This is a genomic window from Paenibacillus sp. VT-400 (assembly GCF_001029205.1).
Lineage (GTDB): Bacteria > Bacillota > Bacilli > Paenibacillales > Paenibacillaceae > Paenibacillus > Paenibacillus amylolyticus.
Map to the genome: position 1 here is coordinate 1,903,153 of NZ_LELF01000067.1, position 57,671 is coordinate 1,960,823.

The following is a 57,671-nucleotide window of genomic DNA, read 5'->3' on the forward strand; positions in this document are numbered from 1 at the left end:
CAAATATATTGAAACCGCACGTAATCTGGGCAATCGTTATTACCCCCGCGCGGTGGAGATTTTGAAGACCATTGCTGCGGGTGGTCTGATTCAGATTCCTTCAGGTACGTTTGAGACTAATGAAATGATGGGTTCTTTGGTAGGCAAATATCTTGGTGGAGTAACGATGCAAGCCGCGGAGAAGATTCGTCTCTTTCAACTCGCATGGGAGCTGACCGGAAGTCCACTCGGAGCAAGGCATGACCTATATGAACGTTTCTACGCGGGTGATCCCGTGCGCAATCGGGCGAACCAATATGTGCAGTATGACAAGGAACGTTTATTGGGGAAAGTGGAGCCGTGGCTTCGTTCGCTTAAGGACTGATCTGATGATCTAATACAAATGGTCCAAATGAAGATTGAAAAGCCTGAATGAAGAACGAAAAGCTTGAATGTAGGCTGAAAACAGCCCTATTTTAGTTAATGCCTTGGCCTGAGCCAGGGCTCTATTTCTATTTATTTAGATTATCTTTAGAAATGATTTAGGTTGAATTAAGAGACGTAGTATATAGTAATAATGTAGAGATAGGCATAGAGTATAGGAAATGAGAGGAATATCATGAGATACACCGTATTAATTGCAGATGACGAACCAGAGATTGTTGAACTGCTTCAACTATATCTGGAGAAGGACTATACCATTAAAACTGCGGTGAATGGAGCCGAGGCATTACAATGCATACGTTCAACACAGATCGATCTGGTCATACTGGACATCATGATGCCTGTAATGGATGGATTGCAGTTGATCAAACAGATCAGAGCCACATATCACATGCCTGTACTGTTCCTATCTGCTAAAAGTCAGGATCACGATAAAATCCTTGGACTTGGACTTGGGGCAGACGATTATATAGCGAAGCCGTTCAACCCGCTTGAGATTGTCGCCAGAGTAGAGGCGTTGCTCAGAAGAGTTAATCAATTTGATGCAGCGGAGATCCCCGAAGCGAAAGAACAGAATCTGGTATTAGGTGATCTGACGCTGGATCGATCCCAATGTATCCTTTTTCGTTCAGGAAGTCCTGTAACATTGACCTCTACAGAGTATAAAATTATGGAATTGTTGCTTGATCAACCTGGCCGAGTGTTCACCCGTAAAAAAATATACGAAGCGGTCTGGGGCGACTATTATGCGCACGAGGACAGCACGATTATGGTACATATCAGCAACATTCGGGAGAAGATCGAGCGTGACTCCAGACAACCGGAATATCTCAAAACGATAAGGGGACTGGGATACAAAATTGAAGCGCCCATGGAAAGCTAGAGAAAAGCGACTGTTGCAGACATCCCTGACACTGGACTTCTTGCTGTTCAACTTCTTTTTGCTGTTACTGGTATTGATTGTGTACCTTATGGTTTCACTGGATGTCGTGGATTTTCGCATTTCGGATCAGGTGGTTGATCCGGATCTGAATGTTGAAGCCCCCGTGTATGTAGCAGAGCTGGAGAACGAATTTTATTCCGGTGGAGGTTCGGTGTCGAAAGGCAAAGACACAGAGATTCGACGTCTGAAGGATAGCGGCGGCTGGATTGAAATTCTGGATGCGAATCGCAATGTCATTCATCATGTGGGAGACAAGCAAGATGCGTTCACACAGTACAGTGAAGCTGATCTGTATGCTGGACTGGAGAACCGAAGCGACCAGCCGTACTATTACTCCATCACTCCATTTTCGACAGAAGGAGCGGCAGCGTATGTATTGCTCAAAATCCCACGTGATCTGGTCAGCGTGCGAATTAATGATAATCAGTTGATTACTAATCTGAAACATCCATTATCCTTTTACATTATGATTGGCATCGGTTTGGTTTTATTATTGATCTTTGTCTACAGCTACTGGGTCGCAAGGAGAATCAAAAAACCACTCAGTATCCTCTCCTCGGGTCTTACGCAGATGATACAGGGGAATTATAGTACACGGATGTCGATCTCGGCCGAGAGGGAATTTGTCCAGATTGGTGAGACCTTTAACTACATGGCGGACGTTATTGAGAACACCTCTGCGGAGAAACGTTACGCCGAAGAGAGCAAACAGCGACTGATTGTAGACTTATCACATGATCTGAAGACACCGATAACATCCATACAGGGATATGCGCAGGCATTGGTGGAAGGACGTGGGGAGGACAAGGACAGGCAGCAAAGATATCTGGGATACATCTATAACAAGTCTGTTCAAGTTGCACGCATGATACAGAATATGTTGGAGTTGCTCAAGGTGGATTCGCCCGATTTTCGCATGCATATTCAGAGAAGAGAGATTGGAGAATTCCTGCGCGAGATTATGGCAGATACCTATGGGGAGATTGAACAGAAACAGTTTGTCCTTCATGTACTTGTTCCTGATGAGGTGATCTACGCGAGGTACGATCCAGAGCTGTTATCCAGAGTCATCCAGAATCTGATTACCAATGCTCTGTCTTATAATCCAATCGGGACCGAACTGCGCGTCGAACTCATTCCGCTTCATACCCATGTGGTGATAGAGGTGGCAGATAACGGAGTGGGCATACCACAAGAACTGTGGTCAACCATCTTTGACCCGTTTGTACGAGGGGATGAGGCGCGGACAGCGACCGGAGGCACCGGACTTGGTTTGTCCATCGCACGACGTAATACGGAGAAAATGGGCGGACGGCTGATCCTTTCCCGGCGTGGGCGAGAGACCACCGTGTTTACCATTGAGATTCCAAATTAAATAAGAGAAGAAATGTCCATGTGGAGGGAAATATTTTGTTCAAAGTAAATACGTTTGTCCGGTTCAGTATTGCACTGGCGCTGATATTGGTTAATATCTATTTATTATCACGTGTAAGCTTCATCTTTCAGCCGCTCGTCACCATGATCACGGTCATTACCGTGCCGATGATGTTGTCGGTGTTCTTTTATTATCTGCTAAGGCCGCTTGTGAATTATATGGAGAAAAAGAAAATAAATCGCACGCTAAGTATTTTGCTAATCTATCTGGTTATTGCTATTCTGGGAGTGTTCTTCATCATTGGTTTATGGCCATCGTTACGTGAGCAACTGATCAATCTGGTTGATAACGCACCAAGTCTAATTAATTCATTAAGTGAACAGCTGAGAGAGCTGGAACAAAATGGTGCCATTCAGGCCTTGTTCCCTGAGGGCTCGACACCTTTCTCCCAGATCACAGAGTATATCAACAAAGGATTTAACTTTGTAACCAACTATGTAAGTGGATTTTTCTCACTTGTTTCCAGTTTTGCGATCATCTTGTTTACACTACCGATCCTTTTGTTCTATATGCTGTTACAAGGCGAGAAATTTGGTCGTAAACTGGCACATATCGCACCCAAACGTTTCCAAAATGACAGCCGTGATGTTGTAATTGAGATTGATCAGGCGTTGAGTGGTTTTATCGTGGGAAGAGTTTTGGTCAATCTGGCGTTGGGTGTACTGATGTATATCGGTTTCTTGATCATTGGACTGCCGTACGCATTACTGCTCACGGTAATTGCGGTCATCATGAACTTTGTTCCGTTTATCGGAGCGATTGTGTCGTCCGTGCCTATTGTGATCATGGGTCTCGTGGTATCACCATCGGTTGCCATCTGGTCTCTGATTATTATTCTTGTTGCTCAGCAGATTCAGGACAACCTGGTTGCACCGTACGTATTCGGCAAAAAGCTGGATATTCACCCGCTCACGACCATCATTCTGGTGTTGGGTGCAGGCGACCTAGGTGGAATTATTGCCATCCTGATTATTATCCCAGTTTATATGATCGTTAAAATTCTTTTGGTTCGAATCTATAACATGTTCTTTAAGGACAAATGGCAGAATGCATAGAATTTAATTATTCGAAGGAGTGGAGCACATGTCTGAAATTATCGAAAAACAATACAATGAACCTGAATATATCGCACCTCAATCTGTTCAAATGGGTACCATTCACATCTCGAACGATGTGTTATCCAAGATCGTGGGGATGGCCGCTCAATCAACGGCTGGTGTATCCTCCATGTCCGTTGGACTGACTGAAGGGATTGCCAAGAGTATTAGCGGCAAGAGTCTGCAAAAAGGGATTGACGTACATGTCAAAGACGATCAGGCAACCATCCAGCTGCGCATCAACATTCAATATGGCAACAAGATGCACGAGGTCTGCCGTGAACTTCAACATAATGTTCAACAGGCTGTAGAACAATTAGCCGGCGTCATGGTCGATGAAATCAAAGTGCAAGTTGTTGGCATATCCATGCCGGAGACGGTATAAAGCAATGAAAAAAATGTAAGGAATAACGATTGTAAGGATAAACGATTGGCAAAAACAGCACCTTCCCAATTAACAACTTAACTGGGAGGGTGCTGTTTTATGTTTGCGGTAGTAGGTGGGCGCTTCGCCCATCACTTTTTTGAACATTTTAGAGAAGAGCAATTGATCCGTATAGCCCACAGAACGGGCAATATCGCCAATGGTCAGACCGGGATCAAGTGTCAGTTCGGCTGCCCTGCGCATCCGATAATGGACCAGATACGACTGAATACTGCTACCCATCTGGTCCTTGAAGAGAGAGCACAGATAACTGCGCTGCAAACCGACATGGGCCGCAATGGATTGTACGGTAATGGCATTGGCATAGTTCATTTCAATGAAGTCCATTACCTGCGTTACGTACGTTTCCTTCGAATAATCCTGTATGGGGTGAAGATGCTCGGAGTTGGCCTGATCAATCAAAATAGAAAAGAATTGATACAGCAAACCAGTCATGCTCATCTCCCAACCTTTGTGGGTATTGCGGGAATTGACCATTCGATGCATGCAGGATCGCATCTCGTCATCCTCATTACCCATCTCAAAAATCGGGTGATGCTCTGACAGACATGCTTGCTGTAAAAAGGAAGAACTATTGCTGCCTTGAAAAGCAACCCAGCTGTATTCCCATGGATCATCCTGATCTGCTTCGTAATGCACGACGGAATGCGGAACGATCAGAAATCCTTGACCTTTGTACAGGGTATACGTTTTGCCACCGACTTCGAAGGTACCTTTGCCATTCAGAATATAATGAATTTTGTAATAGTCTCTCATGGCTGGGCCAAAGTGGTGGCCTGGTGTACAGGCTTCCGTACCATAATGTAGGAGCTGAAGCTCCTGAAAATGATTGTTTTTGAACATATACGTAATCAAGGGTATTCACTCCTGTACGATTTCGTCTCATCTTGCATTTTAACATACTAAATAGCTGAAAAGATTAATTATTTAACATTAGTATACATAGATAACAATCATTATTCCATATGTTCAAAGTGAAATGCCATATCGTTTATCCATGAAAATGTCTAAGATGAAAAGGAATTCAACAAACCTTACAGGAAAGTGAGAATAACGATGCCCTATACTGCGAGTGAACAACGATATGATGAGATGAAATATGTACGTTCCGGCAAATCCGGAATCAGACTGCCGCAAATTGCGCTGGGTTTATGGCAGAACTTTGGTGGCAACCGCACATTGGATATTCAGGAAGAAATGATTTTGCGTGCCTTTGACCTCGGAATTAACCATTTCGATCTGGCGAATAACTATGGTCCACCTCCAGGATCAGCGGAAGAGAACTTTGGTGTGATCTACAAAAAACATCTGCGTCCTTACCGGGATGAACTACTCATCTCCTCGAAGGCAGGCTACCATATGTGGAGTGGACCTTACGGCGAGTGGGGTTCCCGCAAAAACCTGATTGCCAGTCTGGATCAAAGTCTTAGTCGGATGGGGCTGGACTATGTGGACATTTTCTATCATCACCGTCCAGATCCGGATACACCGTTGGAAGAAACGATGACGGCACTGGATCACATCGTGCGGCAAGGTAAAGCTCTGTATGTGGGCTTGTCCAATTATAATGCAGAACAGACGCAAGAAGCGGTAACCATTCTCCGTCGTCTGGGTACGCCATGTCTGGTTCATCAGCCAAACTACTCGATGTTGAATCGCTGGATTGAAGACGGTCTGCAAGACGTACTGGATGAGCAAGGCGTAGGTTCCATTGCGTTCTGTCCACTCGGCCGCGGTCAGTTGACGAATAAATATATCGACAAGATCAAGGAAGAACGAGCCAATCCAACAGGCAATTTGAAAAAAGAAGCTTACACAGACGAACGGATTGCCAAGTTCGATGCGCTTCAGGCAGTTGCCGAGCGAAGAGGGCAGACGATCTCCCAACTGGCTCTGAACTGGATCTTGCGCGGTAACCGTGTAACCTCAGCACTGATTGGTGCAAGCCGTGTGTCCCAGATTGAAGAAAACGTGGCTGCCCTCCAGGCAGCGGATCTGACGACGGAAGAGTTGAATGAGATCGAAAGTATTTTGGACGGAATGGGTAATTATCCGTGGTAACATACACAGTATAGCTGTGTGAAAATTATAGTTAGGTAAAACTAATGTAATATAAATTAAGAATGAAATGGCGCCTACCTGATTATCAGGAGGGCGCCATTTTGTATATGTCATTTTCTTTATAGGATAAGATCTATTATAATAGTTCATTAATTGACCTATGTTTATTTTTTTGGAATGAGCCTAGTTCATAGCACCTGGTCCTAGGATTTAGGGTATAATATATAGAAGCTATACATTTGAACTACGAAGGAGAGGCTCCATTTGAACTTTGAACAGTGGATTTCGCCTGAAAGCTATAACCTGACATCCGAGATGGAGAATCATCCATCAGACCGGATTGCACTTAGATGGCTCAGCGATCAACGAGAATTGGAAGAGATTACGTATGGTGATTTATTCAAGCAGGCGAATCGTCTTGCTGGAGGTTTGCGTGAACTTGGACTGGAGAAGGGTGACCGGGTGTTGGTCATGGTACCACGCCGGATAATTGCCTATGTCATTTACATTGCTTGTCTTAAATTGGGGATTGCCGTTATTCCTTCCTCCGAGATGTTACGGGCCAAAGATCTGGAATATCGTCTGCGTCACTCTGAGGCGCGGGCTGTTATTGTATGGTCCGAGACGACCTCGGAAGTGGAAAAGATGGACGCGGATCTGCCATCACTGGCACATCGAATTGTGGCATCACCTAATGGCGAAGTTGGCGTACCTGCTGAAGGCTGGGTTAATGTGCATGAGTTAATGCAGAATCAACCCGATGAGATGGCTGCGGTGGAAACACACCGTGATGATACAGCTATTCTTGCTTATACTTCGGGCACAACTGGTAATCCCAAAGGAGTTGTACATAGCCACGGTTGGGGATATGCTCACCTGCGAATCGCTTCTTCATTATGGCTGGATATTCAACCTTCAGATACCGTGTGGGCAACGGCTGCACCTGGCTGGCAAAAATGGATCTGGAGCCCGTTCCTGTCGGTACTCGGAAGAGGCGCGACTGGCCTGGTCTACAATGGATCATTCCAGCCCAAGCGTTATCTGGAACTGATGCAGGAACATCAGATTAATGTCCTTTGCTGTACACCAACGGAATATCGGTTGATGGCCAAAGCCGATGATCTTGGACATTATGACCTGTCCCATCTGCGCAGTGCTGTTTCAGCGGGCGAACCGCTCAATCAGGAAGTCATTGAAATCTTCCAGCGTCACTTCGACCTGACTATTCGAGACGGATATGGACAGACCGAGAGCACGTTGTTAATCGGCAGTCTCAAGGATGCGCCTGTACGTATTGGCTCCATGGGTCAGTCGATTACACCTGGATTGATTGAAATTATTGATGAAGAGGGACAACCTGTTCCTGCGGGTGAAGTAGGAGATATCGCGGTACACAAAGAGATGCCAGCTTTGTTCAAGTCCTATTATCAGGATGAGGGACGGAAGGAAGCCAGTCAGCGTGGCGATTATTTTGTAACAGGGGACCGTGCACGTAAAGACGAAGAAGGTTACTTCTGGTTTGAAGGCCGCAGTGATGATATCATCATCAGTTCGGGTTACACGATTGGACCATTCGAGGTGGAAGAAGCACTCATGAAACACGCCAGCGTGAAGGAATGTGCGGTGGTTGCAAGTCCGGATGAGATCCGCGGTAATGTGGTGAAAGCATTTGTCGTACTGCGAGATGATTCGCTGGCTTCACCAGAACTGATGCGTGAATTGCAGCACCACGTCAAGGAAATCACAGCACCTTATAAATATCCACGTAAGATCGAATTTGTTACGGATCTGCCGAAGACCAACTCTGGTAAAATCCGCAGGATTGAGTTACGCGAAAAAGAAAAACGAAATGTATAGATCATTTTGTATAGATGAAATTTTGCAAATTGATCATGCGTAGTGAAAGAGAAGGAATCGATTCTGAAGAAGCGATAGCGTTCTTATTTGTCTCCTAATTTTAACCTTTGAAAAATACGATGAAGAAAATTTGGGGACAACGACGATCTAAAGAACGATCCTTCGCTGTAACGGCCACTCAACAGAGTCCAAGTCATTTGCAATCCATGTCATAATATATGAAACAGGAGTGAATACAACCATGAGTCAATTTGAACAAACCTTTGAAAAGTCATTGGAACAATACGCAGAACTGGTTGTCAAAGTCGGCGTGAATATTCAAAAAGGACAGGATCTGCTCGTCACTGCACCCATCGAAACGCTTGAATTCACACGTCTGATTGTGCAAAAAGCCTATGCGGCTGGTGCCAATTATGTACAAGTGGACTTTGATGACGACAACATTACCCGCAGTCGTTTTGAACATGGCTCCAATGACAGCTTTGACTACTATCCAGCCTGGAAAGCGGATATGATGGAAAAGTTTGCAGAAGCAGGCGGCGCTACCCTGACGATCAAAGTTCCAGATCCTGAACTGTATAACGGAATTGACTCCGATAGTGTTTCCCGTGCTACTAAGGCAGCTGCACATGCACGTCGGGGATATGCTAAGTATACACGTAATCATGAAATTAGCTGGTGTCTGATCAAAGCACCGACCAAGGCTTGGGCGAACAAAGTGTTTGCCGACATCCCGGAAGAAGACCGAATCAACGTGATGTGGGAAACCATCTTCAAAATGAACCGTGTAGATGGCGGAGACGCCGTACAAAATTGGAGAGAACATCTGGATACCCTGAATACCATGAGTGATCTCCTGAATAAAAAGAACTATAAGAGCCTGCATTACCGTGCGCCAGGTACAGACCTGAAAATTGAATTGGTCCACAACCACATCTGGGGTGGCGGTGGTAGCGAAAATAAACAAGGTGTATACACGGTCGCGAATATGCCAACTGAAGAAGTATTCACCATGCCTAAGCGCAGTGGAGTGAATGGATATGTCAGCAGTACCATGCCTTTGAACCTGAATGGACAGCTGGTAGACCAGATGAGAATCACATTCAAGGATGGACAGGTTGTAACGTTTACGGCAGCATCCGGTGAAGAGCATTTGAAGAACCTGTTTGCCACCGATGAAGGAGCACGTTATCTGGGTGAAGTGGCACTCGTACCACATGACTCTCCGATCTCCAACCTGAATCGCATTTTCTACAATACGGGTATTGATGAAAATGCATCCTGCCATTTGGCTGTGGGCAGTGCATATCCATTCAACATGAAAGATGGCACAACGATGTCGAACGAAGAGTTGCTGAAGCATGAGTGCAATGTGAGTTTGACACATGTTGATTTCATGATTGGTTCCGCAGAGCTGGATATCGATGGTGAGTTACAGGATGGTACGATCGAGCCGGTATTCCGTAAAGGCAACTGGGCATTTTAATATCTAATTTAGTTATATAAGTTGAACTAAAGATTATTTACACTAACACTACGATGACAGAATAACCTTCCAATCGCTGTTATCCCCAGAATTTTTTTGATTCCCTTTTCCGAAGGGGAAAATCGGGGGATAGCGTATGCTTCCGATGCAGCTTTCTTTCAGAAAGCTTTTAGGCGAACGCTTCGCTTTTTCAGGTTTTTTCTGTCCTCTCGGTTATCGTGTAAATGATTAGTTCAACATAAATAGTATCAGTAATATTACTGAACGAAAAAGTGACTTCAACTTGAAGTCACTTTTTTTTCCTCGTAACATGGATTACACGGGTCTTACAGGTACACATATCTCGCAATAATGCTGATTAAGCAGTTCCCAACGATATCTTTCTATAACCGGCTTGTTGTCCATCTGATAACCACTTGTTTGTAAATGAGGGATGATCACATTCCATGCCTGCTGAATAGCTTCTGCCGTATGTCTCACCTTACAGATGAGATAATCTCCGCCTAATAACTCGCCAATCTCAACAAACTCATCTTCCAGACGTTCAGATTCTGTGATAACAATACAGGCATCATATCTACAGTTCTGAGGGGGTGTGGTAGTTGGGTCATCTTGTGGAATACCGAATAAAATTGCTGATTCATGAAGCAGTTGGTTTTTGTCTGCCCATTGTTTCAGCGTATTCATCGCTTGAGCATTGGCTGGACCGTAAGGACCGACTTGTCGAACATAGGCGATACGATATGACGGGAGGTTTTCGATAACCATTTTCATGAAAATCTTCCTCTCTGTACGATTTCTCTTACATGTTGGATGCTAACATGGTATTAAAGAATTTGCTTAGGTAATTGTTGAATCCCGACGACGAAACTCATAGAATAGTAATAATATGTTGGAAGACTGTTCCAATAGAGCAAAACGAGAGGGGGAGGCGTTAGACATGGATATTACTTATGCCTTCACGGATGAACGTTTCAGGCAAGTTGTGTTGGAACGTTTTTGTGATCAGCGGGATTTCATTCAGGAGAGTGACGTTTGTGAGGTTGAGATATTGCAACTTTCCAATCACAATATTAGCGATCTTGATGGAATCGAGTATTTCAGGGGTCTTCAAGAGTTGGATTGTGCCTATAATCAATTGACCAGTCTGAATCTAGGTCAGAATCACAAGCTGAGGACGTTACGTTGCAGAGAGAATCAGCTTCTTACACTGGACCTCCGCTCCAATTCGGAATTGCAGGTGCTGGATTGCAGTTTTAATCGACTTCGCAAATTGGATCTTTCTCATAATTCCAAACTTATAACGGTGGAGTGTCATTGGAATATGTTGTCGGAGCTGGCTTCGGAGCCCCTTGAGCAGTTGGAGGAACTTAGTTGCAGTTATAACGCTCTTTTCTCACTTGAACTTGAACACAATAAGCAACTGCGGCGACTTGATTGCGCCAACAATTACATGTTGGAACTTGATGTAACAGGTTGTCCAAACTTGATTGAACTTCGTTGTAACCACAATCATATCAAACAGTTGGATTTTCGTTCAAATATGGTTTTAGAGAGTGTCCGTTGTTTTAACAACCATATTAGCAAGCTGGATATTCACCATAACGTACAACTAAAAGAGTTGTACTGTTCCGAGAACAAATTAACCGAGTTGGATTATAGCGCTAATCCCAAGCTGGAAAGACTGCAGTATGCAGATAATCTAATGTTTGAATCCAATCATGAAGTTCCGGGTATGGGGTTGTTTCAGTATGACGTCTCGATGTCCAACTATCAGATGAGCTTACTTATTCAGGATAAAGAACTGGTAGTCACTGCACAGGTTTCAACCAAGACAGAGATGGAAATATTGTCCCCATATATGGAAGAGACGTGGAAACGGTGGGACATGCTAGGTGAGCAGGCACTTAAAACCATTGCCGAGGCTCATCCGGACGAAGATATCAATGCATTGATTTTGGCTGATGCAGAATTTCAGGGAGATCAATATTTCCGATTGGGTTATGATGCGGGGGATACACCTGCTGGTCGACTGTACATATATGCGGAGTTTGACGATGAATTTCACATGTTGGATACGTTGATCTATGAAACGTATTAAAGCCACGAGATCGTGGCTTTTTTGCTGTGTTGAACTAAAGATTATTTACACTGACACTACGATGACAGAACAACCTTCCAATCGCTGTTATCCCCAGATTTTAATTCCATTCCTTTTCTAAAGGGGAAAATCCGGGGATAAAGGCGCACGCTTCGCTTTTTCAGGTTTTTTCTGTCCTCTCCGTTATCGTGTAAATGTTAGTTCAACTTATATAATTTGTTATATTATATGTTATTCAGCGTGCATTTTGTTGAAGCTAACATATTCGTTAATCGGTTTACGGTAACCGCGTGGGCGCTGTTTGGCTTCCGACTTTTTGCCGATGGTGATCAGCATAACCGGTACGTAATGGTTAGGGATTTCCAGACTCCGTTGCAGTTCTTCCGAGTCAAAGCCAATCATTGGACAAGTGTCCCAACCGCGATCCTGAGCGATCAGCATCAATTGCATGGCAGACAGGCTGGCATTGCGAATCGCATCCTCACGTTGGAAGAATCTGCCGCGAGATTCGTAAAATTCGGTGACACTTTGGGATTCCTGCTCGTATTGGAACGGAGTAAGAGCGCCTAGGTTCAGCAGGCCTTCGTTAATAGTGCGGATATGATGATGCGCGTTGACGTCGCCCAATACCACGATGACTGCAGAAGCTGTTTTTACCTTATATTGCTGGGAAGCCTCATAGACTTTCTCTTTCTGTTCCTCGTCTTTAATCACAAGATAGTGCGTGTGTTGCAGGTTAAAGGCAGATGGTGCAAATTTGTTCAGGGCAAACATTTCTTGCAGTTCCAAATCCGAAATTTCAATTCCTTCTTCAAAAATAACGGCCGATCTACGGTTTTTGACTAGATTCTCCAACTCACTCATGGTAGTTTCCCTCGCTTATGTATGATTTATAAACTGACTATAACACACTTAGTTACTTTATGTAAGTATTATTTTAGAATAAGACAAGGATCGTCTGCCATACGCTAAAATAAAACACTAGAGGTGATTCATGAAAGCATTGATCGCAAGGTATATGGGAGGACATGACCCTCATGAATTTCGGGTATATGTGATCCAATCTTCGACGTTAAAACGTTTTGTAGTCGTGGAGATTATTCTAGGCCCTATCGTGTACAATGTCGCACTTTATTTGTGCCATAATGTAATACTTGCTGGAGTAGGCTCTTGGGCTGGAACAGAAGGTCTGAAGAGACTGCCACTGGTCTTTAGAAAAATCGTTGGGACATGATGAAGTGTGTAAATGAAAAATTGAAGCAGAAGAGGGCCAGTTGCGGCCCCATCTTCTCCTTCAGTCATGTTATCTATAGTCACGCTTCTTTTATCTAATCAAATAACTGTCTAGGCTTTGGGCTCAAACCTGCCTTATTTAGCACGTTCCAAATACTGCTCCAGCGTAAGTTTCTGGTTGGTAACCTCACCAGCAATATACACCCCTACATAACGTACATGCCATGGCTCATAGGAGTAACCAGTCAATTTCTCCTGATCTTTGCCATAACGGATGATGAAGCCGTATTTGTGGGCATTGGCTTTCAGCCATTTGCCTTCTTTGGTGTTGCCAAAGCTTTGCTGAAGATCGTAACCGGCCGAAGCGCTTGATATATCCATGGCTAGACCAGTTTGATGTTCGCTTTGTCCTGGCCGAGCACTTGTTTTATTGGCAACAGCTTCACCTTTGATGCTGGCATTACGGTCAAAGATTGATTTCTGGGTCGCATAAGAACGATAGCCAGACACCGCTTTGATATCGATGCCGTCTTTTTTGGCAGCCGCAAATAATTTTTCTATCGCGGTTGCAGCCACTTTACGCATTTGTTTCTTCGGACTGGAACCTGAGAAGCTAAAAGGAATATTAGGTACAACCAAATCTTGAGGTGCATAAGTTGAAGGCAGATTTCTCTTTTTATTGACAAGCACAACTGTACTGGACACATTGGTCACAGTTGCCACATTTTTAATCGTTTTGATCGTACGACCAGGTGCATTATCATGCAGAAATTGAGTGAAGCTGGAGCTTGCAGCAGACGCGACGGGATTCAGGCTTGAAGTGATGGGAAACGTAGTAAAGGCAGAACCTGCTACAACAGAGCCTACGAGAATTGTAGATATGATGGATTTACGAGTAAAAGGTTTCATGATGTGTGTTCCTCCTCGGAATATATGAATCTATATACCGAGTATACTAGAGGATTATATCCATAGGTTCTCCAATTGTTTCCGAGTTGTAAACAAAGTTTGCTAGATTCTTCTTCTTCAACTCTCGTAGAGGCAGTATAGATGAAAAAAAGCCGTTGCATTAGATGCAACGGCTTTTGATGTGAAGAGAGATAATGCTAGATTACTTCAAGTAAGCTGGAGACTGTATTACAACATGCAGGCGTCAGATCCACCGGAGCTTCCCGCAGTTACAGTACGGGTGTCACGAACGCGAACGTTGGCGCTGAGCACACCAGAATCACTGCTTAATTTGAAAGAAGGATAATTCTCTTCTGTATCCAGCTTCATATGTTGTTCGAGGTTTAGTTGCTGCTTCGGATCAACATAAAACGGAACCAGATTGGTTTCAATCTGAGCGTCGAGAGCTGCAAGTTCATCAACAATGATAATAGCGATAACTCCGTTACATCCGCAACCTTCCAAGTCATAGATCACTTTGAAATATCCGGGTTGGTCATTCAAGCTTTCCGTCAATCGTTTTGCAGCCAAATCTGTAATTTGAATATACATATAGGTACACTCCTTTATATGTGGTCATGGTTGGTAAGTGGTAAAAGAATTCATTCAGCTTCTATTTCCCATTATACCACTTTGGCAAAAATCAAAGCATTTATTTTCTTGACTGATCAGTCTGGAAAAGGTATTCTTTAGTTAATGAATAGGGAGGTGAGATCTTAAATTGGGAAGAGCCAAGGAGTTTGACACGGAGACTGTTCTAAGAAAAGCAACGTCTGTATTTGGAGCGTACGGTTATGAAGGTACATCTTTGAGCTTACTGCTGAGTGAACTTGGCATTGCGCGGCAAAGCCTGTATGACACCTACGGAACTAAACATGATTTATTTGTCTCTGCTCTTAAATTCTATATTCAGCAGAAGACAGAAGCGGGAATCAGACTATTAGACGAATGTACAAGTGTGAGGCAAGGCGTGACGGAGTTGTTCAACGAAGCGGTTAACGTGTTGACAGACAACGAACGTCGTAATGAATGTTTCATCATTAATAGCGCGGTTGAACAGGCACCACAAAATCACGAAATCGCAGCTTTTATTCAAACCACTAACCAACAAATGGAAGATGTTATTCATACTGCGCTGTTACGAGGCCAGAGGAGTGGCGAACTGAGGCACGCAGAGGAAGAATTGCCCGGGCTTGCCCGTTTTCTGAATTATTCCCGACTCTCATTGACCTTTACGGCGAAGAGCGGTGCAAGCACAGAAGCGCTGCGGGATTTTGTACAGATGACCCTAAGGGCTATGGATTAACGTTTTACATGTGATTTGAGTAAGAATTCTTTACGTTTTTTTGAAAATGAACGCTTAGGGCGTTTATTTTTTGACTATTGTAGACCGATTGGTCTGGAAAAAGAACACCAAACAAACTGAAGGAGGTAATAAGGATGACACAATCTCAGCAGTTGGAAGCGGGCAATAGTACACAGCATCAGATCATGCATGGATTTACTCAATTGCTACTGGAAGGAAAACTGGAACAGTGGTTGGAGTTATATACATCTGACGCTATTTTCGAATTCCCATATGCACCAGCAGGATATCTTCAGAAACTGGAAGGCAAAGCCGCAATTACGAATCATCTTCATAATCTGCTGGGGATGATTGAAATCCAGCAGTTTTCTGAACCGGTGATCTTGGCTGATTCCACGAAACAACAGTTTGTGGCTGAATTTACTTGTAAAGGGCGTTCATTAGTTACAGGCAAGCCTTACAACCAAACGTACATCTCTGTAGTGAGCCACTCTAATGGAAAAATTACACATTATAAAGACTATTGGAATCCGATGGTCGTACTCGAATCGGACTTAGGAGGAAACAAGCATGATCAATGATAAACCGTTGACACTTATTACCGGAGCTAATGGAAAGACAGGAAGCCGTATTGCGGCCATACTTCAAAAGCATCATTATCCGGTGCGTTTGGCAGGAAGAACTAAACCATCTCTTTCTGGTTCTGCCGATAATTATGTCTATTTTGATTGGTATGATTCCGAGACATATGCGCTGGCGCTGAAAAATGTGAATCAGGTGTACCTTGTCATGCCGGTCATGGATATGAACCCAGAAGACGTCATCATTCCGTTCATCAAGGAAGCATTGTGGAACGGTGTTAAGCGATTCGTTTTACTTGGCAGTGCTTCAATTGATGAAGAGGGTCCTATATTTGGCAAAGTACATCAGTTTATAAAAGCCCATGCTCCTGAGTGGGCTGTATTGCAGCCTTCCTATTTTATGGAGAACTTTACGGAAGGGCCGCATCGGGAGACGACGAAGCAAATGGGGAAAATATACAGTGCTACGGGTGACGGGAAAATTGGATTTGTTAGTGCAGATGATATCGCGGCAGTTGCGTTCCATGCTCTGACGGATATTGTTCCTCATAATACGGAGCATATCATTACAGGGCCGGAGTCGTTGTCCTATGGACAGGTTGCAGACGTCTTGAGCCGTGTACTGGGTCAGTCCATCCAGCATGAATCTTTGTCCGATGATGAATTGAGGAACAGCATGATTCGCGCAGGAATGTCAGGAGAATACGCTGCTGCCCTCGCAAGACTGGATGTACCTATCCGGGAGAAGGGGAGAGAAGATCGAACGACGGATACGGTGAAAAAATTAACGGGGAATAACCCGATTTCATTCGAGCAATTTATTCGAAATCATATGGAAGTATGGAAATAATGGAAGAAACATTTTCATATTATGAGAAGACGGTGCCTAGTGCCCGTCTTTTTGCATGTCTACCAGCATGTTGACATCGTTGATTCGAATATGGATCTCTCCCTAACCAGGGACACTACGGAAAGCAGTGATTATACGAACACACTTTTGGGGAAATAGATGAAGATGAATGTTAGGGCGTGTCTGAGACACGCCCTAGATAAAGGGGCGAAGAGAGCGAATGATTCAGTTCGAAAATGTATCGAAACAATATCCTGATGGAACAACGGCTTTGCGTCAGGTTAACCTCAACATTAACAAGGGAGAACTGTTTGTCATGATTGGTCCGAGTGGATGTGGCAAAACCACCATGCTCAAAATGATCAATCGCCTGATTGAACGAACAGATGGAACAGTGCGCATTAATGAACGCCCAATTGATGAATACAACATTCACGAATTGCGCTGGAATATCGGATATGTGCTGCAACAGATTGCACTATTCCCGCATATGACCATTGCCGAAAATATTGCAGTTGTTCCTGAACTGCGAAAATGGAAGTCAGATCAAATCAAGGAGCGTGTACATACGTTACTGGATATGGTGGGTTTGCACGGAGATACGTACAGTGAGCGTAAACCGTCCGAGTTATCTGGAGGACAACAGCAGAGAATTGGTGTGTTGCGTGCACTCGCTGCTGATCCCGAGATAGTTTTGATGGATGAACCGTTCAGTGCACTCGATCCAATGAGTCGGGAGAAATTGCAGGACGATATTTTGGATATCCAGCGTCAGATGAAAAAAACAATTGTGTTTGTCACTCATGATATTCAGGAAGCGATGAAGCTGGGGGATCGCATCTGCATTATGAAGGATGGACAGGTTTTGCAGGTAGGCACCCCGGAAGAACTGATCCGACAGCCAGCTAATGACTTCGTACGTGAATTTGTTGGAAGTCCTAACACCGATACGGGTTCACAATCTGATTTTGATCTCGAATCCATCATGTCACCACTCTCACCGGGTCATGTGCCAAAATCAGCCAAAACTGCCGTTCCTGTATCCATTACGTTGACGGAGTTAGTTGATATCATGGCTTCCCATGACCATCTGCTGGTTGAAAGTAACCGCCAAATTATTGGCGAGATCAGTCGAGTTGATCTGATGAAATACTGGTCTGGTCAGTTACAGGAACGAGGTGAAGGACATGAGTAGATTCACGGAGGTATTCAGTGAGCGCAAAGGTCAGTTGTTGTCTGCTCTGCTGGAACATATTCAGATCTCATTTATCGCATTGTTCTTTGCTGTCCTCATCGCTATCCCGCTTGGTATTTACTTGACACGCAAGCCAAAAGTCGCTGAACCGATTATTGGGGTTACGGCTGTGTTGCAGACGATACCTTCCTTGGCGCTTCTCGGATTGCTCATCCCGTTATTCGGCATAGGCACACTTCCTGCAATCATTGCACTGGTGGTGTATGCGCTGCTTCCGGTACTCCGCAACACGTACACAGGCATATCCGAAGTTGATCCTTCCATGGTGGAAGCAGCGAATGCGATGGGCATGAATAGTTGGCAACGTCTAATCAAAGTGGAACTGCCACTGGCGATGCCTGTCATTATGGCCGGAATTCGGACCGCGATGGTCCTGATTGTAGGAACAGCCACACTTGCTGCCTTGATCGGCGCAGGAGGTTTGGGTGCATTAATTTTGCTGGGCATTGATCGGAACGATACGGCGCTGATCATTCTTGGAGCCATTCCGGCAGCCTTGCTGGCTATTATGTTTGATGTACTATTGCGTCAGTTCCAGCGGTTATCCTTCAAGAAAACATTGGTTACCTTGGGTTCGCTAGCTCTGATCGCGATACTTGTGATTACCATTCCCTTCGTGGCACGTGGTGGACAGAAGGATCTCGTCATTTCCGGGAAATTGGGGGCGGAACCCGAAATTCTCATTAATATGTACAAATTGTTAATCGAAAAAGATACAGACCTGACCGTTGAACTAAAACCCGGATTAGGCAAAACACCATTCCTTTTCAATGCACTCAAGTCGGGTGATATTGACATCTATCCCGAATTCACGGGGACAGCGATCTCCGAATTTATGAAGGAAACGGCTGTGAGCACCGATCGGACAGAGGTGTACGAACAGGCAAGAGATGGAATGCTGAGCCAGTTCAACATGGTGCTTCTGAACCCTATGGATTACAACAATACGTATACGTTGGCCGTTCCAAAGAGCATCGCAGATCAATACAATCTCAAGACCATTTCGGATCTCAAACCGGTTGAGCAGCAGATCAAGGCAGGATTCACGCTGGAATTCTCGGATCGGGAAGACGGATACCTTGGCATACAGAAAAAGTATGGGATTGAATTTCCGAACGTTGCAACAATGGAACCCAAGCTTCGCTATGGTGCTCTTCAGCGCGGAGATATCAATCTCGTTGATGCTTACTCCACAGACAGTGAGTTGAGACAATATGAACTCGTTGTGCTGGAGGATGATCAGGAGTTATTCCCACCGTATCAAGGCGCGCCGATGCTTCGTCAAGAAACGGCAGATCAATATCCACAACTGGTTGAGGTACTGAATCAGCTTGCTGGCAAAATTACGGATGATGAGATGCGTCAGATGAACTATGACGTGAACGTAGAGGGAGCGAATCCTGAACAGGTTGCAACAGAGTACCTTAAACAGGCTGGATTGCTGTAACTTCAGGCATCCCTGCAATAGATGCACCAAAAGGATGAGGAGGAACCATGATGACACAAGAAACGTATGACTTGATTGCAATTGGAACAGGAAGCGCGGCAAGCTCTGTTATCACCCGTTGCGCTGAAGCTGGCTGGAGAGTTGCTGTAATTGATGAACGTGAGTTCGGCGGAACGTGTGCACTGCGTGGCTGTGATCCCAAGAAAGTGCTGGCTGGAGCGGCTGAGCTGATTGACTGGAATGAACGGATGCAAAGGAAAGGAATTCAGGGACAGGCGACCATCAACTGGTCTGAACTTATGGCCTTTAAACGCACCTTTACCGAGAGCATACCTAGAGCAAGTGAAGATCAATTCAAACAGGCCGGAATGGATACGTTCCATGGTAAAGCTTCATTTGTCGATGAAAATCATATTCAAGTTGGAGAAGAAGTGCTCCATGGGAAACACATTCTGATTGCTACCGGTGCAAGACCTGCGCCACTTGAGATTGAGGGCTCGGAGCATCTTCTATATAGTGATGACTTTCTGGATCTGGAACAGCTGCCGGATCGATTAGTTCTGGTAGGCGGTGGATACATTGCATTTGAGTTTGCGCATATTGCGGCCAGAGCCGGGACGGAAGTCCATATCCTGCATCGGAGTGAACAGCCTCTGAAGTCGTTTGATGTGGAGCTTGTAGAATCTTTGTTACAAAAATCAAAAGAGATCGGCATTCATGTTCACTTGAACGCGGAGGTGAAGTCCATACGGCAAGAGGGGAACGCCTATGTCGTTCATGGCACACGTAATGGTGCAGATCACCAGTGGCAGTGCGGACTTGTCGTTCATGGAGCCGGGCGTGTTCCTAATGTGGATGGGCTGGAATTGGAGAAAGCCAACGTCAGCTACAGCAAAAAGGGGATTACGGTGAACGAGTACTTGCAAAGTGAAAGTAATCCGAGAGTGTATGCTGCTGGCGATGTAACGGATACAAAAGGGTTGCCTTTAACCCCGTTAGCAGGTCAGGAATCCCGGGCTGTATCGTTCAATTTGTTGGAGGGAAATCAACACAAACCAAATTATAAAGTGATGCCTTCTATTGTGTTTACTGTCCCTGCCCTTGGAGCTGTAGGTATGAGCACGGAACAAGCCAAGAAAGAGGGCTACGAGGTGCAGGTAAATGATATGTCGAAATGGTATACTTACAAGCGAACTCATGAAAAATTTGCCATGGCCAAAGTGGTGATCGACAAATCATCCGGGCGTATTCTGGGTGCGCATGTGCTCGGGAGCAAAACAGAAGAATTGATCAACCTTTTTGCAATGGCGATTCAGTTCAATCTGACTATTGATCAGTTAAACACCATGAATTTTGCATATCCTACTGCTGCATCGGATCTGGGTTCTTTAATTTAGAAGTGATGAAGTGAGGATGAACCCCCCTTTGGGACGGAAGAAAGGATGAAAATAACGATGTCATCGGATTTTATTGGGCTTTATGAAGGCAAGTGGACTAAGGAACCCGTTGCTGCACGGATGGATGGGGATCGTTTCGTTGTGGAAGCTCGGGAAGGCAGTGACTTTTGGGAGAACACATTCTACGGGTTCTGTCATCGGGATGGACACGCCATGCTTGCTCCATGGGACGGAACGGAAGCGATTGAGGTATCGTTTGATCTAAGCTCATTCACCGAATTATATGACCAGGCGGGATTAATGTTATGGTACGGAGAAGACCAATGGATCAAGGCCGGAGTTGAGGTCAATGATGGTGTGGCACATGTTGGAGCCGTCGTGACGGATACGTATTCCGATTGGTCACTCTCTCCTGTGCCAGAGTGGGGTGGACGAATCGTAACAATCAGAGCCTCCTACAGTAATGAGGCTGTTGTCATTCGTGCACGCACAGATGAGCATCCATGGCGTACGATTCGGGTTGCACGGTTTGCCTATCCAACGAACAAACATGCAGGTCCATTTCTGTGTTCACCAAAGCGTGCAGGGTTCGAGGTAGCCTTTACCAAGTGGAGATCCACGACACCCGATCAAGACTTGCATACAGATCCGCCGATTACAGATTAAAACAAGTTAAGATGCACGATAAACAATAAAACATGAACAGGTGTATCTGGCTTAGAAAGCAAGACAACACAAATAAGCAAGTCTTCCATTAACGGAGGACTTGCTTATTTGTGTGTTTAAACTTTGGACTGTGAAAAGTCTCCAGTTACTCATTTCATCATTCACCGGGTACAGTGAGTTCTTTTCGCACATACAACAGAGTGCTTGCGAACTTTACTTGAGTTTAACGTTTATTTACTCGTGTCCGTATCCAGGGACTGGGGTTCGGTCTCTTTTTCAACCTCATCATCATTGGACTTATTGAACTCCAGCATACGCTCCTCGTAATCGTCCAGGAACCATAACGGGTCCATACTGTCTTCCTCACCGTTGTAATTGATCACGATTTCTTCGCCAGCTTTGATGTCTGTATAAGCGTAGAAGTCAAAGGTATGGTTATCAAAATTGATATCGTAAGTAGCGTTAGGTTCATAAGAGTGGTTGATCAGACTGCCGTAACCGAGCAGAATTGCGGTATGATTCGCCCCATATTCGAACACGTAATCTTCCAAAATCGTTTTTTCGACATGCTCATGATCTTCATTTGGGTAAGGCACAACGGGTGCCTGATGGATAAGCGTTCCTTTGGCAATATCAACGGTAGCAAATACCCCGCGGTTAAACTCACCACCATCACCCAACTTGGATTGTTTCACTTCAATCATAATCTTCACCTGATGCTCTTCGAAGAGCTCCGTTCTATATAATAGTAATTCGTTAAGGCAAAATTTTAACCCATACTTTCATATAAGGCAAATTTCAGACAAAAAGGTGGAATAATTTTTAATATGGCGTTGAGTTGTGCAGGATATAACGCTTATAATATACAAAGAATTAAGTCTATATAGAAAAGGTGTCATGAATGAGCATATTAAATGTAGAAAAATTAAGTCACGGTTTTGGTGACCGTGCTATCTTTAACGACGTTTCATTCCGCCTCTTGAAGGGCGAACATATTGGTCTGATCGGGGCCAATGGTGAAGGTAAATCCACCTTCATGAACATTATTACAGGAAAACTTCAGCCGGATGAAGGCAAGGTGGAGTGGTCCAAACGGATGCGTGTTGGTTATCTGGACCAGCATGCTGTATTGAACAAAGGCCAATCAATCCGTGACGTACTTCGCGGCGCGTTCCAGTATTTGTTTGACATGGAACAGGAAATGAATGATATGTATGGCAAAATGGGTGATGTTACCCCGGAGGAACTTGAACAACTTCTTGAAGACGTGGGTACGATTCAGGATACGCTGACCAACCAGGATTTCTACATGATCGATGCCAAAGTGGATGAAACCGCACGTGGTCTGGGTCTGACGGATATCGGTCTGGATAAAGACGTCAATGACCTGAGTGGTGGACAGCGTACCAAAGTCTTGCTTGCCAAGTTGCTGCTGGAAAAACCCGATATTTTGCTCCTGGATGAGCCTACGAACTATCTGGATGAATTGCATATCGAATGGCTGAAACGTTATTTGCAGGAATATGAGAATGCATTTATCCTCATTTCTCACGATATTCCGTTCCTGAACAGTGTTATCAACTTGATCTATCACATGGAGAACCAGAATCTAACTCGTTATGTGGGCGATTATGATCACTTCCAGGAAGTGCATGAGATGAGAAAACAGCAGCTGGAGTCGGCGTACAAGCGCCAACAACAAGAGATTGCTGACCTCAAGGATTTTGTAGCGCGTAACAAAGCAAGTGTAGCTACACGCAATATGGCGATGTCCAGACAGAAGAAGCTCGACAAGATGGATGTCATCGAGATCGCTAAGGAGAAACCGAAACCACAGTTCAACTTCCGTGATGCAAGAACATCCGGCAAGCTCATTTTCGAAACCAAAGGACTTGTGATTGGTTACAACGAACCGTTGTCCAGACCACTGGATCTGCGTATGGAGCGTGGACAGAAGATCGCCCTTGTTGGTGCGAACGGAATCGGTAAAACAACCCTGATGCGTAGTATTCTGGGTGAAATTCAAGCTCTGGAAGGAACCGTTCAACGTGGTGAACATCTGGAGATTGGTTACTTCCAGCAAGAGATGAAGGATGCCAACTACAATACATGTATTGAAGAGATCTGGCAGGAGTTCCCTTCGTATACCCAATTCGAGGTGCGTGCTGCACTTGCAAAATGTGGTTTGACTACAAAACACATTGAGAGCAAGGTAGCTGTACTAAGTGGTGGGGAGAAAGCTAAAGTGCGTCTCTGTAAGCTGATCAATAATGAAACCAACCTGCTTGTGCTCGATGAGCCGACGAACCATCTGGACGTTGATGCCAAGGAAGAGTTGAAACGTGCGCTCAAGGCCTACAAAGGCAGTATTCTTCTGATTTCCCACGAACCGGAATTCTACCGTGATGTCGTTACGGAGACGTGGAACTGTGAGTCGTGGACCACGAAAGTATTCTAAATAGAGGTTGTTCAAAAAGTCCGCTTTTGATTACGAATCATGTGCGAGCTTGCGAACAAGCTCGAAGCGTGAGAAAAGGCGCGAATTTTGCTTGCAAAACAGGCAGAACTCGCGCCTTTTTTGCGTGGTTTTAACGAAAAATGTTTGAGCCCAATTCACAGTTGACAGCTTGAATAAGGCAATAATATAATTCAGGAAAGCGATTACATTTATATGTTAAAAACCTGTTTCACTGCATAGGGGCAAAGAAAACACGGTATTCCGTATGGGTATCATTGCACTTAGAAGGGAAGACGGGTCTTTTTTTGCACTCCAATGAAACCGGTTTCATTAAAATAAGGAGGTGGACAAGAGCTCGTTACTGACCACTGGTTGCTGAGGATAGGCTGAACAACAACACCGCGCTTTCAAGAACCATGCTTTCATCTTTCACGCCAAAGGAGAGAATGAACATTGGATAAACTCAGGAAACCCATGATATTTATGTTATCAGCAACACTTGCGCTGTCTTCGGGACCGTTGATGCTGCCGAGTAAGGCGTATGCCGATCTGAGCAGTATACCCGCCACGTTGTTGCAGGACGATTTTTCGGATGGGAATTACACGGAATCACCTGCGTGGAACGTAAGCTCAGGCAACTGGGAAGTGATTGCTGACCCGACAGATGCGTCCAACTTCACGCTTTTCCAGAGCGATACCAATGAAGGCATCATCTCTACTGGAGACTCCATGTCGGACATGACCGTGTCCATGCGCTTTTACACGGGAGCCGGTCAAGGATATCCGGGAATATTGCCGCGGTTTCAGGATAAGAGCAACTATTATTATTTTCAAATGCAGGTACCTAACAACAAATTGGTCTTCAGCAAAAAGGTGAATAACGGCGATACAACGTTGAAAACGGTGGACTATGCGTTTGCCAAAGATACGTGGTACACACTCAAAATAGTGCTGTCGGGTGCCACCATTCGAGGATATATCGCCGAAAATGGCTCCGATCGGTTGGTATTTGATTTAAACGATTCTTCCATTGGGTCAGGTGTTGTTGGCATTCGAAATAAGTGGCAGTCGGTACATATGGATGACGTTATTATTGCCGAGCAGCCACCAGTGAACGATGCTTTGCTCGCCATTGCAGAGCAGACGGCATCTTCGGTTTCACTGCAATGGTCTGAAATCGTAGGTGCATCAGCCTATCGCCTGTACCGTTCCTCTACGCCAGAAGGCGGTTATTCTCTGGTAACCAGTACCGGATCTTTGGAACATACGGATGTAGGATTAAGCGGGGATACGGTGTATTATTACAAGCTCGCTTATGAATACGGAGGTCTAACCGAGTCACTATGGACTGCTCCTCTGGAAGTTCGGACGACTGCGGCGGCACCACAGGCTCCTGGCGAATTAAAGGCCGAAGCACTTAATGCCACAAGCGTGAAGCTATCTTGGTCAACTGTGGACAAGTCAACGGGTTATCGCGTGGTTCGGGCCGAAGCTGGCAGTGAGCAATACGAGCAGATTTATGAAGGGAAGGGACTTACTTATACAGACCAGGAGCTTGAGCCCGGCACTAGCTACAGCTATCGTGTGACGGCCTATAATGCAGCTGGTGAGTCAGCGGCCACTGTTGCTGAAGCTACGACATACTCCATTGACTCTCCAGCAGAGTTCGCTGCCACAGCTGTGAAGGATACATCAATCTCTCTGGGGTGGAATGTCCTGCCTGGATCTGATGTAACGTATACCCTGTCCAGGTCAACCAGTGCTACGGGTACGTATCAGCAGGTCTATAGTGGCAATGAAAACACGTTTAACGATAGCGGTCTGACGATGGGCACAGGATATTTTTACATCATTCAGGCGACCGTGGACGGCGTAACTTCTCCAGCATCCGCACCGCTGGGTGTTGCCACAGTTCGCACAAGCATTACACCAGGGCAATTGTGGCCAGATCTGGACGGGAAACCGATTGATGCTCATGGGGCTGGCTTTTTCTATGATGAACAGACGGAGACCTATTACTGGTATGGCGAATATCATAAGGGCGGCTGGCCAGCTGTTGGTGTGCGTGTGTATTCATCCAAGGATCTGATGAATTGGAAGGATGAAGGCATGGCTTTAACAACAATTCAATCCATGGATGATTTTGACAATGACCCGTTGATCTCCAAATTGTATGCGGGGCGTGAAGACCGCGTGGATATCTGGGCAGATATCCGCAAAGGACGGATTATTGAACGACCAAAGGTCATCTACAACGACAAAACGAAGAAATACGTGATGTGGGCCCACATGGACGGCGACAAAGACCCCTATAACGATAATGCGAATTATGGTAAGGCGCGGGCCGGTTATGCGATCAGCGACTCTCCAACAGGGCCTTTTGTGTATCAGAAGAGTTACCGGATGGACAGAGCTCCCGAAGGGGAGAAAGATTTCTTCCCAACCGATAAGGGTATGGCACGTGATATGACGTTGTTCAAGGACGATGACGGCACTGGCTATCTGATCTACTCCAGTGAGGAAAATCTGACGCTCTATATCTCCAAACTGAATGAAGACTACAGTGACGTAACAGGGTGGCATAAGGAAGGACGAACGGATGACAAAGGCAATCCGGTACGAGATTCCACCTATCAGGCGGAATACGGCGTAGATTACGTGCGTGTGTTCCCGGGAGGGCAACGTGAAGCACCGGCGATGTTCAAGTATCAGGGGAAATATTATATTTTGACTTCCGGAGCTTCCGGTTGGGCCCCTAACGAAAACAAAGTGACGGTGGCGGATAACATTTTTGGCCCGTGGTCAACACAGACCAATCCGTTCGTGCGCACGTTGCCAACCGATCCTGATCCAGGCAAGGCATTTGGCACACAGACGACTTCCGTCATACCGGTTGATCCGGAAAAAGGCAAATTCATTTACGTGGGGGATACGTGGAATGGTGGCAATTTCTCGAATGATGCTGCAAAATACGTGTTCTTGCCAATTGAGTTTGGAATAGGCTCCGACATCGCGATCAAGTGGTATAACAGCTGGACACCTGATCTACTGAATTCGATGGGCAAGGTAGATATTGCTGATCCGTTGCCAGAAGCCGTGGCGCTAGGCAAAGTACCATCCCTGCCAACAACATTGAATGTGCGCGACGGTGGAGCACTGGTATCAACGCCAGCAGTATGGACGATTGATAACCGGGCCATGACGGCAGAGGATTTTGCCAAGCCAGGACCGCTCACATTACAGGTAACGACACCGGAATATAACAACAAAAAGCAGGCAGTTCGCGTAAATGTCATTCCGGAGAATACACTCTATTTTGTGAACAGCGGGGGTTACGAAACGGCTGATTACAGTCTCATGGGTGATTATATGAAGGGAACGCTTGCGAACCCGGAAACGGCGGATCAGATGTACGCTCCGGCTGAGGGACGTAATTGGGGTTATGTCAGCGCAGATGCACTGGCATCCGGTTCGAATGGCGGGGATATATTCTCGACCGTACGTTATCTGAACGGTGGAAATGTCAGCAATTCTCCTAAAGGCACGGACTTAACCTATAGATTTGATGTGCCAAACGGGACATACGATGTGTACGCCGGATTCAACGATCCGTGGACCAATACATCGCGCAGAGCGAATTTAATCATCAATGGCACCAATACCGGTGCAGTTACTTTTACGCCTGCCAACGTTAGAGCCCAGAAAGGCATCAGCGTGTCGGACAACAAGCTGGAGTTAACCGTGCGTAATACGGCATCACAGGACCCGATGATTAGCTGGATTATGATCGTTAAACCTGACGCCGCGCCACCTGCAAATGATAGTGCTGGCCTTACTGCTGATGCGTTAGATTCAACGAGCGCAACGCTTCGCTGGGATGCTCATCTTGGTGCAGCAAGCTACAAGCTCCACCGCTCAGATCGTGAGCAAGGTGAGTATAAGGTGGTTTACAGTGGCAATGGACGGAAGTACACGGACAGTGAACTGAACCCCGGCACGGAATATTATTACAAAGTGGAAGCTTTGGATGCGACGGGGCAATCCTTGAGAGGTGTATCTTCCGCTTATCAGGTGCATACGGCTCAGCAGAGCGCTGCCGATGTAGCTACAGGCATCACAGCATTGGAACAGCCTTCCGCAGGCACGAAAAAACTGAAGTTACCATCCGTGCCGCAAGGTTTCACGGTTAATATCGCTTCCAGTTCGGTACCGTCGGTCATTCAAACCGATGGAACGATTGTCCCACCATCTAAGGAAACAACCGTAACACTGGAGCTGGAAATTACTCGAACTTCTGACGACAGTAGAGCCCTGACTGTACCGTTGACAGTGAAGGTGCCGGTATCTGTTCCTTCCCCTGGAGGCACGGACCCTGGTTCGGGCGGTAATCCAGGCGGCAATTCCGGTGGAAATCCAGGAAATGGTTCTGGTTCATCCAGCAATGGTGGACAATCAGGAAGTGGTAACCCAAGTGCAGAGAATGCGGTACCACAACCTAAACCGGAAAAGGACCGTTCTGTTCTGGAGTTGCAGGGACAGTCAGATCAGAAGGGTTTAGTGCAGTCCAACGTGGATGCTTCAACGATTAAAGATGCTTTTAAAGTTGCCCCCTCAACAGATGCGGGCCAGCGCTTGGTCGAACTTCGGCTGAAGCCGGTTTCGGGAGCAACGGCATATGAATTGTCTCTGCCTGCCGCTGCCTTGATAGATCAGGGTGAGTCACATGTGTTCAACATTGTTACAGAGCTGGGAACGTTGGAGCTTCCTGCGACACTGTTAACAAAGGATATCGTTGGTGATGGGATTGCATCAATCCGATTGGTCAGAACGGAGCTGCCAAAAACAGTCGCAGATCAGCTCGGCACGAAATATGGAGTCCAGCTTGAACTTCAACTGGATGGTCAACCATGGCCATCGGAAAGCCAGTTAATACTTCGTCTGCCTTTCCAATCCTCACAAAATGCTCAGCAGGATCGGATTGTAGCATTTGCCATTGGTGCGAACGGTGTGGCAACCCCGTTGCCGCAAAGTTACTACGATCAAAAAAGCGGGCAGCTTGTATTTTCCGTCACATCACTCACAGGAAATTATGCTGTTGTGCCTGTGGAGCAGACATTCACAGATCTTGCAGAAGTGCAGTGGGCCAAGAAAGCAATGGAGGCTTTGGCTGTCCGAGGTGTAATTGATGCTGAGGCAAGCGGTGATTCCACCCAGTTACATCCAAAACAGGAGACGACCCGCGGCCAATACATGCAATGGTTGATGACTGCGCTGGGCTTGAATGCTTCTTCCGGGAATGCGTTCTCTGATGTAAACGAAAATGCTCCGTACTACGAAGCAGTTACAGCTGCGCGTTCGCTAGGTATTACTAGTGGTACCGGTGACGGGCGCTTCTTGCCAGAGTCCACGATCACTCGTCAGGAGATGATGACGTTGACAGTGAGAGCACTTGCGGCGGCTGGACTGGTTGACTCTGAGACGACTGTAACAGATAACCTTACTCGTTTCCGTGACGCTTCCGAGATTCGCTCCTATGCCAGGGATAGTGTGGCATTACTTGTGAATCTGGGTATCGCCCACGGGTACAATGGTGAAGTGAAACCACTTGCCGAAGCGACCCGAGCCGAATCGGCTACGTTGTTATATGCGATGATGAGCAAACTGGTATGGAAGAAATGATGATACACCAGAATCGTAGCGTGTGAAAAAGAAGGCTTACTTTGACCTGGAACCCAGGTTGTAGTAAGCCTTCTTGATTGTACGCCAGCCATAGGCGAAAAGTCATTTACTCAACGAACGAGTAGCTTCCTATCGTTTTGCAGTTGTTATCTGTAATGTCTGCGAATTGTTAATTGTAATGTTTGCCGATTTGATATGCTTGCTCCAGCAAGCTTTCGATATGCTCTTTGGATTCTGAAATGGTTTCATAGAGGAATTCGACTCGGGATTCCTGCATTCTCGCATAGCCTGCGATCCCATTATTTAGATAGTTGGAAATCATGTTGTAATAGTCGTATTTATGGAATGAAGCCTCCGTTCCTCCAGCTAGCGCAATCCACAGTGCCTTTTTGGAGTTTGCCTTGTTCAGCAGCCCCATGTTCCATACCTTGTCCAGATAAGCTTTGAGCATGGAGGGAACGTTGTACCACCAGATCGGGAAAACAAATACAATGGCATCAGCCGCAAGCACACGATCCAGCTCTTTGCGAATCACAGGAGCATGCTGTTTATCGGGATTTTGCCAGTCTCGCTCATCTTCTACACGATATAGGGGATCGAATCCGTCATGATATAGATCGAGGATATCGATTTCATGGGAATTCTCCTGCATACCTTCTATAAAACGATTCATCACGGCAAATGTTAGGGAATCCTGTCTTGGGTGAGTAACGACCAGTTTAACTTTCATGTAGGAGTAACCATCCTTTTTTCTTTTTTATTTTGGTTAAACATTCTGACCAATGTTATTATAAGTTTCATGACATCTTCTTGAGAAGTACGCACCTGAGAGTGCTGTAGATACTTTGGGGTTCTTCGGTTACTTTTAATAACGGATATACATATATGTGAATTATGGGGGAGTACAAGTGGAACAAGAAATGAAAAAATATGAGAGTGGTGTGCAGGCCATGCTGGAACTGGTCGGTGGAAAATGGAGGATTCTTATTCTGCATCAGTTGATATCAGGTAAAAAACGTACAAGCGAACTTCGCAGAGCCATTCCTGGCATTACCCAGAAAGTCTTAACCCAGCAGCTGCGTGAACTGGAAAAGAATGAAATCATCCATCGGATCATTCATCCCCAGATTCCGCCCAAGGTAGAGTATGAGCTGACAGAGTACGGCTTGACACTACAGGACATCATTGACCGCATATGTCTGTGGGGAGAGAATCACTTGGACAGAGTATACGGAGATAAAAGCAGAGTGCTCGGAGATCATTTTAGTGACTATATTCCACTTTCAACTTCAACTTGAGCTGGCCGCCAAATTAAAATTAAAAACAAAAACCGTCCTTGATTTGAAAAGGAGGGTTTTTGTTGTTTTTTGTCCTTTATCAGCGAAACTGATAAATGCTATAAAATCATTGAAATTGACCCTCAACACCCGGTGTGTTAGGTTTTAGAGAGAAGAAATTAAATTAATGTGATGATTTTAGTCGGAATTAAAATCGAAGCAATGCGCGAGGTGGCAAACAGTGGAACTTCAAGTGACAAACAGCCCTTTTAATCAAGAACAAGTTGAACTGCTTAATCGTCTTATTCCTACATTGACCGATGGACAACGTACTTGGTTGAGCGGATATATTGCAGCAATTCAGGCAAGCGCGACAATAGCGGCTCCAGCTAACCTGGTACAGGTTGCACCAGCTACAGGTATTGCACCTGTTAGTGCTCCGCCAGTATCACGGGAAGTTACCGTGCTCTTCGGTTCACAAACCGGGAATTCCAGTGGCCTTTCGAAGAAGCTGGCCAAGAAACTTGAAGAGCAAGGTCTTCAGGTAACGTTGTCATCGATGGGAGATTTCAAACCGAACGGACTTAAGAAAATTGAAAATCTCCTCATCATCGTCAGTACGCATGGCGAAGGCGAACCACCAGATAATGCGATTCCGCTGCATGAATTCCTGAACAGCAAACGGGCTCCAAAGCTTGAAGGACTTCGTTACTCGGTGTTGGCTCTGGGAGATACCTCCTATGAGTTCTTCTGTCAGACAGGTAAGGACTTCGATAAACGATTGCAGGAATTGGGTGGTACAGCCCTTGTACCGCGTGTGGACTGTGATGTTGATTTTGATGAAGCAGCTGCAGAGTGGATGAATGAAGTACTGGCATCCTTAAGCAGTACATCTGCTGCTGCGAGTACGGTAACCACGGAGGCTGTTACAGCTGCGGTGAGCGGCGGGGAATCCGAATATGATCGCACGAATCCATTCAAGGCTGAAGTGTTGGAGAATCTCAATCTGAATGGCAGAGGATCGGACCGTGAAACACGCCACATTGAGTTGTCTTTGGAAGGTTCCAGCCTGGATTACGAGCCAGGTGACAGCCTTGGGGTATTCCCTGAGAATCATCCGCGCCTTGTAGATGAATTGATTGCAGCCATGGGATGGAATGCCGATGAACGCGTGACCGTGAATAAAAATGGCGATCAGGCATCTGTGCAAGAAGCGTTGCTGCGTTATTTTGAAATTACAGCTGTGACGAAACCGGTCGTGGAACAACTTGCGAAACTGAATCCTGGGAGTGGCCTGACAGCGTTACTCGCAGATGATTCCGAATTCCGCACGGTTATGAATAGCTGTGATCTGCTGGATCTGGTTCATGATTATAATCTGAAAGGGATTCCTGCCGGAGAATTTGTAGCTGCTCTTCGCAAAATTCCGGCACGTCTATACTCCATAGCGAGTAGTTCGAAGTCTTTCCCGGATGAAGTTCATCTAACCGTTCGCTCGGTACGTTATGAAGCACGTGGCAGAGAACGTTACGGTGTATGCTCGGTACATCTGGCTGAACGAATCGAAGCTGGCGACACCCTGCCTGTATATATACAGCATAACCCGAATTTCAAGCTGCCTGAGAATCCGGATACACCGATCATCATGGTTGGCCCAGGTACAGGTGTAGCGCCGTTCAGATCTTTCCTTGGTGAGCGTGAAGAAACAGGAGCAGAGGGCAAGACATGGTTGTTCTACGGAGATCAGCATTTCGCCACGGACTTCTTGTACCAGACGGAGTGGCAGCGTTGGCTCAAAGATGGTGTGCTTACTAAGATGGATGTAGCCTTCTCACGTGATACGGAACAGAAAGTGTATGTACAACATCGTATGCTGGAACACAGCAAAGAGTTGTACCAGTGGCTTCAGGAAGGTGCAAGCGTATATATCTGTGGTGACGAGAAAAAAATGGCACATGATGTGCATGCTGCGCTCACCACGATTCTTGAACAAGAAGGCGGTTTATCGCCTGAGCAGGCATCGGAATATCTGACACGGTTACAGCAGGAGAAACGTTATCAGCGGGACGTCTATTAATTACCGGCCCAGCCGGATTGCACCATCCCGCAGAGACGAGAGGAGAAAGCAGCATGGTTTATAATAACTTACTTAACCCACAGCGCACGAATAGCGATGTGGAAGATATAAAGATCAAAAGTGATTACTTGCGCGGAAGTCTGACCGAAACGTTGGCTGATCGTATCACGGGGGCTATTCCAGAGGACGACAACCGTCTGATGAAACACCACGGTAGTTATATGCAGGATGACCGTGACCTGCGTAACGAGCGTCACAAATCCAAGCTGGAGCCTGCATACCAATTCATGTTACGTGTGCGTGCTTCCGGTGGGATTGTAACCCCGGAGCAGTGGTTGATGATGGATCGGGTAGCGCATAAATATGCGAATGAGACGATTCGTCTGACTACACGTCAGTCTTTCCAACTGCATGGCGTACTGAAGTGGGATCTTAAAAACACCATTCGCGAAGTGAACGATTCGTTGTTAAGCACACTGGCTGCATGTGGTGACGTAAACCGTAACGTGATGTGTAACCCGAATCCGAATCAATCTGATGTGCATGCTGAAGTGTATGAGTGGGCATGTCAGGTGAGCAATCATTTGGACCCTCGGACCCGGGCTTATCATGAGCTGTGGCTGGACGGAGAGAAAGTGGTTGATTCCCAGGACTCGGACGAAGAAGTTGAACCAATCTATGGCAAAGTGTATTTGCCACGGAAGTTCAAGATCGGTATTGCTGTACCACCATCCAATGATGTGGATGTCTATTCACAGGATCTTGGCTTTATTGCTATTGTGGAGAACGGCAAGTTGCAAGGCTTCAACGTTTCCGTAGGAGGCGGCATGGGGATGTCTCATGGTGATGCCAAAACCTATCCTCAGGTGTCCAAAGTCATTGGTTTCTGTACGCCGGAGCAAATGATTGATGTTGCAGAGAAAACAGTTATGATTCAGCGTGATTATGGAGATCGTGCAGTTCGTAAACATGCTCGTTTCAAATATACGCTGGATGATCGTGGTGTGGAGTGGTTTGTGGATGAGCTGACCAGCCGTCTGGGATGGAAACTGGATGCGGCACGCCCGTATCATTTTGAGACTAACGGGGATCGATACGGTTGGGTAAAAGGTAATAATGGCAGATGGCACTACACGCTGTTCATTCAGAATGGTCGTGTAAAAGATGTAGACGGTTATCCGCTCATGACGGGTCTGCGTGAAATTGCCAAAGTGCATACGGGTGATTTCCGTCTGACTGCGAACCAGAATCTGATCATCGGTAATATTAGCAGCCAGAAAAAGAAAAAGATTGAAGCGTTGATTCAGCAATACAATCTGACCGATGGTGCACATTACTCTGCGCTGCGCAGAAGTTCCATGGCTTGTGTTGCGCTTCCGACCTGCGGCCTTGCGATGGCTGAGTCCGAACGTTACTTGCCGTCCCTGATCGACAAACTGGAGCCTGTATTGGACGAAGCCGGGCTGAGAGACGAAGAAATTGTCATTCGGATGACCGGCTGCCCGAACGGATGCGCAAGACCGATGCTGGCGGAGATTTCATTTATCGGTAAAGCACCAGGGAAATACAATATGTATCTCGGTGGCAGCTTCACCGGACATCGCTTGAATAAGCTGTACAAAGAAAACATTGGCGAAACCGAGATTCTGGACACGTTAACTCCAATGGTGAACCAGTATGCCAAAGAGCGCAATGAAGGGGAACATTTCGGAGACTTTGTCATTCGTGCGGGTTATGTTCCTGAAGTGTTGGATGGTCGACAATTTCACGCTTAATTGACCGGGTAAGATAACTGAAATTAGGACTGATTTAGGGCGGAAGCATTCCTTTATGGGGTGCTTCTTGTCTGCTATATATGGAGTGAATAGAGGTAACGTTAGTTGCTGCTGAGAGATTTATGAGAGGATAAACTGAGGCTAATCTTCAAATGGAGATGGATAATCACCGCAGTTATTCCCATTATTTCGTGTGTATTAACTTGTTGAAGTACGCTCAACAAGATATAATGGCATAGTAGAAAGCAGATTAAATGTTGAAAGTGAGCGGAAACGATATGGGTCGTAAGTGGAATAATATCAAGGAAAAGAAAGCTTCAAAAGATGCAAACACGAGCCGGGTCTACGCTAAATTCGGCGTTGAGATCTATGTAGCTGCCAAGAAGGGCGAACCGGACCCGGAAGCGAACCGTGCACTGAAAGTCGTGCTGGAACGTGCCAAAACGTATAATGTACCCAAAGCCATCATTGATCGTGCGATGGAAAAAGCAAAAGGCAGCGGGGATGAGAACTATGAAGAGTTGCGTTATGAAGGCTTCGGACCGAATGGTGCGATGGTCATCGTTGATGCACTCACCAACAATGTGAATCGTACAGCGCCGGAAGTGCGCTCTGCGTTTAACAAAAACGCGGGTAACATGGGTGTCAGCGGTTCTGTTGCTTACATGTTTGATCCAACAGCGGTTATCGGTATAGAAGGCAAAAACTCCGAGGAAGTACTGGAACTTCTGCTTGAAGCAGATGTGGATGTACGTGATATCGTGGACGAAGACGATGCTGTAATTGTATATGCAGAACCGGATCAATTCCACGCTGTACAAGAAGCATTCAAAGCTGCTGGTATTACTGAGTTCACAGTAGCCGAGCTGACGATGCTTGCGCAAAATCATATTGAACTTCCAGAGGATGCACAAGCTCAGTTCGAGAAACTGATCGATGCGCTTGAAGACCTTGAAGATGTTCAGCAGGTCTACCATAACGTAGAGTTCGTTTAAGATAACGAGGCGATACGTGGTATGGTTGCATCTTTGTAGCCTTGTCAGGGTAGGACAAATATTAAGAATTCATCATTTTTATAGCTCAGCGAGGGTATACATGTTAGCGCTTGGTGATTTTTATGATGATATACGTTTTCCTATTTAAGATGTCTAAGGGCAGTATTAAAACTCACTTTTTGTATGGGGAAATCCATATAAGGAGTGAGTTTTTTTATGTTATTTGAAGATGTTTACAAAGAGTTTCTTTTTGATTAGGAGATCAAGGATTATAGTATCCCCACTATAAAAGGATATAGAAATAACAATCGGGCGTTTCTAAATTACTTATGTAATGAATTTTCAGTTGTTGAAGTAGAAGAGATCAACACCTCTCACATCAAAGCATATCTTATGAACTTGGAATTGAAAGGACTATCAGAGACCTACATTAATGGAATACAAAAAAATATCCTTCATTTTTAAAATTCATTGTGGAGGAAGGGTATATCGATGAAAAGAGAAATCCAGTGCTAGGTTTGAAATGGATGAGAGAACCTAAAGTTAAACTAGTGAGGCTGAAAACAAGGCGAATGGTAAAGAAGCAGCAGCATATTTTAACGAAGATGGAAGTTATGTTACTGTTGAGGATGAATCAGGTTTAATTATTCAAGTAAGTAACAGAAACGATCAGATTGGGAACCGGATAGTACAATAAAAATTCTTACTCACCAAGAAAGGAGAAAAAAATGAGTCTTTCAAAGAATAACATTATAGACAAAGCAACAATACGTGGTGGTCTGTATTTATATAGTTTTTCGGATGCGATTGATCTAATTACTTACTGTAAGGATAATAACTTGAGCATCTTAGGAATCGATGCTTTTATAATCTCCAAGGATAAAACACAACCAGTAAGTGAGCATAGTGTTGACTATTCTGCTTCTCAGCAAAATGGGAATTGGGACAGGGCTATTACATTTATCCAGAGTAAATCAAGTTTGAATCATATGTATGAAGTTATTTACTCATAGGAAAGAGATACATCTATTGAAGAACGAACATACTCCGTTCTGGACTTGATGGCATATAAAGCTATGGTCCAATTCGTTACTAAATATTCAGAGAAGAATCCTTCTGCTAGTTTTGAACAGTTTTAGAGTTTGTGAAACTTTCGGATTCATGTACTCCAATCGACTCTAACTCATGGAAAGTGGAAGAACAATCTCGTTAGATAGTCTTTTAATTTACTTTGTGCAAAAAACACTATTAGTACTGAGCTATTAGTGTTTTTTGTGTCTCATTATTTTTCTCATTGGATGAATTAAGCATTTCATACTGTTCCTGAAAGTGCTTAGTGATGGCTTCTTTTCTAATTTAATCGAATGTTTTACCCTTTGTTTGTTCTTGTATATCACCATGTATAGGTCCTAATGATCCGACCACATCCAATAGACTTTTCTTCTTAGATGCATTCTTGTTTTCGATCATTAACGATCATTCCTTGTATTCTGTTAAAACAGTACATCCTAAATGTGTTTTTTGGTGATCACTTGCCAAACTTTTAATCCTAGTGAATAAGCAATGAGAATCATAGTCTGATTCCATTGAATCTTATATTCCTTTTTATCAATTGTAGCCTCTGTAAGTATATTCGTGATTTTATCAGCTGTTAATGGTGTATTCAATTTCTCAAATCGATTTAGGTGCATATAATGTTCTTCATTCTCTTCCCCATTGTAATCATCAATTTCAACAATACCTGTAGCTATCCCTCTTGCAATTATCCCTACACCACTACTATAGAGATAAACAATATCGTTTGCTTCGATTGTGTCGATATAATGCTTCCAAGGGCTATAATAAGCGGCACATTTCATGTTACTAATCATGTCATTTTCAGCTTGGGGGTTGTTTGATTTATTTGTATTAATGATATACACCTTTGGCATGTTCTCATTCCTTTTCACAATAGTAACTATAATTATATACAGTTTTAACCATAAATGATACGATAGGTAAAGGATTTCATAACAAAGTGGAGGTGTATTAATATGGCTGGAGCACCTGAATGGACAAAACATGAAAATTTAGCTATTTACATGTTTTTGGAGAAATATCCTCATAAATCAAGCGAAGAAATAGCTGAGGAGATTTTCAATAACAGTTTACTAAAAAATCACTTCTTCATTTATAGAAATAACGTGAATACAATTAAGCAGCATGTAGACTTGCTACGAAAGCCTGAGCATCAGGGTAGGCTCTTTGTACCAGATTATAAAAATCTTGAAGAAGGATAGAAGAGTACCAATTTACATAAAGTTGACAAAGATTGATGCAGTGCTAAGTGCACTGCATCTTTATATTACACAAAATGATTAAATATAGTACGACAAAGAATGTAATGTTGTATAATTTCAATTTCATCTTGTGTATTTATTATAGTGCTGCAACTGTTTATGTTGTTGTGATTTAAGGGTGAATTTCAAGTGATTAGGAGCTAATTATTAAATGATTCCACAAAACATAGTTAAACAAAATATCTTAGATGCTATAGCTGTAATACATAAAGAGGGTGTACCAAAAGAGAGAGAATCAACTAAATATCATTTAAGGTACAATGGTGGGCTGTATCCACCGAAATATGTAATAAGTGTTGCAAATAGGTTTGCTAATGGACATGCTTTAAGTCGTGATAGGTTTAATGGGGGAGCAGAAACTAACAACTTTCTTAAGCGATTAGGGTTTGAAGTTATAGAAGAAACTTTAGCTACAAAAAATGAAATGCAAATGTCAGAAGAACAAACATTTAGAGTGGGAGAGTATTATTCGCGGAATGATATATATCAGAAATTAAATGTTCCAAAAGCTAAACAAAAAGGCCATTGGAATACTGGATATACTCAATATGAGAAGGATTCTTTCATCTTTGCAAATGTGGGAACCGCAGGGCGAACTGGACATGACCATCCAAATCGGTTTGATGGAAATGATCTTATTTGGTATGGGCGAAATAAAAGTACATTAACACAGAGTTCTATACAATCCCTAATCAATCCAGAGGGACGAACATATATATTCGCGAGAGAAGATAGTAATGATCCTAAATTTTTGTTTTTAGGAAATGGAAGAGCAAAAGACTATTTTGATGAAAGTCCAGTTAAAATAATATGGTCTTTTGATAATGAAACTGAAAATCATCCAGAAATTCTTGCGGAAGAAGTCAATGAACTTGAAATATATACTGAAGGTTCTGTAAAGAAAGTATTAGTAAATGTATATGAAAGAAATCCAATAGCTAGGAAGAAGTGTATAGAACATTATGGATTAGGCTGTCAAGTGTGTGGGTTTAACTTTGTTAACATTTACGGAATTATCGGTGAGAACTTTATCCATGTTCATCATTTGAAGCCTTTGCATGAGATTAGTGAAAAATATGAAATTGATCCAGTGGAAGACTTACGCCCTATATGTCCGAACTGCCATGCTATGTTACATAAACGTAAACCGGCATATTCCATTGAAGAACTAAAACGGATTATTAAAGATAAAGTTACCGATACGCCTCATTGATGTTGTCTATAATGCTTATAACTACATTTAAGAAGGATAAACATGTAATCTGTTATAGTAAAATCACTCATAATTTGGTATAATAATGTATAAAATTTCATACAAAAAGTGAGAGAAATACAAATATAAGCACGCTGTACAAGAAGCATTCAAAGCTGTGGGTATTACTGAGTTCACAGTAGCTGAGCTGACGATGCTTGCGCAAAACCATATTGAACTTCCAGAAGATGCACAAGCTCAGTTCGAGAAACTGATCGATGCGCTTGAAGACCTTGAAGATGTTCAGCAGGTCTACCATAACGTAGAGTTCGTTTAAGAGAACGAGACGATACGTGGTGGTTTGATTGCATAAAAAGAGTGTCTGACCAATCTGCGGGATTGGACGGACACTCTTTTTTTTGTTCGTTTATGAGTCAGACTGAAGTTTTCCAGGGGACTGCTCTGATTTTTCCGATTTACTTCCACCGAACTTGAACAACACAATTCCCCCAACAATGACAAGTACACCGAACAGCTGATTCCACGAAAAAGGAATTTGCTCCAGACCGAGCCATCCCATGGAATCAAATAGTAGCGCAAAACTCAATTGGGACGTCAGTACGATCGAGATGGCATATGTGGGACCAAGCAGCTTCATCCCTTGCACGAGACAGAAGACCACGCCAACGCCGATGGCTCCACTGAGCCAGTACCAGGGCTGCATATGCTGGAAGCTGAATGTATTTTTGCCCTCGACTAGCAGAGAGATGAGGAAAGAAGCAATAAACCCGGTGAAAAGCACCATCGTTGTTGTGGACCATGAACCGGTGCGTTCATTGACTTTGCTATTAAAAATCGTTTGCAGACTGACAAGTGCACCTGCCAGTAGCGCAAGCGAAATACCTGTGATTAACATGGTTGTCGAACTCCTTATTCATAAATGTTGTGACCTGCTATTTCACGTAGACCCGCCCGGTCCTTGATCATAATCAATCCCTGATGTCGTTCAATTAACCCGTCTGCACAGAGCTTCTGGATGACCCGGTTCAGGTGTCGGTAACTGGTGCCGATCAGATTCGCGATGTCGGTCAGATTGAACGCGTCCAGCTCTTCATGAACGACGTTACCCGCTTCTTCTGTTGAGATGGAGAGCAGGTAGCTGACTAGACGAACCTCAACGGGATACATCAGGTTGAAATTGGAAAAATTCGAGTCAATGTAGAATTTGTGAGAGATGATTTTAAGCAAAAATTTAAGTAAAGGTGCATAATCGCTGGCAAGCTCAGCAAGCCATTGATAATGAATGCGAAGCATCACCACAGGTGACACGGCCTGAACCGTATTAACAATATCGCTTTCACGGACATACTCTATGTCACCGACAACTTCAAGCGGTGTTTTGAAACAAAGCACCAGCGTTTTGTCCTGAGCGGAGGTGGTGAAAATCTTGATTTTACCCTCGACCAGTACGTACAAATATTCGGAAGTTTCCCCTTCACGACAGATCAATTCACACTTCTCAAAGTGGCATAACGTCATATGTGTACGCAGGGGCTCGTGAAATACAGTTTCGAGTTGATATTGCTTCAGATATTGTATTAATTGTTGCTCGTTATGGATCTCTTGCACGCTGTTATTCACCCCCGACGATATGTTTCAATCCTTCTCCAAAAACTATAGTTTCATAATAATGACACCAGTCACCATTAAGGCAATACCTAGAAATTGCGGCAGTTTCATCTTTTGTTTCACCACGCCGAACCATCCGTTACTATCCACCAGAAAAGTCAGGAACAGCTGAGCAATCAACAGGGCCGAGATCGTGAATGTAACCCCAATTTGCTGAATTGCTGTCACTTCGCTGAAAATAATGACGGCGCCAAAAGCGCCTCCAGCCAGGTACATAGGTTTTACTTGTTTGAGTCCTTGAAGGTTGGTGTCTCTAACAAACATTAGGATCAGCGCCGCTAAGATGAAGCCTGTCAGTTGTGTAATCGTAGCAGCTTGCCAAGTGCCCATGTCGGTGCTAATCCGAGTATTGGCAACACCTTGGAGCGTGATACACGCGCCACCCAGTAATGCAAAAATAATTCCTCTCATATGTACGCTCCTTATTCAATCACTTCGACTTCTATTATTAAATGATAAATTGACTCTGAACGCCAAGGACAAATGTCCTGAGCTTTGAAGTCACAGCATCTAGAGTACAATAAAGAACTCGGGAAATCCAGATGGGGCATGAAGAAATGCGTGGCATATGTGCTCAGTACTCATTTTTCATCATAATCTAACGAACCAGTGACACCTTATTGTACTGATCCGATTGAATTGAGAGATCTAACGAATCTCAGCAACGTTAAATGGGTTATGTTGGTTAGAAATGGGCGGTAAAACAGGGGGAATGGAGGAATAGGGTGTCTACGATTCGTTACTTTTGAAAATCGGCAAATATTCGCTAAATAGAGTGTGTCAGGTTCGTTAGCTATCCAAGAACTGACACGAGAGTCTGCCCAGCGTCCCCGGAGCATAGAAAGTATCCAAAGCTCCAGGGTAGGACAGGCAATGAGAATAGAAGCAATCAGCTAGAAGATCCTCTCCGTACACATCAAATCCAATGATCCTTCTAGATCACAGTGTACACAGGCTTCTCGTTAACAAAACGAACAGACAATTCGGGAAAACGTTCTGCCAACTTGTCTGCTAATAGCTTCATTCCCGAAGCCTCGCTCTCGGCATGCCCCATCATGATCAGTGCCTTGGACTTGCCTTGTTGCACAGCATCACGGATATATTCCGGTGTCTCCCATTCGAATCCTTCTCCTGCAATGATGAGATCCAATTGCTCATTCTGAATCAAGGGAATTGTCACATGTCCATTACCACGAAAACCTACCAGTACCGCTGCGCGTTTACATACTATTTCCGCATTGCCCGCAACGCGTACATAATCGATGCCCAGGGAACTTTTCACATGTTGAGCAATAGCTTGGGCGGTGCGTCCTTCCGGAAAAGAAAGAATGTCTGCTTCCGCTAGTCGTTGTTCCACATAAGAGGACCACCCCAAGGCCTGGATTACCCCTTCTGTAATGCCATCCGGTTGAAAACGGTGGATCACATCGTGACAGCGATATATGGAGATGCCTGCTTCGTCGATCAAATTTCTTTTAGTTTCATAAACTGGATCATTGGCTAACCAATCGGTATGACTGTGATGGTTGTAGAAGGGGGATTCATGAGCGATAATTAGATTGGCCCCACGTTGTACGGCATGTTCAATGACATGTTGAGTGGGCATAAAAGTAACAAACACACCTGTGACCGTTTGGTCGGACGAGCCAGTAATCAGCCGATCTACCGTGTTCTCCGGTAACTCTACATGGGCTGTGAGATACTGTATAATGTCTTGAATGGTTATATTCATGAACATAAGTCCTCCAAAATAATAGATTTTATAGTTATTGTATCATTTTGAAGAATAAACAGTAGGATAGAAAGGTCTTGCTTGAAGTGACAAAAGGAGTTATACTGATCAAACATAACGGAATGAACGTTCATTCCTATATAAAGGAGGGATAGCCACATGGCTAAAAGCAGCAAAAAAGATGATATTTTTGCAGCTGCTTTAACGCTTTTTGCCCAGCGGGGATTCGATGCAACAACCATGCCGATGATTGCCGATTCGGCTCAGGTGGGAGCAGGTACTATTTACCGTTATTTTACGAACAAGGAAGTATTGTTGAATGAACTTTTTCAGAAAAGTATCAGGGAGTTTCTTGATGCCTTAAAACAGGGATTTCCGAATGAGCCGATACCTGTACGAGACCAGTTTCATCATATTTTTCGTGGATTGTTCAAGTTTGCAGAGTCCGACCCGGATCGCTTAAAGTTTATTAATTCTACGGGTAATGCATTGCATTTTCACGATGAAAGCAAGGAAAGTGTCAATGAATTTATGGGGTTTCTGAATGAATGCATACATAAGGGGCAGCAGCAAGGAGCCATTCTTATACTGCCTACAGAAGCTTTAATGAATATAGTCTACGGTGCTTTCATTCATTTGTTTGAACATTTTAATAAAGGTCTCCTGGAAGCGACGCCGGAGCTAATGAACCAGCTTGAGGAGTGCCTGTGGAATGCCATTAGAGTCCATTGATTCTATTGGCCTTTTTTTACAACATAAACGGAATGAATATTCATTCCTATACTAGACATAAGGTGTGTGAAGATAAATCATGAATAAACTTAGGAATCCCAGAACGATTTCCCTGATTTTATGGATACTTATTACTCTCGTTTCTGTAGTGGCGATGCCTGATTTTGGTCAACTGGTAAAAGAAAAAGGACAGATTTCAATTCCTGAAACGGCACAAAGCCAGGTTGCTGCGACTATGTTGAGAGATATGGATAAGGATAGCGGGAATACTTATTCCATCATTGCTGTATTTAATAGTGGAGAAGATACACAAGCATTAACGAACCAGCAAAAGACGGAGATCGAATCCGTTTTATCCAACCTGAAAAATCAGAAAAAGCAACTGAATATTGAGACGATCACAAGCCATCTGGATGGTGAAGAGCAAGCTGATCGGCTTATATCCGAGGACCGAACCACGATCCTGACTCAAATCACCGTCACTAAAGATGAGAATATTCCTCTTTCGGAAGTGATTAGTCTATTAAAAGAATCTACAGCCATCCCTGATGTGGATACATATCTGACGGGAGCTGACCTGATCGATGATGATTTTGGTAAATCGATTGAAGACGGTGTGCAGAAAACAGAAATTATCGCGATCATTTTCATCCTCGTTATCCTGATTATTATTTTTAGATCGCCGATCATACCTGTTATTTCACTGCTCACGGTAGGTATATCTTACGTTGTTTCATTAGCTATTGTGGGATATCTTGTAGATTGGTTTAACTTTCCGTTCTCGAACTTTACTCAGATATTTATGGTCGTTATCCTCTTTGGTATTGGTACGGATTATAATATCCTGTTATATACCAGATTCAAGGAGGAACTAAGTAGACAAGATGGCGATGTGATTCTTGCGACCAAAACGACATTTAAAACAGCAGGCAGAACCGTATTGTATAGCGGCATCGCTGTATTTATCGGGTTTCTTGCACTCATGCTTGCCAAGTTTCAGTTATATCAGGCAACCTCTGCGGTGGCGATCGCAGTAGCGGTTCTCATTATCGTCCTCAATACGTTGAACCCGTTCTTCATGGTTGTCATGGGCAAAAAAATGTTCTGGCCATCGAAAAAATTCGAAGGCCATGCGGACAGCCGACTGTGGGGATTTTTATCCCGCCAATCGGTACGAAGGCCTTTCCTGGCAATCGTTCTGGTTGCGGTAATTAGTGTTCCTTTATTATTCAGTTACAGTAATCGACTAAGTTATAATGACCTGTTTGAAGTCAATAATGACTACAATTCCAAACAGGGGATTAATCTGATTATGGAGCATTATGCACCAGGATTCTCAGCGCCAACAACATTGGTTGTGCAATCCGAGCAGGCAATGGACAATCAGACATTGCTGAAGGCACTGGATGATCTGACGGATAAGATGTCCAAGGTGGAAGGTGTCTCTGAGGTTTACAGTGTCACTCGACCAACTGGAGTCCAAATTAAAGAGTTGTATATTAACGATCAAGCAGAGGAGCTTAATCAGGGTATTGGTAAAGCAAACGAAGGTGTGGGCGAAATTAACGAAGGTTTGTCCTCTGCAGCTGGACAGCTTCAATCTTCAAATGATTTAAGTAACGTACAACTGTTGATTGATGGAACAAGCCGGTTGCAAGTTGGAGTAAATGCATTGGGAGACGCCATGAATCAGGTATCTGATGGGCTGAATAATGGGGAAGAAGGGGCAGAGACGTTGAAAAACGGACTTACTACCCTTAAAGAAAAGGTTGGAGTCCTGTCTAAAGGTGCCAATGATCTGCAAAAAGGGTATAGGCAACTTGAACAGGGATTTGGTTCCTTTAGTGGTACTTTCACAAGCATCAAGACAGCCATTAAGGGAGCGCTTGATGCCTATACTCAGATCGAAGGCAGCATGACCCGTCTAATTGTGAATCACCCTGAGTTACAACAAGAAGAAGATGCCGTACAAGTGATTAATATTTCTCAAGCGGCTCAAACTGAACTGAACGCGTTATACACACAGTTGGACCCGTTGATGCAGCAGTACAATGGGGCTATGGTTTCTTTCAAGGAAGCCAACGAGTCAATGGCTCAAATTAGTGGCGGTCTGACTCAGGTTGCTGTAGGTGTCGGCCAGCTTGAAGACGGTGCTGGCGAGCTATCCAAAGGTTTGGCCACTGGAGCCAATGGAACCAAGCAGATAGCGGGTAAAACATTGGAAGTGAAAGATGGGCTGGGTCAGATTAATGAAGGACAGAGTCAGTTGTTAAGCGGTCTGAACGATTTGCAGGACAAAATGGGTGAGTTGAAATCCGGATTGACCGAAAGTACAAAAGGACTCTCAGATGTGTCGAAGGGTCTTGGTGATGCCGAAGATTATTTGGGTCATCTTGGCCAGTCTGATGCTGCGAAAAGCTTCTACATTCCAGAAGAAGTATTAAAAGGAGAAGAGTTTCTAAGTTCGCTCGACATGTATATGTCTTCGGATCGGAAGACAGCGGAAATCACCATCATTTTGACCGATAATCCATATTCGAAAGAAGCGATGGATGTTGTTCAAAATCTTAACAAGCAGTTGGAAACGGCTTTGGTTGGCACGGATTTGAGTGAGGCGAAAGTGGCACTGGGCGGCATACCGTCACAGAACCTGGATATGAAAGAATTATCCGGAGGTGATCTGAATCGGACGTCCATGATCATGCTGATTGGAATTGGATTGATACTTTTGTTCATTATTCGTTCGTTTTGGCAGACTATAATCATTATAGGTGCGTTATTCCTGACGTATTATGTGGCCCTTGGTCTGAATGAATTGCTGGTGGTTGGCCCGCTTGGTGTTGACTACCTGAGCTGGAACGTTCCTTTCTTCAGTCTGATCATGATTGTTACACTTGGTGTGGACTACAGTATCTTCCTCATGATGAAATATCGTGAGATTGAAGGAGATCCAATTCATAAAATTACGGAAGCTTCCCGTAATATAGGAGGGGTCGTGATCTCGGCGGCAGTGATCTTGGGAGGTACCTTCGCCGCACTAATTCCTTCCGGTGTTGTTACGCTGATTGAAGTAGCTATTTCTGTCATCATCGGATTGGTTTTGCTAAGTTTTGTCATGCTTCCAATCTTGCTTCCGGCTCTAATCAGTCTATTACACAAGTTAAAAAACTGGGGTTCGGGGTCCGATCCCATAAACAAATAAATCATCTTTATATCAAACGATTCCTGACAAAAATGACGTCAGGGGTCGTTTTTTATTTTTTTATCCTATGAATTATAACTAAGTTATCATAACAATGCGGGAAATAATCTAACGTAAAACAATGACGGATTCATATAGTTTTCTCAAACAAGAATAAGTATACTTACATAGAGTCTTTGTTTGTCTTAAATGGAGCTGAGTGCAAGAAAAGCAGTTTCTATTTCAATATACTGAGGATCAGTTGAGGATCAGCATTCATTTGCAACAATAAAACAGATTGTGAAAGGGGATAACTACGATGACAGCAACAACAATTATGGAACGTCTGAAGAGCGAGACAGCTCATTATCACAGACAAGTAGAACAGAACCCTTATGCAAAAGCCATTATGAATCAAACTGTGACTATAGAAGAATATAGAACATATTTAGAGAAATTTTATGGATTCCTGAAACCACTGGAAGATCAGGCTGTTCTGCTGCCTTTCTGGGAAAGTACGGAATTGGATATTGAGATTAGAGGCAAGGCTGTACTGTTGGAGAAAGATTTACGAAATCTGGGTGCCAGTGAAGAGGAAATCAGCCAACTTCCGCTCTGTGAAGAACTGCCGGATATTTCGACACCTGCCCGTTTGTTCGGATATCTGTATGTTATTGAGGGGTCCACGAACGGTGGACAGATCATGACCAAGCGTTTGTCGCAGTTCCTGCCCATTGAGGCCGATCGTGGTTTGGAATATTTCAATGCTTACGGCTCTGAGACAAGAACAAGATGGAGCGAGTTTACAGGTTTGCTGCAGCGGTCCATCAGTAATCCAGAAGATCATGACAACATGGTACACAGCGCATCAGAGACATTCCGACTGTTAGATCAGTGGATTAATACGTAGGGCGGACTTTTTTCATATATTAAAAGGAACCTATATAAGTTGAAATAATACATTTACACATAACGGAGAGGACAGAGAAAAGTTAAATAGACATGATGAAAAGAGGGCAGAAATGCCTTCTTTTTTGTGTCCAGGAATGTCTAAATTTCGTCACCGCAGACACAGGACAAGTGATATAATGATCCCTATGGATACACTTGTTCGTATTCTGTCTTGGAGGAGGGTGAGATAACGTTCTATGAAAGACAACTCAAGACAATTGGAATTTATGGAGATAGATCTGAGTGAAGAACCTGAAACAGCAGCCGTTCCGGTTCCTGATCGTTCAACCATTGTGCAGTCTGCACATGATACGATTCAGCATCGTGGAGGCATATTGTCCTCAGAGAAACGTTTTGTAGAGGAAGCAAAGCAGTGGGCAGAGATGGAGGGGGATGTATCCCCGTGGGTTCCCTTTATGAGTTACTGGCCAACGTATGGCGTGATGAATGAAGCCCAGCGCAAGTGGTATATGTTTTGGAGGAAGGAAGTACGTCAGGGGAGATACCCCGATACCGATCTGTCCTATCTATTTGTTCATATCTACGAGTTAATTAACGGCATTGGCTGGCAGAATCCTGAGGATGGTTATGATCAATTGAAGCAGCTATGGGTGAACTACCGTGAACGGCTCCCTCAATTAAATATATATATGCAAGAGTGGATGGTCGATTATGTGCTAGTCCATCAGATGGAGATGTCCTTATCCGAGGTCATGGGCCTTTCGGGCGGATATCTGCCAGCAGAGATGCTGGATATGGAGCTGCAACGTATTTTACAGGATAAAGTATCGGATATCTCGCTGAATATGCTACAAAGATACTATGATTACGATATTACACTTAGTAAGTTCTACAGAGATGGCGGCAAAGAAGTGATGGAGCAGTACATCCCGCGCGTCATGGCCTTGGTTGATTCGTATCTGGAACGTACGCGACAAGTTGGAATGTTGCCTGAGTTTGAATCCAACGATGAACGTACGGTGGAGCGCATCCTGTTTCGCAAAGCAGTCTATGATGATTCGATCTATGGAAGATCGGTATCATTCAGATATATGCCCATAGGCGAGCAGTCTGATTTTGTGCAGATGGTTACGCGGATCTATCGATGTACTGAAAATAAACTTCGTGAACTGCTCGGATTCAGAGGCAGATTGCGAGGACAGACTCTTGAACCCGAACTTGCAAATCTGATTGAACGTTACCTGGACAAAGCATATGCGATCGAGCAGGCGGAGTCTGTGGAACAACCGATGATTCGTATTGATACAGAGAAATTGGCATCTTTACAGCAGGAAAGTGAGTACGTGCGATTGGCGCTTACAATTGAGGATGATCACCCTTCTGAAGTGAAGGATGAAGAGGATAACAACGCAAATGTTACAAGTAATCCATTCGATGTACTGGAAGTAAGGGACGAGATCACTCCAACTGAAGGTTCTATGGAGTCCGAGCCATGCGCAGTAGAGATTGCAACAGGAGCGCAAGTAGAATCGATTAGGTTGCAGTGGGACGAGTCTGCTGAGGCTGATCTTGATGAAGAATGGCTGCTCTTTGCCAAGGAACTCTCCCCTCAGCAGGTGCAAACGATTCATGTTCTACTTGGCGCAAGTCCAGATACGGAGCTGATGCGTCTGGCTGAGCAATATGGAACGATGCCTACGCTTCTGCTGGATGAAATTAATGATGTGGCTATGGAAACGATCGGTGATCTTCTGATTGATGGCGATCGGATTGTTCCTGATTATATAGATGTGTTCGAACATGTGAAGAGGTGATACGCAGTGACAGAACTTAAAATACCAAAGCGGCTGACCACCGCACTTGTAAATTCATTGACAGCTGGTGTTGTCCCGCGCATAGGACTCGAGCAGATTGCTGTTGGTCGGAAACCGGAAGTGGAAGCCATCTTGCGGGATATGGACAATATCGCCGAGGGAGGCGCAGCGTTTAAACTCATTACGGGTCGTTACGGCAGCGGTAAAAGCTTTCTTTTGCAGATGATTCGTAACTATGCGATGGATCGGGATTTCGTTGTGGCGGATGCGGATCTGTCACCTGAGCGACGACTGGTGGGAACCAAAGGCCAGGGACTTGCGACATATCGCGAACTGATGACTCGTCTGTCTACACGCACACGCCCGGATGGGGGAGCGTTGGAGCCGATTTTGCAAAAATGGATCGCAGGTTTGCAACAGTCCACGATGCAGAGTCAGAACCTGCGCCCGGATGATCCCGCTCTGCCGCTGGAAGTAGAGAAGCAGATCTATGCGGTGACGGGGGAGATGCAGAATCTGGTACACGGCTTTGATTTTGCCAAAGTACTGGCGTCATACTGGAACGGGTACAAGCTGGCTGATGATGATCGCAAACAGGCGGCCCTTCGCTGGCTTCGAGGAGAATTTGCAACCAAAACGGAAGCGAAAAAAGAACTGGCTGTTGGCGTTATCATTGACGATGACAACTGGTACGACTACTTCAAATTGTGGTCTGAATTCACAGCGCGCATTGGTTACAAAGGATTGCTGTTGTTCATTGATGAAGCGGTGAATCTGTACAAAATTACAAACAGTGTCTCCCGCCAAAGCAACTATGAAAAATTGCTGACCATGTTCAATGATACGATGCAGGGCAAAGCGGAGCACCTGGGCATATTTGTAGGCGGTACGCCGCAATTTGTGGAGGATGAACGGCGCGGATTATACAGCTATGAGGCGCTTCGCTCCAGGCTTATTGATGGTCGTTATGCAGCCAAAGCGTATGCGAATTACACAGGTCCGATCCTGAAGCTGGCGATGTTATCGCATGAAGAGATTCTGATTTTACTTCAGAAGCTGCGGCAGATTCATGCCCTGCATTTTGGATACAGCGCAAGTCTGACGGATGAACAATTGGTTGATTTTATGCAAACGGCGGTGAACCGGCTGGGTGCGGATGAATTGCTGACCACGCGTGAAGTGGTACGAGACTTTATGGATGTTCTGCATACGTTACACCAGAATCCTGAAGTGACTTATACTCAATTACTTGGCGAGCGGGTTGCCAAACCTCAGGAAACGGGTAAAGGGACAGATGCTTCCGCGAATACAGATGATCTGGACGACTTTCTGGCGGAGTTTGAATTATGAGTGATAATCCGTTCTATCGGCTGGCTCCGTTTGTTCAGGAATTTATATATAAAAAAAGATGGGAATCTCTTCGTCCTGCTCAGATTGAGGCCTGCAATATCTGTTTTCATACCCCGCATCATATGCTGATTGCGGCGGGAACGGCCTCCGGCAAAACGGAGGCGGCTTTTTTTCCTGCATTGACCGAGCTGTATGAACGGCCTTCCAAGTCGGTTGGCATTTTGTACATTGGACCTCTGAAAGCCCTGATTAATGATCAATTCGAACGTCTTAAGGATCTGTTATCCGAAGGAAATATTCCGGTTTGGCATTGGCACGGGGACGTACCTCAGGCGGAGAAAACAAAACTGATGAAAAATCCGTCCGGTGTGCTCCAGATAACGCCAGAATCGCTGGAAGGTCTGCTCATGAATCGACCGAATGCAATCCCGGCGCTGTTTCATGACCTGCGGTATGTCATCATCGATGAGGTGCATGCTTTCATGGGAGCGGATCGGGGCATTCAAGTACTCAGCGAACTTGCCAGAATCGAGCGTATGGCTGGCTGTGCACCGCGAAGAGTGGGCTTGTCTGCTACACTTAGTGACTATGATACGGCTACATCTTGGCTTGCTGCGGGAACGCAGCAGGGAGTGGATGTGGTCTCTTCCCCGGGCGGTCGCAAGCTGCGACTCCGGGTGGAACATTTCTCTTTTCCGGATGCACAGGACGAGGAGCAGGCGGAGCAGCTTCATAACGCACGCAAAGCGTACTACGACTTCATCTATGAGAGCACACATCGTAAAAAAGCGCTGATCTTCACCAACAGCCGAACGGATGCAGAAGTCACCATTCTTGAGATGCGGCGAGTCGCGGCTCGCAGGCAAGAGCGTGATGTGTTCCATGTGCATCATGGAAGTATCTCGGCCATGCTGAGGGAAGAGACGGAAGCTGCCCTACGCACTGGATCGGGGCCTGCGGTTGCTGCGGCAACGGTCACGCTTGAACTGGGCATCGATCTGGGCGAACTGGAACGTGTGGTTCAGCTCGGTGCACCGTATAGTGCGTCCAGCTTTGTACAGCGTCTGGGACGTTCAGGGAGACGAGAGGACATGGCATCGGAGATGCTTTTTGTATGTCCGGAGGAAGAGGATGAGGAAGCGCAATTGCCAGCACGTATGCCGTGGACGTTGATGCGTGCGATTGCTGTTATCGAACTATATGTAAAAACCAAATGGGTCGAGCCGCTTGAAGCTCGCAAAATGCCCATAGGTGTGCTCTACCATCAGACGATGAGCATGTTGAAAAGTATGGGGGAGGCGGAGCCGAGAGATCTTGCGGAAGCCATCCTTTCGCTGGCCCCATTTGCGTTGATCAGACCTGATCAATATCAGGTATTCCTGAATTACCTCATTGAGACGGATCATCTGCAATGGACAGAGGATCGAACATTGATCATCGGTCTGACAGGTGAGAAAATTGTGAATAATTATCGCTTCTACGCCGTGTTTAAAGACGATGAGGAACATAAAGTACTAAACGGCTCGGAAGAGATTGGTTCGATTACAACAGTGCCCCCACCTGGCTATTGCTTCTCGCTCGCAGGCAAACTGTGGAAAGTGGAAGAGGTTGATCACAAGCACAAGGCTGTGTATGTGAAGTCTGCAAAAGGTAAGGTAGATACGTTATGGCTTGGAGCGGGAGGAGATATTCATACGTCGGTAGTACAGAAAATGCGTGAAGTGTTGTCCGACTCGACCATCTATCCCTACTTGTCACCGCAAGCCGTCAATCGACTTGAACGGGCGCGCCGCCTAGCTCGTGAAAGCGGACTGTTGAAGCAGGTCGTGATTCCGGCAGGGGGAGATTCGATGTACGTTCTTCCTTGGGTGGGAAGTAAATCATTCCGTACATTGGAGCGCCTGATGAAGCATAATCTGTCCAAGAAACTTGCCTTGCGTTCGGTTGTGCCCATGGAGCCATATTATTTTGTAGTATCCGGCAAGGTCGACGAACGAACATTGTTAGCCGAGATCATGAGTGAATGTCGAACGGCTGAAGACGCATCTGCGTTACTGGCTGAAGATGAAGCGCCTTATCTGGGCAAGTATGATGAATTTGTCGCGCCGCCTTTGATCCGTGATGCTTTTGCCGTAGATGGGCTGGATCTGGATGGATTGAAGGCAGGTTTACAGCAAACATTGGAGTGGGACTCCTCAGGCTCCAATCGGACATGACGTTTTAGCGTAATCAGAGTACTCGAAGAATGGTACAGCGATCGAAGCGACTCGGTGTAATAATTTAGTTCAACTTTTTATACGGAATAGGGTTGACACCATCTCACCTCCCATGTAATATATGAAAAGTCGTCACACACGAATTACATCAAATTGCATATATCATTTCGTATAACCTCGCAGGCCGAAAGTGTACACAGGGCGAGGGTCTCTACGGGAAGCCTATACTTCCTAACTACGATGCCAAGGAATCAATGTATTCCTTGCTCGTAGTTAGGATTTTTTGCATTTAGATGGTGTCTGTGACCTTGGCATGAATCAACATGCAGGCGTATTTTTCTTATCATCAGGAGGTTTATTCACAATGAAATATTATCTGTCCGTTCTCGCGGGAGCGATGAGCTATGGCATATTATCCACGATTGTGGTTCTGGCGTACGGCGAAGGATATAAACTTGGAGAGGTTGTGGGAGCACAGCTGATCACGGGTTTTCTTCTATCCTGGATGCTGGCGCTATACACAAAATTTAGAACAAAACGTAAGTCACAGGCAAATGGCAAAGCATCAGGAGCCGTGGCACAGGTATTCAAGCGGTTGACGTGGAAACAACGTCTGATATTGATGGCTGCTGGAACACCAACGGTAATAACAGGTCTCGTGTATTATCAGTCTTTGCGTTACATTCCGGCTTCACTTGCCATTATCCTGTTGTTCCAGTTCACTTGGATTAGTGTATTGATTCAGGCGATAAGCAAACGTCAACGTCCAGACAAAGTCACATTCCTGACGTTGATCATTCTGTTCGGCGGAACTTTGCTGGCAGCCGGTTTCCTGGAACAGGGACTGGGTGAGTTCAACGGTCTGGGTATTGCACTTGGATTAATGGCAGCCGTAAGTTATTCCCTGTTTGTATTGTTCAGCGGCAAAGCGGTTCCTTCAGCACATCCAGCCTTCCGCAGTGCGTGGATGGTTACAGGCGGATTGATCCTGCTGTGCATTTTGTTCCCACCGACATTCCTCTTTAACGGATTGATCTGGAGCCAGTTGCTTGTATTTGGATTGCTGCTTGGATTCTTCGGGGCATTCATTCCACCAGTACTGTTCGCTATCGGCGTTCCGCATATTGGTGGTGACATGGCCGGAATCCTGGGTGCAGTGGAGCTTCCAATTGCAGTTTTGTTATCCTCAATCGTGCTCCATGAGCATGTAAGCGGATTGCAATGGTTCGGAGTTATTATTGTACTCATTGGTGTAGCCCTGCCAGAGTTGTATAAATTACGCATGAGACGAAGTCGGAATACACCGATCTATTCCTGAGTTATACAAAAAGGGATATTGCGAAGCATGAACGGGAATACCCGTAGATAAGCCTGAGAAATCAGGCTTTTTCTATTGAAATATTCTATATAAATTGAACTAAACATTTACACGAAACGGAGAGGACAGAAATAACCTGAAGAAGCGAAGCGTGCGCCTAAAAGCTTTCTGAAAGAAAGCTGCTTCGGAAGCATACGCTATTCCCGGATTTTACCCTTTGAAAAAGGAAATCAAAAAATCTGGGATAACAGCGATCGAAAGGTTGTTCTGTCATCGGAGTGTCCAGTGTAAATATTCTTTAGTTCCACTTATATAGCTCAATCGCAATAGCCCAGAGGGGTCATTTTCATTGTCATGCGAATCAGGTATGCTTAATGAATACATCCGTCTGTTGATTGAATATTGATGGGACATCGAATGAGGAGTGTTTATATGAAAAGCTGGTTTGGAAAAACATGGCCTTGGTTAACACTGGGTCTGACCGTTGTTGTACTGCTTGGATCATTTTTGGTTTATTTTATGGGCAAAGACGTATCCCCCGGATCGGGAGGTGCAGTAACAGCACAAGCCGAGACTCCGGAGGATTTGAAGGGATATGAAGTCATTGATGTGGACGTGAGCAACGATGGTTTTGGACCAGACGTCATCGAGGTGAAAGCTGGCGTACCGACCAAAATCAACTTTATTCTGACCCGGTCGGTGACACATGTGAAATCAGTGGGATCACAAAAGCTTGGCATGGATCTATACATGCAAAAGGGACCCAATTATTATACGGTCGACAAAGATCTGCCCAAGGGAGAATATGAGATCCATTGCGGCATGTACATGATATATGCAACGATTAAGGTCGTATAACAGAAGGAGCAAGGTTTCGGGTCGCCGAGCTTTGCTCCTTTTTTTGGTGCGTGATATCATGGAAAAGTGGGTAAAATCGATCAGGAGGTGGCGAAATGAAAGCGCTATTTATTGGAGGGACAGGCACCATCAGTACGGCCATTACGGAGATGCTTGCACAGCAAGGCTGTGAACTTTATTTAATTAATCGCGGCAATCAGAACGATGACTTACCTAGTGAGGTCAAGGTACTTCAAGCGGATATTAATGACGAGGCACGTGTAGCGGAACTGATAGCTGAGCTGGAATTTGATGTTGTGGCGGATTTTATCGCTTTTGTACCGTCTCAATTGGAGCGAGATTACCGTTTGTTCAAGGATAAAACCAAGCAGTTTATTTTTATAAGTTCAGCATCGGCGTATCAGACACCTTTGGCTGATTACCGGATCACGGAAGGGACGCCCTTATCGAATCCATATTGGGAGTATTCACGCAACAAGATTGCCTGTGAAGACTATCTGATGAAACAATACCGCGAGCATGGGTTTCCTGTGACCATCGTGCGTCCGAGCCATACGTATGGCGACAAATCGGTACCTCTGGGTGTTCATGGTGCTCAAGGCAGCTGGCAGGTTCTCAAGCGTATCCGTGAAGGCAAACCCGTTATCATCCACGGAGATGGCACCTCACTGTGGACCATCACGCACAATACTGATTTTGCCAAAGGGTTTATCGGGCTGATGGGAAATATCCATGCCATTGGTGAATCGGTACATATCACCTCAGATGAATCCGTCACCTGGAATCAGATTCATGAGATTATAGCTGGCGTGTTGGGTGTTAAGCTTCATGCGGTACATGTACCCTCTGAGTTCTTGGCAGCATGCAGTGATCAGGATCTTCGCGGCGGATTGCTGGGTGACAAAGCCAATACCGTTGTGTTTGATAACAGCAAGCTGAAGCGGCTTGTTCCGGAATTTGTAGCAACGACAAGAGCCGATCAGGGCATTCGACGTACGATTGAGCACATTCTGGCGCATCCTGAGTTACAGACCGAAGATCCGGAATTTGATGTATGGTCTGACAAGGTCGTTGGTGCATTGGATGAAGCGTTATTAAAGATCAGAGATGAAAAATGAGAAGTAAGGCGTTCATGATCAAGTGTTTACATTCATGCGCTTAATCGTTATAATCAAGAAAAAATGACACTTGTTAGGGGAGGCACCCCAACTTAGGACATCGTTCCTTTGTTGGGGTGCCTCCTTTTTTTTGTGTGCCAAAAAGGAGAGTAGACGTTGAAGAAATCAGGAAAACGTGTGAAGAAACAAGCGGAACAGTTAACCAAAGTGGTACTGGCATTTGCGTTATTATCACCACAAGCCCTTTTGCTTGAATGGGGCGCAACGACGGTAATGGCTGAAACGGTTGAAACAATCGGGATTGTATCCGACACGTCCAGCATGAAGGCTGTACAGTCCTCCAAGGTGAAAGTGGAGATGAACAGTGACGGTAAATACAGAATTGTATTACTACCAAACACAAATGTATTTTACGGTGGTGATACAGGGAATGTATCTACGATTATCGACCATAATGGATCACCCGTGAATTTCAAAACATTGCCGCTTAATTATTACCGAATTAACAATAATGTGATTGAGATGTCCCGGCAAAAGGACAATGTCGAATATATTTTGCGTGTATCTATCGTTAATGCTACCTCACAAGGTGGGTATATGAAGGTTGAACTGGAAGCTATCAACCGCAGCGGATCGGCACTGAATTTGGGTGGAACATTTTATTGGGATACGATGGTGAATGGCAATGATGCATCTCCGTTTGAAGTCATCGAGAATGGATGGCGCAATTACAGCGGCGGCGTTCAGGTCACGGCTTTTTATGCGAATACGTACAATGTTGTGAATGCAGATCGCATATACATGGGACAGTACAGCGGTCCGGACAATGCGCAGCTAACAGGGGGTTCTTCACCTTCGTCATTCACTCCAGGCCAGACCGTTACGGCTAGTGATACAGCTGCACAATTCTGGTGGAATGCCAAAGCAACAGCGAATCAGGCTTCACGCAAATTTTCAACGATCGTGGGAATCGGCCCTCAGAACGTTCCGCCTTCATTTACACTAACGGCTCCTTCTTCGGGGCAAACGTATTACAAAGGCGAGCAACTTCAGATCTCTGGTACAACGCGAGATACGGATGTAGGCGACCTGTTGACCGTGAAATGGTCCATTGATGGTGGGTCTGAGAACATTTTGACTCAGATGACTGCAACGGGTTCGAATCAGTCTTTCAACACCAATTACACATTGCCTGACACCCTGCCAGATGGCACACACACTTTGCAAGTATGGGTCATGGACGACAAAGGTGGGGTATCCTCGGCAGGAACCGTTAACTTCACGGTAAGGAGTTTTGTTGTGCCCGGAACGCCGACATACACATTGGTTAATTCTAATAACTTGACGGTAAATTGGGATAAGAAGGCGAATGATGCATCCGTAACGTATGAACTGAAAAATATGACGACGAATCAAATCGTGGATACA

General features: G+C 44.9%; 48 protein-coding genes, 2 pseudogenes and 1 riboswitch (2 of these 51 only partly in view). Of the genes and pseudogenes, 38 read left to right on the plus strand and 12 right to left on the minus strand.

What is annotated here, in order from left to right:
* The 5 genes from EL84_RS19280 to EL84_RS19300 form a co-directional block, all read left to right on the plus strand.
* Nucleotides 1-364, plus strand: the 3' end of a protein-coding gene (locus EL84_RS19280; protein WP_082219071.1) for a 4-hydroxyphenylacetate 3-hydroxylase family protein. It extends 1,082 nt beyond the left edge of the window; 364 of the gene's 1,446 nt are visible here — the last part of the coding sequence; its start codon lies beyond the left edge, outside the window; the stop codon is at nt 362-364.
* Nucleotides 365-598: 234 nt separating this feature from the next.
* Entirely contained in the window at nt 599-1,306 is a 708-nt protein-coding gene (locus EL84_RS19285; protein ID WP_047842723.1) for a response regulator transcription factor, read from the plus strand.
* Entirely contained in the window at nt 1,284-2,741 is a 1,458-nt protein-coding gene (locus EL84_RS19290) for a sensor histidine kinase (protein WP_053061539.1), read from the plus strand. Before EL84_RS19285 ends, EL84_RS19290 begins: the two co-directional genes overlap by 23 nt.
* Nucleotides 2,742-2,776: 35 nt before the next feature.
* Nucleotides 2,777-3,856: an AI-2E family transporter gene (locus EL84_RS19295; RefSeq protein WP_047842724.1), complete on the plus strand. Its 1,080-nt coding sequence runs from the start codon at nt 2,777-2,779 to the stop codon at nt 3,854-3,856.
* 28 nt (nt 3,857-3,884) lie between these two features.
* Nucleotides 3,885-4,283, plus strand: a complete 399-nt coding sequence (locus EL84_RS19300; protein WP_047842725.1) for an Asp23/Gls24 family envelope stress response protein — start codon at nt 3,885-3,887, stop codon at nt 4,281-4,283.
* A gap of 69 nt (nt 4,284-4,352) precedes the next feature.
* On the opposite strand, the gene EL84_RS19305 is transcribed toward EL84_RS19300, so the two are convergent.
* Nucleotides 4,353-5,198: an AraC family transcriptional regulator gene (locus tag EL84_RS19305; protein ID WP_047842726.1), complete on the minus strand. Its 846-nt coding sequence runs from the start codon at nt 5,196-5,198 to the stop codon at nt 4,353-4,355.
* A gap of 201 nt (nt 5,199-5,399) precedes the next feature.
* On the opposite strand from EL84_RS19305, the gene EL84_RS19310 reads away from it, so the two are divergent.
* From EL84_RS19310 to EL84_RS19320, 3 genes are all read left to right on the plus strand, one after another.
* Nucleotides 5,400-6,404 (plus strand): aldo/keto reductase, encoded by a 1,005-nt coding sequence (locus EL84_RS19310; protein WP_047842727.1) that lies wholly within the window; start codon nt 5,400-5,402, stop codon nt 6,402-6,404.
* A 264-nt stretch (nt 6,405-6,668) separates the two neighbouring features.
* The gene (gene mbcS / locus EL84_RS19315) at nt 6,669-8,261 is read left to right on the plus strand and encodes an acyl-CoA synthetase MbcS (RefSeq protein ID WP_414855717.1); all 1,593 of its coding nucleotides are present in this window, start codon (nt 6,669-6,671) and stop codon (nt 8,259-8,261) included.
* Nucleotides 8,262-8,502: 241 nt separating this feature from the next.
* Nucleotides 8,503-9,747 carry an aminopeptidase gene (locus EL84_RS19320; protein ID WP_047842728.1) on the plus strand — a complete coding sequence of 415 codons (1,245 nt, stop codon included), beginning with the start codon at nt 8,503-8,505 and terminating at the stop codon, nt 9,745-9,747.
* A 315-nt stretch (nt 9,748-10,062) separates the two neighbouring features.
* Here EL84_RS19320 and EL84_RS19325 read toward each other — a convergent pair whose 3' ends face one another.
* Entirely contained in the window at nt 10,063-10,521 is a 459-nt protein-coding gene (locus tag EL84_RS19325) for an AraC family transcriptional regulator (protein WP_047842729.1), read from the minus strand.
* 166 nt (nt 10,522-10,687) lie between these two features.
* Between EL84_RS19325 and EL84_RS19330 the strand changes: the two genes are divergently transcribed.
* Nucleotides 10,688-11,848: a leucine-rich repeat domain-containing protein gene (locus tag EL84_RS19330; protein WP_047842730.1), complete on the plus strand. Its 1,161-nt coding sequence runs from the start codon at nt 10,688-10,690 to the stop codon at nt 11,846-11,848.
* 231 nt (nt 11,849-12,079) lie between these two features.
* Here the strand turns inward: EL84_RS19330 and EL84_RS19335 are convergent, their stop codons facing one another.
* Nucleotides 12,080-12,712, minus strand: coding sequence for a nitroreductase family protein (locus EL84_RS19335; RefSeq protein ID WP_047842731.1), 633 nt, complete (start codon nt 12,710-12,712; stop codon nt 12,080-12,082).
* Between the two features lie 130 nt (nt 12,713-12,842).
* Here EL84_RS19335 and EL84_RS19340 point away from each other — a divergent pair, with 130 nt between their 5' ends.
* Nucleotides 12,843-13,082: a hypothetical protein gene (locus EL84_RS19340; RefSeq protein ID WP_235193803.1), complete on the plus strand. Its 240-nt coding sequence runs from the start codon at nt 12,843-12,845 to the stop codon at nt 13,080-13,082.
* Nucleotides 13,083-13,216: 134 nt separating this feature from the next.
* Here EL84_RS19340 and EL84_RS19345 read toward each other — a convergent pair whose 3' ends face one another.
* The gene (locus tag EL84_RS19345; RefSeq protein WP_047842732.1) at nt 13,217-13,990 is read right to left on the minus strand and encodes a D-alanyl-D-alanine carboxypeptidase family protein; all 774 of its coding nucleotides are present in this window, start codon (nt 13,988-13,990) and stop codon (nt 13,217-13,219) included.
* A 228-nt stretch (nt 13,991-14,218) separates the two neighbouring features.
* Nucleotides 14,219-14,581 (minus strand): iron-sulfur cluster biosynthesis family protein, encoded by a 363-nt coding sequence (locus EL84_RS19350; protein ID WP_047842733.1) that lies wholly within the window; start codon nt 14,579-14,581, stop codon nt 14,219-14,221.
* 169 nt (nt 14,582-14,750) lie between these two features.
* Here EL84_RS19350 and EL84_RS19355 point away from each other — a divergent pair, with 169 nt between their 5' ends.
* From EL84_RS19355 to EL84_RS19385, 7 genes are all read left to right on the plus strand, one after another.
* Entirely contained in the window at nt 14,751-15,335 is a 585-nt protein-coding gene (locus EL84_RS19355) for a TetR/AcrR family transcriptional regulator (protein WP_047842734.1), read from the plus strand.
* 134 nt (nt 15,336-15,469) lie between these two features.
* Nucleotides 15,470-15,916 carry a nuclear transport factor 2 family protein gene (locus EL84_RS19360; protein ID WP_047842735.1) on the plus strand — a complete coding sequence of 149 codons (447 nt, stop codon included), beginning with the start codon at nt 15,470-15,472 and terminating at the stop codon, nt 15,914-15,916.
* On the plus strand, nt 15,906-16,766 hold the full coding sequence (locus EL84_RS19365) for an ergot alkaloid biosynthesis protein (protein ID WP_047842736.1): 861 nt from the start codon (nt 15,906-15,908) through the stop codon (nt 16,764-16,766). The genes EL84_RS19360 and EL84_RS19365 overlap by 11 nt, the downstream gene beginning before the upstream one ends.
* 220 nt (nt 16,767-16,986) lie before the next feature.
* Entirely contained in the window at nt 16,987-17,961 is a 975-nt protein-coding gene (locus EL84_RS19370) for an ABC transporter ATP-binding protein (RefSeq protein ID WP_047842737.1), read from the plus strand.
* Entirely contained in the window at nt 17,954-19,468 is a 1,515-nt protein-coding gene (gene opuFB, locus EL84_RS19375; protein ID WP_047842738.1) for an osmoprotectant update ABC transporter permease/substrate-binding subunit OpuFB, read from the plus strand. Before EL84_RS19370 ends, opuFB begins: the two co-directional genes overlap by 8 nt.
* Nucleotides 19,469-19,518: 50 nt before the next feature.
* A complete protein-coding gene (locus tag EL84_RS19380; protein ID WP_047842739.1) occupies nt 19,519-20,865 on the plus strand; it encodes a dihydrolipoyl dehydrogenase family protein in 1,347 nt (448 codons plus the stop codon).
* Between the two features lie 57 nt (nt 20,866-20,922).
* The gene (locus tag EL84_RS19385) at nt 20,923-21,531 is read left to right on the plus strand and encodes a DUF1349 domain-containing protein (RefSeq protein ID WP_047842740.1); all 609 of its coding nucleotides are present in this window, start codon (nt 20,923-20,925) and stop codon (nt 21,529-21,531) included.
* Nucleotides 21,532-21,761: 230 nt separating this feature from the next.
* Here EL84_RS19385 and EL84_RS19390 read toward each other — a convergent pair whose 3' ends face one another.
* Nucleotides 21,762-22,235 (minus strand): SET domain-containing protein, encoded by a 474-nt coding sequence (locus tag EL84_RS19390; RefSeq protein ID WP_047842741.1) that lies wholly within the window; start codon nt 22,233-22,235, stop codon nt 21,762-21,764.
* Between the two features lie 197 nt (nt 22,236-22,432).
* On the opposite strand from EL84_RS19390, the gene EL84_RS19395 reads away from it, so the two are divergent.
* Both EL84_RS19395 and EL84_RS19400 read left to right on the plus strand, forming a co-directional pair.
* The gene (locus tag EL84_RS19395) at nt 22,433-23,989 is read left to right on the plus strand and encodes an ABC-F family ATP-binding cassette domain-containing protein (RefSeq protein ID WP_017688769.1); all 1,557 of its coding nucleotides are present in this window, start codon (nt 22,433-22,435) and stop codon (nt 23,987-23,989) included.
* Between the two features lie 453 nt (nt 23,990-24,442).
* Nucleotides 24,443-29,668 carry an S-layer homology domain-containing protein gene (locus EL84_RS19400; protein WP_047842742.1) on the plus strand — a complete coding sequence of 1,742 codons (5,226 nt, stop codon included), beginning with the start codon at nt 24,443-24,445 and terminating at the stop codon, nt 29,666-29,668.
* 169 nt (nt 29,669-29,837) lie between these two features.
* Here the strand turns inward: EL84_RS19400 and EL84_RS19405 are convergent, their stop codons facing one another.
* Entirely contained in the window at nt 29,838-30,398 is a 561-nt protein-coding gene (locus tag EL84_RS19405; RefSeq protein ID WP_036670680.1) for an NAD(P)H oxidoreductase, read from the minus strand.
* A 178-nt stretch (nt 30,399-30,576) separates the two neighbouring features.
* Between EL84_RS19405 and EL84_RS19410 the strand changes: the two genes are divergently transcribed.
* The 6 genes and pseudogenes from EL84_RS19410 to EL84_RS19430 all read left to right on the plus strand — a co-directional run bounded on the left by EL84_RS19410 (nt 30,577) and on the right by EL84_RS19430 (nt 36,805).
* Nucleotides 30,577-30,966 (plus strand): winged helix-turn-helix transcriptional regulator, encoded by a 390-nt coding sequence (locus EL84_RS19410; RefSeq protein ID WP_280523071.1) that lies wholly within the window; start codon nt 30,577-30,579, stop codon nt 30,964-30,966.
* 220 nt (nt 30,967-31,186) lie between these two features.
* Nucleotides 31,187-33,022 carry an assimilatory sulfite reductase (NADPH) flavoprotein subunit gene (locus EL84_RS19415; RefSeq protein WP_047842743.1) on the plus strand — a complete coding sequence of 612 codons (1,836 nt, stop codon included), beginning with the start codon at nt 31,187-31,189 and terminating at the stop codon, nt 33,020-33,022.
* A gap of 53 nt (nt 33,023-33,075) precedes the next feature.
* Nucleotides 33,076-34,797, plus strand: coding sequence for an assimilatory sulfite reductase (NADPH) hemoprotein subunit (gene cysI, locus EL84_RS19420; protein WP_047842744.1), 1,722 nt, complete (start codon nt 33,076-33,078; stop codon nt 34,795-34,797).
* Nucleotides 34,798-35,075: 278 nt separating this feature from the next.
* A complete protein-coding gene (locus EL84_RS19425; protein ID WP_036608916.1) occupies nt 35,076-35,792 on the plus strand; it encodes a YebC/PmpR family DNA-binding transcriptional regulator in 717 nt (238 codons plus the stop codon).
* 589 nt (nt 35,793-36,381) lie between these two features.
* Nucleotides 36,382-36,489: pseudogene (locus tag EL84_RS33120) on the plus strand (colicin E5-related ribonuclease); the annotation flags it as partial.
* A gap of 31 nt (nt 36,490-36,520) precedes the next feature.
* Nucleotides 36,521-36,805, plus strand: coding sequence for a hypothetical protein (locus tag EL84_RS19430; RefSeq protein WP_047842745.1), 285 nt, complete (start codon nt 36,521-36,523; stop codon nt 36,803-36,805).
* 495 nt (nt 36,806-37,300) lie between these two features.
* Here the strand turns inward: EL84_RS19430 and EL84_RS19435 are convergent, their stop codons facing one another.
* Entirely contained in the window at nt 37,301-37,723 is a 423-nt protein-coding gene (locus EL84_RS19435; RefSeq protein ID WP_047842746.1) for a hypothetical protein, read from the minus strand.
* Between the two features lie 102 nt (nt 37,724-37,825).
* Here EL84_RS19435 and EL84_RS19440 point away from each other — a divergent pair, with 102 nt between their 5' ends.
* The 3 genes and pseudogenes from EL84_RS19440 to EL84_RS31385 form a co-directional block, all read left to right on the plus strand.
* Nucleotides 37,826-38,071: a hypothetical protein gene (locus EL84_RS19440; protein WP_047842747.1), complete on the plus strand. Its 246-nt coding sequence runs from the start codon at nt 37,826-37,828 to the stop codon at nt 38,069-38,071.
* A 211-nt stretch (nt 38,072-38,282) separates the two neighbouring features.
* Nucleotides 38,283-39,344, plus strand: coding sequence for a DUF3427 domain-containing protein (locus EL84_RS19445; RefSeq protein ID WP_082219072.1), 1,062 nt, complete (start codon nt 38,283-38,285; stop codon nt 39,342-39,344).
* Nucleotides 39,345-39,474: 130 nt separating this feature from the next.
* A pseudogene (locus EL84_RS31385) lies at nt 39,475-39,660 on the plus strand (YebC/PmpR family DNA-binding transcriptional regulator); the annotation flags it as partial.
* A 90-nt stretch (nt 39,661-39,750) separates the two neighbouring features.
* Here EL84_RS31385 and EL84_RS19450 read toward each other — a convergent pair.
* From EL84_RS19450 to EL84_RS19465, 4 genes are all read right to left on the minus strand, one after another.
* Entirely contained in the window at nt 39,751-40,239 is a 489-nt protein-coding gene (locus EL84_RS19450) for a DMT family transporter (RefSeq protein WP_047842748.1), read from the minus strand.
* 14 nt (nt 40,240-40,253) lie between these two features.
* Nucleotides 40,254-40,952 carry a Crp/Fnr family transcriptional regulator gene (locus EL84_RS19455; protein WP_047842749.1) on the minus strand — a complete coding sequence of 233 codons (699 nt, stop codon included), beginning with the start codon at nt 40,950-40,952 and terminating at the stop codon, nt 40,254-40,256.
* Nucleotides 40,953-40,997: 45 nt separating this feature from the next.
* The gene (locus EL84_RS19460) at nt 40,998-41,423 is read right to left on the minus strand and encodes a DMT family transporter (RefSeq protein ID WP_036608521.1); all 426 of its coding nucleotides are present in this window, start codon (nt 41,421-41,423) and stop codon (nt 40,998-41,000) included.
* Nucleotides 41,424-41,946: 523 nt separating this feature from the next.
* The gene (locus EL84_RS19465) at nt 41,947-42,744 is read right to left on the minus strand and encodes a Nif3-like dinuclear metal center hexameric protein (protein ID WP_047842750.1); all 798 of its coding nucleotides are present in this window, start codon (nt 42,742-42,744) and stop codon (nt 41,947-41,949) included.
* Between the two features lie 159 nt (nt 42,745-42,903).
* Here EL84_RS19465 and EL84_RS19470 point away from each other — a divergent pair, with 159 nt between their 5' ends.
* From EL84_RS19470 to EL84_RS19515, 10 genes are all read left to right on the plus strand, one after another.
* The gene (locus EL84_RS19470; protein WP_017688759.1) at nt 42,904-43,476 is read left to right on the plus strand and encodes a TetR/AcrR family transcriptional regulator; all 573 of its coding nucleotides are present in this window, start codon (nt 42,904-42,906) and stop codon (nt 43,474-43,476) included.
* A 79-nt stretch (nt 43,477-43,555) separates the two neighbouring features.
* The gene (locus tag EL84_RS19475) at nt 43,556-46,678 is read left to right on the plus strand and encodes an MMPL family transporter (protein WP_047842751.1); all 3,123 of its coding nucleotides are present in this window, start codon (nt 43,556-43,558) and stop codon (nt 46,676-46,678) included.
* Between the two features lie 298 nt (nt 46,679-46,976).
* Nucleotides 46,977-47,567 (plus strand): biliverdin-producing heme oxygenase, encoded by a 591-nt coding sequence (locus tag EL84_RS19480; protein ID WP_047842752.1) that lies wholly within the window; start codon nt 46,977-46,979, stop codon nt 47,565-47,567.
* Nucleotides 47,568-47,805: 238 nt separating this feature from the next.
* Entirely contained in the window at nt 47,806-49,383 is a 1,578-nt protein-coding gene (locus tag EL84_RS19485; protein WP_047842753.1) for a TerB N-terminal domain-containing protein, read from the plus strand.
* Nucleotides 49,384-49,389: 6 nt separating this feature from the next.
* Complete coding sequence (locus EL84_RS19490) at nt 49,390-50,733, plus strand: ATP-binding protein (RefSeq protein ID WP_047842754.1); 1,344 nt, start codon at nt 49,390-49,392, stop codon at nt 50,731-50,733.
* Nucleotides 50,730-52,949: a DEAD/DEAH box helicase gene (locus EL84_RS19495; protein WP_047842755.1), complete on the plus strand. Its 2,220-nt coding sequence runs from the start codon at nt 50,730-50,732 to the stop codon at nt 52,947-52,949. Before EL84_RS19490 ends, EL84_RS19495 begins: the two co-directional genes overlap by 4 nt.
* A gap of 147 nt (nt 52,950-53,096) precedes the next feature.
* Nucleotides 53,097-53,207: riboswitch (purine riboswitch) on the plus strand.
* Between the two features lie 106 nt (nt 53,208-53,313).
* Nucleotides 53,314-54,267 carry an EamA family transporter gene (locus EL84_RS19500; RefSeq protein WP_017688752.1) on the plus strand — a complete coding sequence of 318 codons (954 nt, stop codon included), beginning with the start codon at nt 53,314-53,316 and terminating at the stop codon, nt 54,265-54,267.
* Between the two features lie 432 nt (nt 54,268-54,699).
* Nucleotides 54,700-55,125 (plus strand): cupredoxin domain-containing protein, encoded by a 426-nt coding sequence (locus tag EL84_RS19505; protein ID WP_036608499.1) that lies wholly within the window; start codon nt 54,700-54,702, stop codon nt 55,123-55,125.
* A 95-nt stretch (nt 55,126-55,220) separates the two neighbouring features.
* Nucleotides 55,221-56,243, plus strand: coding sequence for an SDR family oxidoreductase (locus EL84_RS19510; RefSeq protein WP_047842756.1), 1,023 nt, complete (start codon nt 55,221-55,223; stop codon nt 56,241-56,243).
* Between the two features lie 156 nt (nt 56,244-56,399).
* Nucleotides 56,400-57,671, plus strand: partial view of a fibronectin type III domain-containing protein gene (locus EL84_RS19515; RefSeq protein ID WP_047842757.1) — the 5' portion only. It continues 6,231 nt past the right edge of the window; only the first 1,272 of its 7,503 coding nucleotides appear in the window; its start codon is at nt 56,400-56,402; its stop codon lies off the right edge, out of view.

Excerpts from the sequence above, each read along its gene's own strand:
- EL84_RS19445 (WP_082219072.1), top strand. The coding sequence starts at position 38,283 with ATGATTCCACAAAACATAGTTAAACAAAATATCTTAGATGCTATAGCT.
- EL84_RS19380 (WP_047842739.1), top strand. The coding sequence starts at position 19,519 with ATGACACAAGAAACGTATGACTTGATTGCAATTGGAACAGGAAGCGCG.
- EL84_RS19365 (WP_047842736.1), top strand. The coding sequence starts at position 15,906 with ATGATCAATGATAAACCGTTGACACTTATTACCGGAGCTAATGGAAAG.
- opuFB (WP_047842738.1), top strand. The coding sequence starts at position 17,954 with ATGAGTAGATTCACGGAGGTATTCAGTGAGCGCAAAGGTCAGTTGTTG.
- EL84_RS19330 (WP_047842730.1), top strand. The coding sequence starts at position 10,688 with ATGGATATTACTTATGCCTTCACGGATGAACGTTTCAGGCAAGTTGTG.
- EL84_RS19310 (WP_047842727.1), top strand. The coding sequence starts at position 5,400 with ATGCCCTATACTGCGAGTGAACAACGATATGATGAGATGAAATATGTA.
- EL84_RS19370 (WP_047842737.1), top strand. The coding sequence starts at position 16,987 with ATGATTCAGTTCGAAAATGTATCGAAACAATATCCTGATGGAACAACG.
- EL84_RS19340 (WP_235193803.1), top strand. The coding sequence starts at position 12,843 with ATGAAAGCATTGATCGCAAGGTATATGGGAGGACATGACCCTCATGAA.
- EL84_RS19425 (WP_036608916.1), top strand. The coding sequence starts at position 35,076 with ATGGGTCGTAAGTGGAATAATATCAAGGAAAAGAAAGCTTCAAAAGAT.
- EL84_RS19395 (WP_017688769.1), top strand. The coding sequence starts at position 22,433 with ATGAGCATATTAAATGTAGAAAAATTAAGTCACGGTTTTGGTGACCGT.
- EL84_RS19460 (WP_036608521.1), bottom strand. The coding sequence starts at position 41,423 with ATGAGAGGAATTATTTTTGCATTACTGGGTGGCGCGTGTATCACGCTC.
- EL84_RS19345 (WP_047842732.1), bottom strand. The coding sequence starts at position 13,990 with ATGAAACCTTTTACTCGTAAATCCATCATATCTACAATTCTCGTAGGC.
- EL84_RS19335 (WP_047842731.1), bottom strand. The coding sequence starts at position 12,712 with ATGAGTGAGTTGGAGAATCTAGTCAAAAACCGTAGATCGGCCGTTATT.
- EL84_RS19500 (WP_017688752.1), top strand. The coding sequence starts at position 53,314 with ATGAAATATTATCTGTCCGTTCTCGCGGGAGCGATGAGCTATGGCATA.
- EL84_RS19510 (WP_047842756.1), top strand. The coding sequence starts at position 55,221 with ATGAAAGCGCTATTTATTGGAGGGACAGGCACCATCAGTACGGCCATT.
- EL84_RS19505 (WP_036608499.1), top strand. The coding sequence starts at position 54,700 with ATGAAAAGCTGGTTTGGAAAAACATGGCCTTGGTTAACACTGGGTCTG.
- EL84_RS19435 (WP_047842746.1), bottom strand. The coding sequence starts at position 37,723 with ATGCCAAAGGTGTATATCATTAATACAAATAAATCAAACAACCCCCAA.
- EL84_RS19480 (WP_047842752.1), top strand. The coding sequence starts at position 46,977 with ATGACAGCAACAACAATTATGGAACGTCTGAAGAGCGAGACAGCTCAT.
- EL84_RS19465 (WP_047842750.1), bottom strand. The coding sequence starts at position 42,744 with ATGAATATAACCATTCAAGACATTATACAGTATCTCACAGCCCATGTA.
- EL84_RS19470 (WP_017688759.1), top strand. The coding sequence starts at position 42,904 with ATGGCTAAAAGCAGCAAAAAAGATGATATTTTTGCAGCTGCTTTAACG.
- EL84_RS19360 (WP_047842735.1), top strand. The coding sequence starts at position 15,470 with ATGACACAATCTCAGCAGTTGGAAGCGGGCAATAGTACACAGCATCAG.
- EL84_RS19485 (WP_047842753.1), top strand. The coding sequence starts at position 47,806 with ATGAAAGACAACTCAAGACAATTGGAATTTATGGAGATAGATCTGAGT.
- EL84_RS19440 (WP_047842747.1), top strand. The coding sequence starts at position 37,826 with ATGGCTGGAGCACCTGAATGGACAAAACATGAAAATTTAGCTATTTAC.
- EL84_RS19300 (WP_047842725.1), top strand. The coding sequence starts at position 3,885 with ATGTCTGAAATTATCGAAAAACAATACAATGAACCTGAATATATCGCA.
- EL84_RS19385 (WP_047842740.1), top strand. The coding sequence starts at position 20,923 with ATGTCATCGGATTTTATTGGGCTTTATGAAGGCAAGTGGACTAAGGAA.
- EL84_RS19475 (WP_047842751.1), top strand. The coding sequence starts at position 43,556 with ATGAATAAACTTAGGAATCCCAGAACGATTTCCCTGATTTTATGGATA.
- cysI (WP_047842744.1), top strand. The coding sequence starts at position 33,076 with ATGGTTTATAATAACTTACTTAACCCACAGCGCACGAATAGCGATGTG.
- EL84_RS19350 (WP_047842733.1), bottom strand. The coding sequence starts at position 14,581 with ATGTATATTCAAATTACAGATTTGGCTGCAAAACGATTGACGGAAAGC.
- EL84_RS19450 (WP_047842748.1), bottom strand. The coding sequence starts at position 40,239 with ATGTTAATCACAGGTATTTCGCTTGCGCTACTGGCAGGTGCACTTGTC.
- EL84_RS19495 (WP_047842755.1), top strand. The coding sequence starts at position 50,730 with ATGAGTGATAATCCGTTCTATCGGCTGGCTCCGTTTGTTCAGGAATTT.
- EL84_RS19285 (WP_047842723.1), top strand. The coding sequence starts at position 599 with ATGAGATACACCGTATTAATTGCAGATGACGAACCAGAGATTGTTGAA.
- EL84_RS19325 (WP_047842729.1), bottom strand. The coding sequence starts at position 10,521 with ATGAAAATGGTTATCGAAAACCTCCCGTCATATCGTATCGCCTATGTT.
- EL84_RS19320 (WP_047842728.1), top strand. The coding sequence starts at position 8,503 with ATGAGTCAATTTGAACAAACCTTTGAAAAGTCATTGGAACAATACGCA.
- EL84_RS19405 (WP_036670680.1), bottom strand. The coding sequence starts at position 30,398 with ATGAAAGTTAAACTGGTCGTTACTCACCCAAGACAGGATTCCCTAACA.
- EL84_RS19430 (WP_047842745.1), top strand. The coding sequence starts at position 36,521 with ATGAGTCTTTCAAAGAATAACATTATAGACAAAGCAACAATACGTGGT.
- EL84_RS19390 (WP_047842741.1), bottom strand. The coding sequence starts at position 22,235 with ATGATTGAAGTGAAACAATCCAAGTTGGGTGATGGTGGTGAGTTTAAC.